The sequence below is a fragment of the Brevundimonas sp. genome (assembly GCF_044239655.1).
GTDB lineage: Bacteria > Pseudomonadota > Alphaproteobacteria > Caulobacterales > Caulobacteraceae > Brevundimonas.
In genome coordinates this window covers 1-54,316 of record NZ_JBIIAY010000006.1, presented here as the reverse complement: position 1 = coordinate 54,316, position 54,316 = coordinate 1, and the positions used below count along the sequence as shown (strand labels likewise).

The following is a 54,316-nucleotide window of genomic DNA, read 5'->3' as shown; positions in this document are numbered from 1 at the left end:
GTGCCGCTGGCCTCGGTGGAGGAGGCGAGGGCCCTGCCGCTGGACCTGAACGGGATCGATCTGCCGGGGACGGGGCCGGCGCGTGTCCGCTGGCGCGACCGGGCGGGGCCGGTGCTGTTCAAGGGTGAGCGGATCGCCGAACCGGTGGAGGTCGATGCCGACACCTATGTGCTGTTCGGTCAGGCGCGGGTGCGTTCGGGCTCGGGCGTGACCACGGTGATCGATCCCGGCCTGCCGACCTGGCTGGGGCAGGAACTGGCCGGGTTTACGCCGCGGGTCATGGGATACTATGCCGAGCGGCTGGGGCCCTCAGCTGGCGGGCCACCGACCCTGATGGTGTCGTGGACGGGGCCGACCGAGCGTCTGTCCAGCATGGGCGGCAGTGTCCTGCCCGGGCTGATCTCGATGAATTTCGAGGGCGAGGGCGTGCTGCACCCGGATGCGGCGGCCCTGTCGCGGGCGCGGTGGTTCATCGGCCATGAGGCGGCGCATTTCTGGCTGGGGTCGAACGGGCTGAGATACGAGTTCGCGCGCGACGCCTGGATCACAGAGGGTGGGGCCGACCTGATGGCGGTGCGGGCGATCTCGGCGATCGATCCGTCATACGATGCGCGCGCCGAGTTGCAGCGCGAGGTGGACGACTGCGTGACCTTCGCGGCGGGCAAGCCCGTGGTGACGGCGGGCGAGCGTGGTGACAACCGGGCCTACTATGCCTGTGGCGCGGTCTGGGCGATGGCGTTCGAGGCGGCGAGGACAGAGCGGGATGGCGGCGACTGGTTCGACGTCATCGCCGACTTCCAGCGCGGTGAAGGCCGCGATGAGGTGCTGTCGCGCGAAGAGTGGCTCTCGGCCCTGACCCGCACGGCGCGCGATCCGTCACTGAGGCTTGATATCGAACGGATGCTGGACCGAGGCGTCGCCGATCCCGGCGCAGTGATCGGGCGGTTGTTCCAGCGGACGGGGGTGGCGCACCGGGTCGAGGGCGGGAAGATCGTGCTGGGCTGAGGCGGCTCAGCGATGCTCGAGCATGTGGAAAATTCGGGCGACGACGACGGCGTCCGGATCGATGCGGTAGCGGACGATGTAGCCAGCCTTGCCGAACTTCACGGATAATTCGCGGTCGCCCGACGCAACGGAACGCCCCAGCATCGGAAAAGCGCCCAGACGTGCAATGGCCGTGGTGATCGCATCGGCGGCGTCTTCGGCGGCCTGTGGGCTGTTCCTGGCGAGAAAGGCGGCAAGGCGTTCGCGATCGGCCTGGGATGCGCGGCTGAAGCGTACGGGCAGTGTCAAGATTTGGCGTCGAGACGTCGGCGGATATCGGCCTTCAATTCCGCCGACCAGTCCTCAAGCGTGATGTACTCGCCGGTTCGGTCATACTCGGCAAGGGCAGCAGCCGCCTGCTCGTCTTGCCATTTTCGGGCAGCGTCGGTTCTGAGGTCGCCGAGATGCCGATGAGCCAGGGTGTCGACGACGATATCGAACAGAAAGCCCTCGGCATCCGATCCCGCCTCGCGGGCGGTCTTCTCGAACTCTGAAGCCAGGGTGGCGTCCAGCGTCAGGGTGAAGGTTCGGTTGGGTGCGCCGTCGGCCATGACCGACGATACCACTGTGTCAGCGACGCGCCAATCACGCCCCCGCGAACGGATAGGGGCTGACCGACTTGGACCAGTCGTCGACGGCGAGGGGGCGGTCGATCGGGGGGGCGGCGCGTTCGGCGCAGGGGTGGCGGTGGCACAGGCGACAGGCGGGGCCGATGGGGGTGACGTCGAGCGTCGCCAGGTCGATGCCCCGGGCGGCCGACAGGCGGTGGGCGTGTTTCAGCTCACAGCCGATGCCGATGGCGAGGTCGGCGCCCTCCGAGAAGGCGTCGCGGCCCTGGCGGTCGACGGTGCGGGCCAGGGTGAACCACTGGCCGGCGGGCTTTCCGTCCTGGGCCGGGGTCTCGATGATCTGGGTGACGAGGCGGCCCGGCGTGCGGAAGGCCGAATAGAGACGCCAGCGAGGGCAGGAGCCGCCGAACCGGGCGAAGGGGAAGGCGGCCGAGGCGTAGCGTTTGGAGACGTTTCCCGCCTGGTCCACCCGCATCAGGAAGAAGGGCACGCCGCGGGCGGTGGGGCGCGACAGGGTGGTCAGGCGCTGGGCCGCCTGTTCGAAGCTGACGCCGAACCGGGCCTGGAGCCGGGGGAGGTCATAGCCGGTGTCCTCGGCCGTCCGGTGGAAGGCGGCGTAGGGCATCAGGATGGCGGCGGCCAGACTGTTGGTCAGGCTGACCTTGACCAGGCGGCGCGAGGCCGGGTCGGGCATGTCGGCGGCGTCGGCCATGGCTTCGAGGTCGGCCTCGTGTTCCGACAGTGCCAGCTGGCAGGCGACGGCGAAGGCGCGCGAGGCGTGGCCGAGGCTTTCGGAGATCAGCAGGCGGCGGCGGTGCGGGTCGAAACGACGGGTCCATTCGACCATGACCTCGGCCGGCATGACGCGGACGGCGAGGTTGTGCCGGTCGGCCAGGCGGCGGCGGGCCAGGGCCTCGACCTCTTCGCCGGTGGCGTTGCGGGTCAGGTCGGCGTGCAGGGCCTCGCCCATCAGGTCGAGGTCGGGGAAGTGGTTGTTACGCGACTGGATATAGTCGCGGACCCGGTCGGCGGGGGTGTGGTCGGTCGCGTCGTCGCGGGCTCCGATCCGCTCGCGGGTGCGGGCCTCGGTGAAGGTGCGGTACAGGCGCAGCACCGCGTCGGCTGCGGCGGGAGCGTCGTCGGCCAGTTGCAGGATTTCGTGCCGGGGGACGGCCAGACCCTTGAACAGGGGGTCGGCGAAGATCTCGGCCAGTTCGGCCTCGCCCGCCTGACCGGCCGGACGGTTTAGCTCACGCAGATCGACGTCATAGGTCTCGGCCAGACGCAGCAGGAGCTGGGCGGAGACCGGGCGCTGGTTGCGCTCGATATGGTTCAGGTAACTGGGCGAGACCGCGAGGTCGGCGGCCATGCCGGTCTGGGTCAGGTTGAGGCTGCGCCGAAGCCGTTTCAGTCGGCCGCCGAGGAAGAGCTTGCGATCCGTGGTCTCCATGACGGCAGGTTGTCATGAAATGACTAAAATCGAAAGGTCATGATTTAACAAAATGACACTGTGATCGCGGCTCTATCGGTATCTATTGTGACTGTGGCGTGTTTCCTGAGCTCACAGCGCATCGGCGCACGAATGGAGACCACCATGGAACCGCTCAGCCGGCCTCAGGCCATCATCGCTTTCTGTCTGGCTCCGCTGGAGCTGGATGACAGTTCGGAGGCCGCGACCGAGGTCCGGCGGCGTCTGGAGCATGTCATCAAGACCTTCCAAGCCAAGGCGGCCCAGCCGATCAGCGTCGATTTCTCGCGCATGCCGTCACAGGTCATCAATGAGGCGGCCCACGGCTACGAATAGCCGGAAGGGCTCAGGTCAGGCCGCCATCGCGCGCGGATCGGCAGCGGCGCATTCGGCGACGAGGGTCAGCAGATCCTCGGCGCTGAAGGGCTTGGACAAATGGGCGTCCGCTCCGGCCGCCTGACCGGCCGCGACGTGCTCGGCCAGGGCGTTGGCGGTCAGCATGACGATCGGCGTCCGCGCTGTGCCCATGGCGGCCTCGTGGGCGCGGATTTCCCGGGTGGCGGTCAGCCCGTCCATGACCGGCATCTGCATGTCCATCAGGACCAGGTCGAACGGCTGGGCACAGAAGGCGGCGAAGGCCTGGGCCCCGTCCTCGACCGAGGTCAGGTCGACGTGGGCCTGGGCCAGGATCAGTTCGACGACGCGGCGGTTGGTCGGGTGGTCGTCGGCCAGCAGGACACGGACGCCACCGCCTTCACGCTCTGGCTCGATCGAGGCGTCCAGGCCGGCTGCCGCCGTGGGCTGGGAAGCCTGGATCAGGGGCAGGGTCAGGATGAAGGCCGAGCCTCCGCCCGGCTCGCTCTCGCAATCCAGGGCGCCGCCCATCATTTCGGCCAGCTGACGACAGATGGCCAGGCCCAGGCCGGTGCCACCGTAACGGCGGGTGATGCTGGCGTCGGCCTGTTCGAAGCGGTTGAACAGACGGTCGCGGGCCTCGGCGTCGAAGCCCACGCCGGTATCTTCGACCGTGAAGCGCAGGAAGGGCTCGCCGTCGGGCGAAAGCGCGGTGGCGGCCGTCAGGCTGACGAAGCCCTGGCCGGTGAATTTGACGGCGTTGGAGACCAGGTTGGTCAGGATCTGCTTGACCCGGACCGCGTCGCCCAGGACCCAGGTGTCGGCGTCCGGCTCGATATCGCAGAAGAACTGCAGCCCCTTGTCGGCGGCCGAGGCGGCATAGAGCTGGGCCGCCTCCCTGACGGCGCGCGACAGCAGGAAGGGTTGGGCGGCGATCTCGACGCGGCCGGATTCGACGCGGGCGAGGTCCAGGATGTCGCTGAGCAGGGTCTGGAGCGTCTGGCCCGAGGACTGGATCAGCTCCAGCATCTCGGACTGTTCGGGGGTCAGGTCGGTGCGGGCAAGCGCCTGAGCCAGGCCGATGACGCCGTTCAGGGGGGTGCGGATCTCGTGGCTCATATTGGCCAGGAAGGCGGACTTGGCCTGGGTCGCGGCTTCGGCGGCATCGCGGGCCTCGGCCAGGGCGATGGCGTCGCGCTTCAGGTCGGTGATGTCGTTGACCACGGTGACGGTCCCGCCGTCGGCGGTGCGGCGATCCTGGACCCTGAGCCAGATATCGCCGGCCATGCGCTGTTCCATGGTGCTGAACCCCACGAGACGCGCCGCCATGCGCTCGGCCAGCCATTCGTCGCGACGGCCAAAGGCTTCGACATAGGTGTCGGTGGTCAGGCCCGCCTCGACCAGCTGGCCGAAGGTGATCCCGGGCCTGAGGTGGGGTTTGAGCTCGGGGTTGACCTCGGCATAGCGCTGGTTCCACGCCACGAGCCGATCCTCGTCGTCGAAGAAGGCGAGGCCGTCCGGCATGCCCTCGATGGCTTCACGCAGCTGGGCCAGGCTGTTGGTCCGCGACCAGTAGGCGATACCCGTCATGAAGGCGGCGAAGATGACGGTCACGATGACGGCAGCCAGAAGGGTGATTTGCAACGTCGACTGGGACAGGTCGCCGACGACGGTCACCGGCGCGGGGGTGACCACCATGGCCGCCATCGTGCCGAAATGCAGGGTCGCCACGGTCAACGATCCCAGCAGCGTTGCCGCGCCCGCTCTGAGCTGTCGCGGGACAACCCGTATGAAGCCGATGAGACTGGCCATCGCCATGCCCGCGATGACCGCCAGAACGGTCGGACCGATCTGCCACTCGATCCGCGCGCCCTGGATGGTGACGGCCGACAGGCCGACGAAGTGCATGGCGGTGGTCGAGGCTGCGGCGGTCAGACCCGCGACAACCCGGCCGGCCTTGCCAGGGCGGCTCATCAGCAGGGCGATCCCGACGGCGAAGCCGACGCAGACGATGACCAGCGAAGACAGGGTGATCAGGCCGTCGTACCGCACCTCGGCGACACCGCGATATCCCACCATGGCCAGGAAATGGGTCGCCCAGACGGTCAGGGCCGAAATCGCGGTGGCTCCGGCACCGAACATGATGCCGCGACCACGGCCGCTCGACCGCGCCAGTGAAAGAAGGCCCACGGTCGTGGCCAAACCGGCCACGCACAGGACGACCGCCCCGACGACGTAGCGCCAGTCGTGTTCGACGGAAAGGCAGTAGAGAAGGTCGTCCAAGGTCGTTCGTGCTCCTGGCCCCACCCTAACCTTCACAGGTAAACAAACCGGTGCCCGGGATGCTGAAGACGGTGCCCGTAACGGTCATCAAGCCGTGCCATCCTCGTGTTATGAGGATCGAATCGGGGCCTGCCGCTCCGGTGCTCCGAGGTTTGCCGGCCGTAATGCCCTACGAACAGTCGCCTTCTCCCGTCGCGCCCCTGGCGTCGTCGCGTCTGTGGACCGAGGTCGCGACGGGCGGGCTGGCAGTCGTGATCATGCTGGCTCTGGCCGTCGTCCACCCCGAGATTGCGATCTGGCTGGTCGGCGGGGCCGCCATCGTGGCCCTGAGCGCCTGGTTGGCCATTCGACGCCCGGCGGCGTCGAGCGCGATCGTCGCGGACGGCCGGGGTGACGGCGCCTGGGATGCGCGGCGTATGGCGCTGCTGGACAGTGTGTTCGAGGCCATGACCGATCCGGTCATGGTGGTCAGCGGCGGCGAGGCGGATGACATCGCCGGTCGGCGGATCATCCTGGCCAACGGCGCGGCGCGCGACCTGTTGAAGATTGCCCGGGAGGGTGCGCTGCTGGTTTCGGCCGTGCGTGACCCCGGGGTGCTGGAAGCGGTGGACGAGGCCCTGTTCGGCGGGGTGGACCGCACGACCAGCTATGCGGCCGGGGGATCGCGGGACCGGCACTGGCGCGCCTGGGTCGAGCCGCTGAGGTCCGAGCCGGGCTCCGAGTCGGCATTGGGGCCGCACGACCGGCTGGCGGTGCTGCGCCTGCATGACGAGACCGACGTGCGGCGCATGGAGCTGATGCGCGTCGACTTCCTGGCCAACGCCAGCCACGAGCTGAGGACGCCGCTCGCCTCGCTGAGCGGGTTCATCGAGACGCTGAAGGGCCATGCCCGGGACGACCCGAAGGCGCGCGACAAATTCCTGGACATCATGGGGGTCCAGGCGGACCGGATGGGGCGGCTGGTGGCCGACCTGCTGTCGCTGAGCCGGATCGAGCTGAACGAGCATATCCCGCCGTCCGGGCGCGTCGATCTGGCGCTCGCGGCGTCGGACGTCGTGGATGCGCTGAGCGTGCTGTCGCAGGAAAAGGGCGTCGCGATCGTGCTGGAGGCAGAGCCTGGTGCGACGTCGATCGAGGCGGATCGCGACGAGATCGTTCAGGTGGTCCAGAACCTGACCGACAATGCGATCAAGTACTCGGCACCCGGACAGGTCGTCGAGATCGCGATCCGACGCGGACTGACGCTGGACGCGGCACCGGGGCCGCGCACCGAAGGGGCGACGCGGATGTCGCTGCTGACGCCTGATCGTGAGGCGGGGGTGCTGTATGCGGCGGTCACGGTTCGCGATCACGGGCCGGGCATGGCGCGCGAACACCTGCCCCGGCTGACCGAGCGGTTCTATCGCGTCGAGGGTCAAAAGAGCGGCGGAGAGCGGGCCGGGACGGGTCTGGGGCTCGCCATCGTCAAACATATCGTCAATCGGCACCGTGGCGGGTTCGTCGTCGAGAGCGCCGTGGGCGAAGGCGCGGGATTCACGGCCTATTTCCCGATGGCGGCCGGGGCGGTGGCGACGCCTGCAGCGCGGGAGACGGGTGCGCAGATGCTTCAACCTGCGCCGTAACAGAACTGTCACCCAGCCGTCGTAATCCGCTCGCCACCCGAGGCTATTGCGGCCCTTGAAAGCCGGCCCTCGCCGCGCTGCGATTCTGGCGACCCCTGCTCCCCGATGATCTGGTTGTTCCTGCCGATCCTGATCGCGCTGTCGGCGCTGGCCTTCGTCGGCGGACGCCGGCTGGCGACGCGCCGGGCGGCTGCTGCGGGCGTCAAGGCCCACTCCCGGCCGACCCAGCATGGCCTGTATGCGATGATCTGGGTCGGGGTACCGGCCCTGGTCATCCTGATCGCGGCCGGAATCTTCGCCGAGCCGATCGCCTATCAGACCATCGCCGCCGGGGCCCCCGCCGAGGTCAATGAGCTGGAGACCTTCAAGCGCGAAGCCTTCTTCGACGATGCGCGCCGTGTCGGTCAGGGTCAGGTTCCACAACAGATCTGGCTGGCCCCGTTGAGCGAGGCCCTGATCGTCGAGGGGCGCAGGTCGGCGCAGGTCCATACGGTCCTGACTACCGGGGCCCTGATCGCGGCGGCCGTCGCGGCGGCACTGGGGGCCCTGTTCGCGGTGTTGCAGATCAAGCCCTCCCTGCGTGCTCGGAACCGGGTCGAGGGCTGGATCGGCGGCATCTTGCTGGCCTGTTCGGCGGTGGCGGTGCTGACGACCGTCGGCATTCTGTTCTCGTTGATCTTCGACTCGCTGCGCTTCTTCCAGTCGGTGCCGGTGACCGAGTTCCTGTTCGGGACCAAATGGTCGCCCCAGATCGCCATCCGGGCCGATCAGGTCGGATCGTCCGGCGCGTTCGGCGCCGTGCCCCTGTTCGCCGGCACCTTCCTGATCATGCTGATCGCCATGTGCGTCGCGGCACCGGTCGGGCTGTTCAGTGCCATCTATCTGTCGGAATACGCCAGCCGGACCTCGCGGGCGGTGATCAAACCGGTGCTCGAGATTCTCGCGGGCGTGCCCACGGTGGTCTACGGGTTCTTCGCGGCGCTGACGGTGGGGCCGGCGTTCCGGGTCTTCTTCAACACGATCGGCGGCTGGCTGGTCGGCGGGCCTCTGGACGGGGTCGGCCAGTATCTGATGCTGGTGCAGAACCAGATGGCGCTGGTGGCGGGCGCGGTGATGGGGATCATGCTGATCCCGTTCGTGTCGTCTCTGTCGGACGATATTCTCAACGCCGTGCCGCAGTCGCTGCGCGACGGCTCATACGCCATGGGTGCGACCAGGTCGGAGACGGTCAAGCGGGTGCTGTTGCCGGCCGCCCTGCCGGGCATTTCGGGGGCGATGATCCTGGCGGTGTCGCGGGCCATCGGCGAGACCATGATCGTGACCATGGCGGCGGGTCTGGCGGCCAGGCTCACGCTCAATCCGCTCGACACGGTGACCACGGTGACGGTGCAGATCGTCACCCTGCTGACCGGCGATCAGGAGTTCAACAGCGCGAAGACTTTGGCGGCCTTCGGACTCGGCCTGACGCTGTTTCTTGTGACCCTGGTGCTCAACATCGTCGCCCAGCGGATCGTCCAGACCTATCGGGAACAGTATGACTGACGCGACTTCAGCCACGGTTCCGGCGGCGGACGTCGCGCGCGCAGGTCGGCTCAAGGCCGGGCTCAAGCGGCGCTATGCCCGCGAGGGTCGGTTCAAGATGTACGGCGTGCTGGCCGTCTGTATCGCCATCGGCTTCCTGCTGCTGCTGCTCGGCCGGATCGTGACCCAAGGCTACACCGCCTTCTACGCGCACGAGATCACCCTGCCGGTCTATATGGACCCCGCACGTATCGACCGGGCCTATCCGCAGGGTACCAACTTCGAACTGCTGGTCGCCGAGCAGCAGCTGGCCCGATACGGCATCGCCGACGATGCGCGGGGCACCAAGGCCACGGCCATGCGCGGCCTGTTCTCGTCGGAACTCAAGTTCCGGGCCGCCGCCCTGATCCGCGAGAACCCGGCCTTGATCGGCCAGACGGTGACCATCTCGGCACCCGCCGCCGACGAGAGCGACTTGTTCTACAAGGGCGAGATTTCGATCGACACCCCGTCCGACCAGCGCCGGCTGTCGGACGAACAGATCGGCTGGCTGAACCGGTTGAAGACCGAGGGATCGGTCCGGACCCATTTCAACGGCGCGCTGTTCACCAACGGCGACTCGACCGAGCCCGAACTGGCCGGGGTGCTGGGTGCCGTGATCGGATCGGCGCTGATGCTGCTGGTCACCGCCTGTATCGCCATCCCGATCGGGGTGGGGGCGGCGGTCTATCTGGAAGAGTTCTCGGCGCGGAACCGGCTGACGGACCTGATCGAGGTCAACATCAACAATCTCGCGGCCGTGCCGTCGATCGTCTACGGCCTGCTGGGCGTGGCGGTGTTCATCAACTGGGCGCACCTGCCGCGCTCGTCGCCGCTGGTGGGCGGTCTGGTTCTGGGGCTGATGGCCCTGCCGACCATCATCATCGCGACGCGGTCGTCGCTGAAGTCGGTGCCGCCGTCGATCCGTGAGGCCGCCCTGGCCATGGGCGCGTCGCGCACCCAGACGGTGTTCCAGCACGTCCTGCCGCTGGCCATGCCGGGCGTGATGACGGGCACCATCATCTCCATGGCCCATGCCCTGGGCGAGACCGCGCCCCTGCTGCTGATCGGCATGGTCAGTTTCGTGCCGGGCATCCCGCACGCCATCAACGAGCCGACCGGCGCGTTGCCGTCCCTGGTCTACATCTGGGAGAACGCCTCCGAGCGCGCCTTCCACGAGCGGACCGCAGCGGCGATCATGGTCCTGCTCGCCTTCATGATCGTCATGAACGCCGCCGCCATCGTGCTGCGTCGGCGCTTCGAACGCCGGTGGTAGAGTTATGAAACTTCCGTTCTTCAACACCCCGAACCGTGCCCCCGAAGGCCGTGATGGCGGCCCCGGTGATCCGCTGGATACGCCCATGATGGGCGGTCAGGTCCTGCCCGGTGCCGTCGATACGTCGCGCGATGTCTCGATGCTGGAGCCCCAGCAGGCGACGGACAGCGCGGTGCCCGGCACGACGCGGGCACCCCAGGTCAAGGCCAATCTCGCGCCCCTGGGCCCGACCAAGATCGCGGCGCGCGACGTGTCGGTCTTCTACGGTGACAAACAGGCGCTGTTCGACGTCTCGCTGGACATTCCGGACAAGACGGTCACCGCCTTCATCGGCCCGTCGGGCTGTGGCAAGTCGACTTTCCTGCGCACCATGAACCGGATGAACGACACCATCCCGGGCTGCAAGGTGACGGGCCGGATCGACATGGACGGCCAGGATGTCAATGCGAAGTCCGTCGATCCGGTGCTGCTGCGGGCCCAGGTCGGGATGGTGTTCCAGAAGCCGAACCCCTTTCCCAAGACCATCTACGAGAACGTCGCCTATGGCCCCAAGATCCACGGTCTGACGACCAACAAGGCCGAACTGGACGGGATCGTCGAAGCCTCGCTGAAGCGCGCCGGCCTGTGGGACGAGGTCGCCGACCGGCTGCATTCGGCGGGCACCGGCCTGTCGGGCGGTCAACAGCAGCGTCTGGTCATCGCCCGCGCCATCGCGGTCGAGCCTGAAGTCATCCTGATGGACGAGCCCTGCTCGGCGCTGGACCCCATCGCTACGGCCAAGATCGAGGAACTGATCGACGAACTGCGCGAGCGGTACTGCATCGTCATCGTCACCCATTCGATGGCCCAGGCGGCGCGGGTGTCTCAACGCACGGCCTTCTTCCACATGGGGCGGATCGTCGAGACCGGCGACACCGAGGAAATCTTCACGAATCCCCGCGAACGGCGCACGCTGGATTACATCACGGGACGGTTCGGCTGATGAACCAGCACACTGTAAAAGCGTACGGCGACGAGCTGAACCAGCTGACGGCGGAGGTCGCCCGCATGGGCGGTCTGGCCGAGGCCCAGGTGGCCGATGCGGTCGAAAGCGTGGCCCGGCGCGACATTGCCCTGGCCCGCGCGGTCGTGGACCGCGACGCCAAGCTGGACGTCATGCACCGCGAGATCGAGAAGAAGGCCATCCGCCTGATCGCCCTGCGCCAGCCCGTGGCGTCTGACCTGCGCAAGACACTGTCGGCGATGAAGCTGGCGACCGATCTGGAGCGGACGGGCGACCTGGCCAAGAACATCGCCAAGCGCGGCCTGGCCGTCGCCGAGACCGAGCCGATGCAGCCCCTGACGCGGTCGATCGAGCGGATGGGTCGCCTGGTGAGCTTGCGGCTGCGTGACGTGCTGGACGCCTATACGTCGGGCGAACTGGACGGGGCCCTGGCGGTCTGGGCCTCGGACGACGAGGTGGACGAGCACTACAACGCCCTGTTCCGCGAACTGTTGACCTACATGATGGGCGATCCGCGCACGATCAACGCCTGCACCCATCTGCTGTTCATGGCCAAGAACCTGGAGCGGATCGGCGACCACGCGACCAATATCGCCGAGACCGTCCACTATGAGATCACCGGCGACGAGATGATCGGCGAGCGGCCGCGCGGCGCGCCGGATGCGTCCGAGACCGGCCTGACGCACACCCACACCCTGCCGCAAGCCTGACAAGGGAGCCCTGGATGCAGCCCTATATCCTGGTGATGGAAGACGAGGACGCCCTGGCGACCCTGCTCCAGTACAATCTGGAAAAGGAAGGCTATGACGTGGTCATCGCCTCGGACGGCGAGGAAGGCCTGGTCCAGGTCGACGAGCGTCAGCCTGACCTGGTGCTGCTGGACTGGATGCTGCCCAAGGTATCGGGGATCGAGGTCTGCCGGCGGCTGCGCGGGCGGGCCGAGACGCGCAACTTGCCGATCATCATGCTGACCGCACGGGGCGAAGAGACGGACCGGGTTCGCGGTCTGGACACCGGTGCCGACGACTATCTGACCAAGCCGTTTTCGATGGTCGAGCTGATCGCGAGGATCCGCGCGGTGCTGCGCCGGATCCGTCCCGGTCTGGCCGACGATCGGGTGGGTCATGGCGACATCGTCATCGACCGCGTCGCGCACCGCGTCCGTCGCAGCGGCACCGAGGTCCACCTGGGCCCGACCGAGTTCCGGCTGCTGGACCATTTCATGCGTCATCCCGGTCGGGTGTTCAGCCGCGAACAGTTGCTGGACGCGGTCTGGGGCTCGGACGTCTATGTCGAGGCGCGGACGGTCGACGTTCACGTCGGACGGCTGAGGAAGGCGCTGGATGTGGGCGAAAGCGCCAATCCGATCCGTACGGTCAGGTCGGCAGGGTATTCGCTGGATCTGGAAGGGTAGGGCTCAGCGGCTGTCGAACTGACGACCGGCGTAAAGGAATCGCACGATCTCGATGTGATCGGCAGTCATTCTGAACGCGATGTCGATTCTTTCCTCGAACGCTACGATGCGAACACCAGGCGAGATATCGTCTCGCTGCGCCCCCCGGTTCGGGAAATTCCTCAGAGGTCTGACGTAAGCGACGATCCTCTCTTCGTATCGATCAGCCACACGGGGACTGGCATGGCGGGACACCCAATCATGGATATCTTCTAGATCTTCAAGCGCTTGAGGGTCATAGACGATGTCCCAGGTCTTCATGCCGCCGACTTGCGGGAGGCTCGTCGCGCCTTGAGCCGAGCCAGGACTTCGCTCTCCGGTATCCCAGGCGTCTTCTCCCGGTCCTTGCGTTCGATCGTCGGCAAAACCTGTTCGCGGAGCCAAGATTCGATCCCAGGATTGCTGCCGTCGTACCGAGAATGGTCGAGGTGAACTTCGAGGCTCTCGACGACCAGCGCGCTTACGTTCTCGTAGCCCGCGTCCTCGACTTCGGCCGCCAGCCGCAGGGCGAGGGCTTCCGGAACCTCGATGACGATCTTGCGGGTGGCGCTCATGGCGTCAGCCTCTCACGAATCCTCGGCGCTCGCCACCTCGGCCGGATCGAGCGCATAGACGGTCGAACAGTATTCACAGGTGACGCGGATCTTGCCGTCATCCTCGACCATGTCGGCGCGTTCGGCCTCCGAGAACGAGCCCAGGACGCCGACGATGCGCTCGGGCGAGCAGCGGCAGACGGCGGCCAAGGGCAGGGGCTGTTCCAGGCGAACGCCGTCCTCGTGGAACAGGCGAAACAGCAGGGTTTCGGGCGTGATCGTGGGATCGATCAGCTCGTCGTCGCCGAGCGTCTGGAACAGGGCGCGGGTGCGGTCCCAGACCTCTTCGGTCGAACCGCGCGTGACGTCGCCGGCGACCATCTGGATCATGGCCCCGCCCGAACGCCAGCGGGCGACACCGTCGTCGCCGATGACCTGGCCCACGGCGAGGCGGACCTTGGTGGGGACCTGTTCGGACTGGGCGAAATAGTGTTCGGCACACAGGCTCAGGCTCTCGCCCTCGATCGGGGTGATGCCCTGGTGGCGTTCGAAGTCGGGGCCCTGATCCAGCGTCATGATGAAGACGCCCTTGCCCAGCAGAGTCTGGGCACCGGGACGGGCGAAGCCGGTCGAGGCGGCGGCGACCTCCGTCTCGTCGAACCGGCAGTAGCCGCGCAAGGTGCCGGAGGTGTCATAGTCGGCGACGACGTAGCGGACGGGGCCGTCGCCTTGCGCCTGAACGATCAACCGGCCTTCGAACTTGAGGCTGGAGCCGACGAGGGCGGCAAGCGCGCAGGCTTCGCCGAGCAGGGCCGCGACCGCTTCGGGATAGGCGTGGGCCGACAGGATTTCGTCGACCGCCGAGCCCAGCCGGACCAGGCGGCCGCGCACAGGCCAGCCCTCGATCTGGAAGGCGGCGGCCAGGTTGTCGGTCGCGGTCGAGATGTCTGTGGGCGCGGAATAGGGCAAGGGTCTTCGGGTCCGGGCAATGTCTGGGGAGCGCGTCAAGATAGGCAGAGGCGCGGCCTATGATAAGGGGTGGGGAACCGGCACGACCGGCGGCCTGTTCCGAACCGGCCGCGGGAGCCGACAGACGAAGGCGTGATCATGTCCGTAAAGCCCACCCTGAAGCCGCTGAACCAGCAGGCGATCGTGATCACCGGTGCGACCTCGGGCATCGGCCTGGCCACGGCGAGGCGAGCGGCGCGGGCCGGGGCCTGTGTGTTCCTGATCGCGCGGGGCGAGACCGACCTGAAGGCGCTGTGCGAGGAAATCCAGAGGGACGGAGGGCGGGCGGCGTGGTCCATCGCCGACGTCGGCGACTTCGACGCCCTGGCCGAGGCGGCAGACAAGTGCCGACGGCTGTTTGGCGGGTTCGACACCTGGGTGAACAATGCCGGGGTCTCGATCATCGGCAGCGTCCTGGAAACCTCCTTGCTGGATCAGCGACGGCTGTTCGAGACCAACTACTGGGGCGTGGTCAACGGATCGACGATCGCCGCCGAGCATCTGAAAGCCCGACCGGGCGGGGGGGCGATCATCAATGTGGGCTCGACCCTATCGGATGCGCCGGCCCCGATCCGGGGGGCCTATTCGGCGTCCAAGCATGCGGTGAAGGGGTTCACCAATGCGTTGAGGATGGAGCTGATCCGCGATGCCGCCCCGATTTCGCTGAGCCTGGTCAAACCGGCGGCCGTGGATTCGCCCTATGACCGGCACGCCCGCAACCTGGCCGGATATGCGGCGCAGAGCCCCCAGCCCGTCTATGCGACCCATGTGGTGGCCGACGCCATCCTGTGGTGCGCGACCCATCCGACGCGAGAGATCACGGTGGGGGGCGGCGGGCGGCTGATCGCCGCATTCTATTCGGCTTTGCCGGGGATCGCGGAACCACTCTTCGCGCGGTTCGCTCCTGTGTTGAAGCGGGACAGGGGTTCCGACGACTGGTCGTATGAGGATGGTCTTTACGAGCCCTCCGAGGACGGCCTCAACGAAGAGGTTCATTATCCCATGGTTCGACAGTTCAGCGTCGTCGCCGAAGCGCGCAAACACCCCGGCATCACCGCAGGCACGGTGGCCCTGGTCGCGACGGCAGCCATCGCAACCGTCCTGCTGATGCAGCGTTCGGGGCCGCGCCGGTACGAGACGATCCGCGATCGGCTTGACCCGCGTGGGTGGATCGATGCGGAAGCTCTGCGTCATCGGTTCGAGGACATCCAGCGCGGCCTGACGGGTGCCGCCGAGGATCTGGGCGATCGGGCCGGCTCATTGCGCGAAGACGCGCGCGACACCGCCGACAGCCTGTTCCAGCGCGGTCGGGATGCCATCTCGGGCGGCAAGCGCAAGCAATACGCCAGGGCCGCGCGCGGATACGCCGACAAGGCGGGCAAGCGGGCGCGGGGCTATGCCGACGCCGGGGTCCAGTACGGCCGTGATCACGCGCGCGAAGGCGGTGCGCTGCTGGCCGTCGCCACGATCGCGGCGGCGGTCGGTGCGGCAGTGCTGGAATCGCGCCGCCCGGACAGTCGGGTGCGTCGTATCGCCAAATTCTAGGCCGCCGGCTTAGCAATCATCGTTGCCGCAGTTGCGAGCGAGGGGGTAGGAGGGCGCCATGAGCGCGCCCACCCCCACCTTCGTTTTCGATTTTGATTCGACCCTGGTCCGGATCGAGACGCTGGAGGCGCTCGCCGACATCGCGCTGGACGGATCAGCCGAGGCTGACGCTGTCCGTGCCAGGGTCGCCGAACTGACCGACCGGGCCATGTCGGGCGAGATCGGGTTCGGCGAGGCGCTGCGTCAACGGCTGGCCCTGCTGCCGTTGACCAAGGCACACGTCGAGACGTTGGCGGACCGCATTCTCGATGAGGGAACGCCGTCGGTCCGGCGGAACCTGCGCTTCTTCCAGGAAAATGCGGACAGGATCGTGGTCCTGTCGGGGGGCTTCCGCGAGATCATCGCGCCGGTCGCCGAACGGCTGGGCGTGGCGGCAGATCGCGTGCTGTGCAACGACCTGACCTACGACGCAGAGGGGCGGGTCACCGGGGTCGACGACGCCAATCCCTTGTCGCACGCCGACGGCAAGCCGAAGGTGATTGCCGCGCTGAACCTGCCGCGGCCGATCGTCATGGTCGGGGACGGGTGGAACGACGCCGAGGTCAAGCTGGCGGGGGTCGCCGACCGGTTCTACGCCTATACCGAGATCGTGCGCCGGCCCAAGGTGGTCGAGGTCGCCGACGCCGAGGCGCCGTCGATGGACGAACTGCTTCACGCCGAGGGGATGATGGGGCGCTGGTCCTTCCCGCGCTCCAAGATCCGGATGCTGTTGCTCGAGAACATCCACCCCGCTGCCGTCGAGGCGCTGGAGGAGGCCGGGTATTCGGTCGAGACCCAGAAGGGCGCGCTGGACGAGGCCGACCTGATCGCCGCGATCAAGGGCGTCCATGTGCTGGGCATCCGCTCCAAGACCAATGTCAGCGCGCGGGTGCTGGAACAGGCCGACCGGCTGATGGCGGTCGCGGCCTTCTGCATCGGCACCAACCAGATCGATCTGGATGCGGCGGCCGACCACGGCGTGGCGGTGTTCAACGCCCCCTATTCCAACACGCGGTCGGTGGTGGAGCTGGCCATCGGCCTGACCATCACCCTGATGCGCGACGTGGTCGACAAGTCGGCGGCCATGCATACCGGCAAGTGGAACAAGTCGGCGGACGGATCGCGCGAACTGCGGGGCAAGACGCTGGGGATCGTCGGCTATGGCGCGATCGGGTCGCAGCTGTCGGTGCTGGCCGAGGCCCTGGGGATGCGGGTCATCTTTCATGACCTGTCGGAGCGGCTGGCGCTGGGCAATGCCAAGCGGATGAGGAACCTCGACGCCTTGCTGGCCGAGGCGGACGTCGTGACCCTGCATGTCGACGGGCGGCGCGAAAACACCAACCTGATCGGCCCGGCCCAATTCCAGCAGATGAAGGAAGGGGCGCTGTTCCTGAATCTGTCGCGCGGGCATGTGGTGAACATCGGGGCCCTGGCCCAGGCGATCCAAGGCGGGCGGATCGGCGGGGCGGCGCTGGACGTCTTTCCCGAGGAGCCGCGCACCAATGCCGATCCTTTCGACAGCCCGCTGATGGGGCTGAGGAACGTCATCCTGACCCCCCATATCGGCGGCTCGACCGAAGAAGCGCAGGAAGCCATCGCCGAGTTCGCGGCCGAGCGGCTGCTGGGCTATCTGAACCGGGGCGACACGACCTTCAGCGTCAACCTGCCCAACGTGCAACTGGCCGAGGTCTCGGGCGGGCACCGCATCCTGCACATCCACAGGAACCAGCCGGGCGTGATGGCCGAGCTGAACCGCGAGCTGGCGACGGCGGGGCTCAACATCCTGGGCCAGCACCTGAAGACCGACGAGCGGACCGGCTATGTGATCACCGACGTCGACCGGGATTACGATCCCGAGGCGTTGAAGGCGCTGAAGACCGTGGCAGGGACGCTGAAGTTCCGGCTGTTGCACTGAGTATCCTTCTCCCCTTGCGGAAGAAGGTGGCAGGCGGAGCCTGACGGATGAGGGTCGCACCGGCTGGGATTGTGAGGGTTGCGGTGCCTGAAGGAATTTCGAGATCGTCGTAACCCCTCATCCGACCTCGCTTCGCTCGCCCACCTTCTCCCGCAAGGGGAGAAGGAATGTGTTCCAACCTTCCCCGACGGCATCTTGAACTCGCGGCAAACGCGCGCAAAGTGGCCTCAACGACCGCGAGTCTGACGGTCGAGGGAGGTTTCATGTCCAGGATTCACAAAGGCGCGGCTCTGGCCGTGCTCGCGGCCGCTGCGTCGCTCACCGCCGTATCCACCGCCAACGCCCAGTCCTACGGCCGGCTCGTCGTCTTTGGCGACAGCCTGACCGACAACGGCAACCTGTTCGCCGTCACCGGCGGGGCCGCGCCGGCTGCGCCCTTCGTCAACGGGCGGTTCTCGACGGGGCCGGTGTTCGTCGAGCTGCTGGGCTTCAACCTGGGTCGCCAGACGGCAGGCTCGCCGGTGACCGGCAGCATTAACTACGCCTACGGCGGCTCGCGGACCGATACGGTGGCGACGCCCGGACCGGGGATGCGGACCCAGCTGGCGGCCTATACGGCGGCGGGCGGGCGGTTCGGATCGACCGATCTGGTCAGCATTCTGGGCGGGGCCAACAACATCTTCCAGGCGATCGGGACGGCGGGCGCGAGTTCCAATCCGACCGGGGCGATCACCCCGGTGGCCACGGGCGCGGCAGCCGATATCAACTTCCTGACCAACAGCGTGGCGGCGGCGGGTGCGGGGACCGTGCTTGTCACCAACCTGCCCAAGCTCAGCCTGACGCCACAGTTCCGCAACACTGCCGGCGCGCCCCTGGCGGATTTCGCGGTGACGACCTTCAACGGCGCCCTGCTGACCGGCTTGCAGGCGACGGCGGCGGCCAATCCGAACGCCAACATCATCTATATGGACCTGTTCAAGATCGGCGATGTGATCGCCGGCAATCCGGGCCAGTTCGGCATCACCAATGTGACCGACCAGTGCGCCCTGGCAACGCCACGCTGCGCCGATCCGGGCTATTTCTACGTCGACGGGGTCCATCCGACGGCGCTGGGGCACCGGCTGATCGCCCAGCTGGCCAACGACTACCTCTATTACGGCGACATCGGAGCCCAGAGCGCGGTCATGGGCGAGACCTCGTTCCGCCACCGCGAGGACAGCCTGGACGAGGGTTCGACGGCGCTGTCGGGTCATGCCGACTGGGCCGACGGCACGATCGTCTCGGTCAGCGGATCGTACGACCAGACCGACAGCGACCGGCGCGGGGTCGTGGCCTCGGCCTCGTCGGAAGGCTACGGCCTGCGGTTCGCGGTCGAGAACGCCTGGTCCAATACCTGGAAGGTCGGGATCGCGGGCAGCTATCGTCGCGCCGACGTCGTGGGCGGGCGGCTGGAGACCGATCTGAACACCTATGCCTTCGACGTCTACGGCGGCTGGCGCTCGGGCGCGATGTTCGTCAATGCGACGGCGGGCGCGGCGGCGGACCAGTTCGGCACCCGGCGCCTGACCTCGGTCGCGCCGATCGTCCACATCGGCAAGGCCGACGGCCTGAGCCGGGGCGCGCGGGCGCAAGGGGGCCTGTGGATGGACCTGGGCGGTATCGCGATCTCGCCCCGCGTGGCGGTGTCGTGGGTGTCGGCGACCGTGGACGGCTTCATCGAACAGGGACCGGCCGCCGCCTATGACTATCAGGGCCGCACGGTGCAGGTGATCAGCGCCGAGGCCACACTGCGGGCCGAGGCGGACATGGGCGGCTTTGCCCTGTTTGCCGAGGGTGGCTATCGCGATGCCCTGGACGACAGTTCCGACGCGGTGCGCACCGGCATCGGCTACAACACCGCCAAGGTGCTGGCCCGTCAGGTGGATGAGCCGTTCGGGGGCCAGATCCTGGCCTCGGCGGGCGTGCGCGGCGATCTGGGTCCGATCTCGGTGGACATCGGCTATCGCGGCCGGTTCGGCGACCATGCCGACAGCCACATGGGCGGCATTACCCTGACCCTGCCGCTGCAATAGGCGGATCGGAGTTCCCCGGGTGCGACCTTGTGTCCGCCCGGGGTGCCCCAAAGTCGCCTTTTCGGGGCGAGACAAGACGGCTCCTTCGTCATCCCGGATCGATGCAACGGCGTTTCTCGCCGCGTCGTGGGGTCACGATCCTCCCTGCTCTTTCTTGCAGCGACCGGAGCCGACGATTTCATGCGCCGACTACTGCCGCCCGCGCGGTCCTATCTCATTCGTTTCGGCCAGACGGCCGGTCTTCTGGCCATCGCCGGCATGGCCATGGCGGCTGCCCCCCTGACCCCCGTCAGCCTGAACACCGACGAGCCCGTCGCCATTCCTGCGCCGGCACCGGTCATCGCCGTCGCTGCGCCGGCCGGGCCGGTCACGCGCGAGATCGCCTTCGCCGAGCCGGTGCCGGGCTTTGCCATCAATTCGAAATTCGGGATGCGGCGACTGGGCGGCGAGCCGGGGGTGCGTCAGCACAAGGGCGTGGACATCGCCGCCCCGACCGGCACCTCGGTCTATGCCTCGGCCGAGGGACGGGTGCTGCGCATCGGTTATGACCCCGAAGGCTATGGCAACTTCATCGAGACGCGGCACCCGAACGGGATGACCACCCTGTACGGCCACCTGAGCCGGGTCGATGTGGCCTCGGGCGACCTGATCGTGTCCGGTGAGCGGATCGGCCTGATCGGCTCCACCGGCTATTCGACCGGGCCACACCTGCATTTCGAGGTCAGGCGTGGCGGCTCCCAGATCAACCCGACCCGGGTGATGGGGCGCAGCTTTCAGGTGAAGGTCACAGCCACCATCGGTTGATATTTCCGTCGCGGCGTCTGGCGGCGGCTCGACGACCGTGGTTCACTGAAGGCGTCGGATCCGCTTTGCGAAAGCCTGCGGGGACGAAACGTCTCGGGAGGGCTGGATGCGGGGATCGACGATCAGGATCGGCGTGGTTTGCCTGACAGGCCTCGGCCTGATCTTGCTTGGTGCCTGCCAGACGCCTACGACACGCATCCCCGACCGGTTTGGAGAGGACTGCTCGACCATAGCCGACGCGCGCGGTGCGGACGTTGACTGTGTCCGCATCTTCTACGGTACCAACCGCCGGCTGATGCTCGACGCGCCTGTCAGGCCCCGCGAGGAGATGAACTTTGTGGGCCCTGCGGCCTATGGGCAGAGCGCCGACACCCTGACGCTGGGTCGTGCCGACATCTGGTTGCCGCGCATCAGCCCCGACGGGACCCCGCGCGAGAAGGGCGAACTCGACCTCGCCGACTCGGACGAGCAGGCCCGCGCGCAGACGGATTTCCGCGCCTTCGTCACCCGGATCACCGTCGCGGGCGAGGAGCGGTTCACGACCGACCTGGCCACGGCGATAGAGGGCGAGAACCAGCCCCGATCGGTGCTGCTGTTCGTCCACGGATTTAACGTGGCGTTCGAGCCGGCCCTGATCCGCTCGGCCCAGATGACCTTCGATCTCAGGGGCGTGGAGGGGTTCGATCCCGGCGTCCCAGTCCTGTTCAGCTGGCCGTCGGCGGGGCGTCTGCTCAGCTACTGGAGCGACGAGGGCCAGGCGCGGGACGCCATTCCCCGGCTGAACGACTTCCTCGACCTGATCGTCGCCGACCGGAAGATCCAGCGGGTCAATATCGTCGCTCATTCGATGGGCAACCGGGTGCTGATGGGGGCCCTCGAGAGCTTCGCGCGGGACTATTCCAAGACCCATGCCGGTCGCCCGATCGAGTTCCGCATCATCCTGGCCGCCGCCGATCTGGACGTGGACGAGTTCACACGGATCTCGGACAGCTTCCGCGACTGGCCGCACGCGGCGACGGTCTATGCCTCGTCGCAGGACCGGGCGCTGACGGCGTCGTGGGTTCTGCACGGGTTCCAGCGCCGACTGGGCCAGAGCTTCTGGCGGCTTCCGTTCGTGCGCCGGGACCAGCGCTATGCCACGATCGATGCGACCTCGGTGGCGACCGAACTGTTCGGCCTCGGCCACGGCTATTTCAGCGCCAACCCCACGATCATCAACGACATCCGATGCAGCCTGGCCGACGTGCCGTTCAACAAGCGGGCGCTGCAACCGCGCGAGACGCGGCGGGCTGAACCCTTCTATGCGGCCCTTCCTGCGGGCAGCGGTGCCGGCGCGGACGTCCGCGCGGAGTGCCGGCTGGAGCGGGAGGTGTTCCCGGTCGCGCCGGTTGAGGACGCCTCAGGCCCGCCACCACCACCACCACCTTCTCCTCCTCCGCCTCCTCCTCCGCCTCCGCCTCCGCCTCCGCCGCCGCCGCCGCCGCCGCCACCACCACCTCCGCCGCCACCGCCCGTAGGAATCGAGGACCGCTTCTTCGTTGTCTATCTGGGAACAGGCGAGGAAGAACTGGACGCCCAGGATCGCGCGGTCATCGAGGCCTTAGCCGCCTATGCATCAAGCGGGACGCCGATCTGGATTCGCGTCGTCGGCCATACCGACACGGTCGGGAGCGTCGAGGCCAATCAGCGATTGTCGGAACGTCGGGCGCGGATGGTCGCCGATGCCCTGATCGCACGGGGCGTATCCGCCGACCTGATCGAGGTCATCGGGTCAGGCGAAACCCAATTGTCGATAGCGACGGCCGACGAGGTCGCGGAACCCCGCAACCGCCGGGTCGAAATCCTGATCGGCTTTCGACCGCCCACAGGCACGACGAACTGATCGGGTGTTCCGCGTTAAGCGGGCCGGTCGTCAAGACGAACGGCGTCGTGGCGAAACCGGTTTGTCGGTGCCGACCCCTTTGCTAAGCGTGGAGGGTCGATCCGGAATCGCCTTGCGGTTGGATCGAGGGCAGGGGAGGCGAGCATGGCGGCATTGACGCTGGACGGCGTGAGCAAACGCTACGGTGAGTTCCAGGCGGTCCGGGATCTGAGCTTTCAGGTCGAGAAGGGCGCGATCTGCGGGTTTCTGGGGCCCAATGGCGCGGGCAAGACTTCGACGCTGCGGATGATCCTGGGGCTGCAGCCGGCGACGTCGGGGCGGATCGAGATCCTTGGGGCCGACGACGGGCGCAAGGTGCGCGACCGGATCGGCTTCCTGCCCGAGGAGCGGGGCCTCTACAAGAAGATGACGCCGGTGGACGCCATCGCCTTCTTCGGCTCGCTGAAGGGGGTGCCGGTCGCCGAGGGTCGCAAGCGGGCGCGCGAGATGCTGGACGCCCAGGGCCTGGGCGCCTCGAAGAACAAGAAGATGAAGGAGCTGTCCAAGGGGATGGCGCAGAAGGTCCAGCTGATCGCCTCGGTCGTGCATCGGCCCGAGTTCGTGATCCTGGACGAGCCGTTCAGCGGCCTGGATCCGGTCAACCAGCAGGGGCTGGAGACGGTGATCCGCGACCTGGCCGCCAATGGCGCGACGGTGCTGTTCTCGACCCATGTGATGCAGCACGCCGAGCGGCTGTGCGACCGGGTGGTGCTGCTGGCGCGAGGCAAGAAGGCGTTCGAGGGGACGGTGGACGAGGCGCGGGCGACCTCGCGGCGGTTTCTGGAACTGGAAGGGGCGATCGATCCGAATGCGGTCGGCGGATTGCCCGGTGTGACCGGCGTCGAGGTGCTGAACGACGCGGACGGGGTGCGCACGCTGAAGGCGGCGCTGGCCGCCGATGCGGCGGGGCAGGAGACGCTGAAGGCGGCCTTCCTGACGGGTCTGGACGTGCGCCGGTTCGAGCTCAAGCAGCCGACCCTGCATGACGCCTTCATCGACCTGACCGGGGATCACCCGGATCAGGACACCTCGGTCAAGACGGCGGAGACCGCACGATGAACCGCACCCTGTTGATCGCCCGCCGTGAGTACATGGCCTATGCCCGGACGGTCGGGTTCTGGCTGTCGCTGCTGGCCTTTCCGCTGTTCGCCGTGCTGGGCGGGGCGATCCCGATCCTGATGCAGACGTCGGAGCCGGTGCGGCGGGTCGTCCTGATCGAACAGGGGCCGGAGGCGCAAGGCCTGTCGGCCGCCGTCCGCGACGCCCTGGCCTCCGATGCCAAACGCCGTCAGGACCGCGCCCGTGAAGCGGCTGCGACGGCCGCAGCGGCGGGCGCCCAGACCTCGGCCGCGGGAGATGCCCTGCGGTCGCTGTCCAGACCCTCGATGCGGCTGGTTGCAGCCCCGGCCGACATGGCGGCGGCCCCCAACGGCCCGGCCCAGGAGGCGGTGGCGCGTCGCTATCTTGAGGATGACGAGACGCCGCGCGACCAGCGGATCAGCGCGGTCGTCTTCCTGACCCGGATCGAGGGCAAGCCCTCCGCGCGCGTCTGGACCGGCCGGGCCACCGACGACACCGTAGAGGACTTCGTCCGCGCGGCGCTGAAGACCTATAACCGCAAGGAGACCTTCGCCCGCGCCGGGATTGATCCCACCGTCGTGCAGCAGACCGAGGAGTTCCGTGCCGACGTCAGCGTGTTCTCGCCCCGCGCGGCCAGTGGCGGCGAGGTGTCGTTCAAGGACAAGCTGCCGGCCATCATCGGCCTGATCGGCGGGTTCCTGCTCTGGTCGCTGATCATCACCGGGGCCTCGATCCTGCTGAACAGCGTGATGGAGGAGAAGTCGAACAAGATCCTGGAGGTGCTGCTGTCCTCGGCCTCGGCGACCGAGATCCTGGCCGGCAAGGTGCTGGGGGTGGCACTGCTGACCTTGACGGTCATGGGGGCCTGGGGCGGGATCGGCCTGTTCGGCCTGCTGACGGCAGCGCCGGCGCAGGGCGCTCAGGTGCTGGAAATCCTGTGGGGCGGCGGTCTGCTGGCCTGGTTCGTGGCCTTCATGGTCGGAGGCTACCTGATGTACGCGGTGCTGTTCGCGGCCATCGGGGCCTTCTGCGAGACGCCGCGTGACGCCCAGACCCTGATGGGGCCGATCATGATGATCCTGGTCGTGCCGATGATCACCATGCAGATGGCCCTGACCTCGCCGGACAGCCCGGTGGTGCGTATCCTGTCGTGGATCCCGCCGTTCACGCCCTTCCTGATGATGGCGCGGATGCCGTCGCATCCGCCGCTGTATGAATCGCTGGGGGCCCTGGCGGCCATGTTCGCCTTCGCCCTGTTCATGGTCTGGGTCGCGGGCCGGGCGTTCCGCGCAGGGGCCCTGTCGGACGTGAAGCTGAGCTGGAAGGCCTTCGGATCGGCGATCCGGGGCGGGGGACGCTGAGACACACCGCCTTCGCTTTGCCCAGCTTCGCGCTATAAGCCCGGCCATGATGCGTTTTCTGCTGGTCGGCTTCGGTGGAGCCCTGGGTTCCATGGCACGGTATGGCGTGGGGCTGGCGGTGGCGCGCCTGGCACCGGGCGCGGCCTGGCCCCAGCCCAACTGGCCCTGGGCGACGATGACGGTCAATGTGGTCGGCGGCCTGTTGATGGGGCTGCTGGTCGGTTGGCTGTCGGCGCGGGCCGGGGCCGAGGGCGAGACCTTGCGGGTGTTCGCAGCGGTCGGAGTTCTGGGCGGGTTCACGACCTTTTCGGCGTTTTCGCTGGAGGTCGTGCTGATGATCGAGCGGCGTCAGTATGCGGCGGCGGCGGCCTATGTCGTCGCGTCGGTGGTGGTCTCGGCGGTGGCGCTGATGATCGGCCTGATGATCGCGCGACGGGCGTTCGGAGCGGCGGCATGAGCTACGATCCCAACGACGATTTGCCCGAGGCTCCGAAGGCGAAAGGCCCGGTCGGGGCGGCGGAGGCTCAGATCCTTTATGTCGCCGAGGCCGAGGACGGCATCCGGCTGGACCGCTGGTTCCGCCGTCGCTGGCCGCATCTGTCGAACATCCAGGTGCAGAAGATGGCGCGCGGGGGCCAGATCCGCGTCGACGGCTCGCGCATCAAGCCCGAGGGCCGGCTGACGGCGGGCGCGGCCGTGCGGGTGCCCCCGATCCCCGAGCCGATCGTGCGCGCGCCCGGCGAGCATATGGCCCTGACGCCGGCCGACATCGCCTTTGCGAAGTCGCTGGTGATCTTCGAGGACGATCTGGTCATCGCCCTGAACAAGCCGCACGGCTTGGCGGTGCAGGGTGGCACCAAGACGACGCGGCACGTCGATCGGCTGTTGTCGGCCTGGGGCGAGGGGATGGAGCGGCCGCGTCTGGTTCACCGGCTGGACCGGGATACGTCGGGCGTGCTGCTGCTGGGCAAGGGGCCCGAGGCGGCCAAGCGGTTGTCGGGGGCGTTCGCGCGGCGTCAGGCCAAGAAGACCTACTGGGCCATCGTCCACGGCATGCCCAAGCCGAATGCCGGCCAGATCGACATGGCGCTGAAGAAATCCGGCATCAACGACTACGAGATCATGCGCCCCGCCGAGCCCAAGGAGAACGGCGCCGAACCGGCCGAGACGGCCTTCGCCCTGATCAGTCACGCGGGCCAGCGGGCGTCGTGGATGGCGCTGCGGCCCTTCACCGGGCGGACGCACCAGCTGCGGGCCCATATGAAGGCGATCGGCCATCCCATCCTCGGCGATCCCAAATACGGCGACGAGCGGTCGGCCGAGCTGTCGGGGCCGCTGAAGCTGCAACTGCATGCGCGCCGGATCGAACTGGACCATCCGTCGGGCGGGCGATTGATCGTCGAGGCTCCGATCAGCGCCGAACTGCGCGCCGGCTTCCAGCATTTCGGGTTCGACGAAGGCGAGGCGGACTACGACCCGTTCGAGGGTGTCAGGCGGATGCGGTGAAAATCCTCACCCAAGGGGGAGGATCATGAAACCCCTCGCGGTCTTCGACATCGACGGCACCCTGGTGGACTCGCGCGCCTCGATCCATGAGGCGTCGTGCGAGGCGGCGCGGGCCCTGGGTCTGCCCGAGCCGGACTATGAGCGGGTCCGTCAGGGGGTGGGTCTCAGCCTGACCGAGGCGATGCGGCGGCTGGAGCCGGGGCTGGACGCGGCGGGGCTGGCGGCCTTCGTGGCGGCGTTTCAGAACGCGTTCCGGCGGCTGTACGACAGCGGGCACGAGGAGCCGCTTTATCCAGGAGCGATGGACCATCTGCACCGGCTGAAGGCCGACGGCTGGCGTCTGGCCCTGGCGACCGGGCAGAACCGGCGGGGCGTGGAGCGCAACATGATGCGCGACGGCTGGGCCGATCTGTTCCTGTCGTCGCACTGCGCCGAGGACGGGCCGGGCAAGCCCGATCCGGCCATGCTGAGTGCGGCGATGCGGGCCTGCGACGCCTGTCCCGCCACGACCGTGATGATCGGCGACACCGCCCATGACGCGATCATGGCGGTGAACGCCGGGGTCGTGCCGGTCGGGGTGGCCTGGGGCTTTCACACGGCCGAGGAGCAGTGGGCGGCCGGGGTCGTCCATGTCGCGTCCGACTTCACCGACCTGGAGGCGGCGCTGGCGCGGTTCGCTGACCAAACCCACCTGCAACGCCTGACTGCCTGAGACCTGAACGATGAGCCACATTCCGCCTCTGGATCCCATGGTCGCGGCCCGGAAGGGATTTCGCGAATCCGAGGAACGGTTGAAGCGGTTCTGGAAGGCCGCCGGGGTCGAGGCGGTGGATGGCGGCTGGCGCGTGGTGCTGGACGGCCGCCCGCCGAAGACACCGGCCCATGCGGCCTTCGTCCTGCCGACTGAGGCGGCGGCGCGTCTGGTCGCCGGCGAATGGGAGGCTCAGGGCGAGTTCATCGAGCCGGGAACCATGCCCGCCACCCGACTGGCGGCGACGGCCATCGACCGGGTCAGCCAGACCCGCGAACCCGTCGCCGACGAGATCGCCGCCTATGCCGGGTCGGACGCGATCTGTTACGTCGCCGAACATCCGACGGGGCTGGTGGCGGAACAGGCCAGGGCCTGGGGGCCCTGGCGGGACTGGGCGGCGTCGGAACTGGGCGTCCGGCTCGAGGTCACCGAGGGGATCATCCACAAGGCGCAGGATCCGGCGGCGATCGCGCGGGTGCGCGAACTGGCGCTGGAGGCCGACGATTTCGCCCTGACGGCGCTGGCGACGGCCGTGCCCCTGCTGGGCTCGGCGGTGCTGGGTCTGGCGGTGATGCGTGGGGCTCTGTCGGGGGATGAGGCGTTCGACCTGAGCCGGATCGACGAAGCCTATCAGGAACGCCAGTGGGGCGTGGACGCCGAGGCCGCCGAACGCACGGCCGCGCGGCGGGCCGAGGCGGTGCTGGTGGATCGCTGGTTCAGGGCGCTGAAGGCCTGACTTTCCGATCCGGAAAGTTCTGACTTGCCAAACTGGAAACTGACGCTACTCTTTCGGTATTGGAAAGTGAGGCTCGTCCCATGACGCACGAAATCCCCCCGCCCGAACCCAACCCGCACGAGGCCCTGGCCTCGATCCAGGCGGCGCGCAGTCGGGTGGTCCAGAACGCCGACTATCCCGTCGGCTATGACATCGCCTACGGCGGCGTATGCGCCCTGCTGGTCGCCGGTCAGGGAATGCCCAGCCCGTGGTCGTTCATCGTCTTGCCGATCGCCCTCGGAGGGCTGGCCCTGATGATCGCATGGTGGCGCAAAAGGGTCGGCTGGTGGGTCAACGGCTATTCGCCCAGACGCGCCCGCTGGGTCGCTTTTGGCCTGCTCGCCCTGTTCCTCGCTCTGATCGGTGTGTCGCTCTACGGCCGATATGTCGGGCCGTGGTGGCTGTTCCTGGTCTCGGGCGGCATCGGCTGGGTCTCCGCCGCCCTGGCCGGTCGTCTGTGGATGCGGGTGTGGCGCAAGGAGATGTCGGAGGAGGCCTCGTGAAGCCATCTCCTGTGCTCGATCCCGTCATCCATGCGCCGGGCCGGCTCCAGATCTGCGCGATCCTGTCGAGCGTCGACGACGCCGAGTTTGCCATGGTCCGCGATGCAGTCGGGGTGTCCGACTCGGTCATGTCCAAACACGTCAAACTGCTGGAAGAGGCCGGCCATGTCGCGGTATCGAAGGTCGCTTCAGGCGGCCGCCAGCGGACCTGGCTGAAGCTGACGTCGGGGGGGCGCAAGGCGTTCAAGGACCATGTGGCGGAGCTGACCCGGCTGGCGGGCCTTGGTGCCTAACCCTGCCGATACGGCGACATCTCCATCGTCATCTCCTCGATCCCCTGAAGCACCGCCGGCCGTTCGCGGTCGAGGTAGTCGGCGACGGCGTGGCGCAGGCCGCGGTTCTCGATCCAGTGGGCGGAATAGACGGGGGAGGGCAGATAGCCGCGCGCGACCTTGTGCTCGCCTTGGGCCCCCGCCTCGACGCGGGACAGGCCGCGCGCGATGGCGAATTCGATCGCCTGATAGTAGCAGAGCTCGAAATGGAGGAAGGGCACCTCCTCCAGCGCGCCCCACTGACGGCCGTACAGGGCGTCGCGGCCGATGAAGTTGAGGGCACCCGCGATGGGCGTCCCGTCGCGGAAGGCCATGACCAGGGCGATCCGCTCGGCCATCGTCTCGCCGATCATCGAGAAGAAGGCGCGCGTCAGGTAGGGGCGGCCCCATTTGCGCGACCCGGTGTCCATGTAGAAGGCGAAGAAGGCGTCCCAGTGCGCCTCGGTGATCTCGGCGCCGGTCAGGACGCGGATGTCGAGCCCGACCTGGGCGTCGCGGCGTTCGCGGCGGATGGTCTTTCGCCGGTTCGACGACAGGGCAGCGAGGAAGTCGTCGAAGGTGCCGTAACCCCGATTGCGCCAGATGAACTGGGTGTCAATGCGGGGCAGCCAGCCGGCCTCCGACATGGCGCGCCAGTCGGGCTCGGTCGGGAAGTTGACGTGGACCGACGACACGCCGCTCTGTTCGGCCAGGCCTTGCGCGCCCTCGATCAGGGCGGCGCGGACGACGCGGGGGTCCGTGTCAGGGTGGGCGAGGAAGCGGGGCCCGGTCGCGGGGGTGAAGGGCACGGCACCCAGCAGCTTGGGATAGTACCGCCCGCCCGCCCGCTCATAGGCGTCGGCCCAGGAGTGATCGAAGACGTATTCGCCCTGGCTGTGGCCCTTCAGATAGAGGGGCATGACTCCGAGCACGGCGCCGTCATCGGCGGTCAGGGCCAGGTGACGTGGACCCCACCCCTGGCGCGGCGCGGCGCTGCCCGACGCCTCGCAGGCGTGCAGGAAGTCGTAGCTGACAAAGGGGTCGCCGGTCGGGGCGGCACAGGCATCCCAGGCCTCGCGGCCGATGGCGGCGATGGTGTCGTGGACGTGGATGGAGAAGGCCGCCTCGGAACTCACTTCACCTCGACGATGGCATCCACTTCCACCGCGAATCCGAGCGGCAGCTGATACACGCCGACGGCTGACCGCGCGTGTTTGCCGGCGTCGCCGAAGACCTCGACCATCAGGTCCGAACAGCCGTTGATGACAGCGGGGATGGCGGTGAAGCCCGGGCCGGCCTGGACGAAGCCGCCCAGTTTCACGACCCGCACGACCCGGTCCAGATCGCCGTCCAGCGCCGACTTCATCTGGGCGATCAGGTTGATGGCGCACAGGCGGGCGGCGGCCTGCGCCTGCTCCGGGGTGACATCGACCCCGACCGTACCCTTGATCCCGCCGGACGCATCGTTCGAGAGCTGGCCGGAGATGTGCAGCAGGTTGCCCGTCTGGACGAACGAGACGTAGCTGGCGACCGGCTTGGCGGGTTCGGGAAGCTCGACGCCGAGTTCGGCGAGGCGGGCGGTGATGGACATGGGAAGCTCCGGAGGTTTGGCCGGGGTTTAGCGCACGGCCGTCAGGGCGTCAGCCTTAAAGGTTCGCCAACCCGTGTGTGTCATGGTCGCGCCATGGAAATGCTCAGCCCCTCTCAGGTCGAAGCCTTCAAAGGCGTCCAGCAACGACTGGCACCCGACCTTCTGAACCGCGTCCTGACCGCTTCGGTCGAGGCCGTCTATCCGGCGCAGGCCTCGGCCAGCCACTGGAATTTCGACCTGCCCTCCCACGCCGCCGACGAGGCGCTGGGACCGGATGCCACCGACGCCATGCGCCGCGCCCTGGTGGCGACCTGGGTGCTGGAGATGGCCGAGCGGGTCGAGACCGCCGCCCTGCCGGTCGAGGTGCATGAGCTGTATCCGTTCTGGCTCGACAAGCTGGCGGCGTTCCTGACGGAAGCGGCCGACGGTGATGCCGAATACGACCGCGACCACTATGCCAAGGATGTGCGGTTCGCCCTGGTGCTGAGCGTGCCGGGGGCCAAGACCCAGACCATCGACCTGTCGTCCCCGATGGGACCGGGCCAGGTGGTTCGGAACGGCCGCGACGGCTATGGCTGGTCGCAGGTCCTGGCCTATGCGAAGGCGCAAGGGTGGAAGAAGCCCTGGCTTGAGGTCCACACCGAAAGCCGCCACACCGACGATTTCACCGAGGCCGGCTGGGACCGCGCCTGGGCCACGGCTGCCGCGATCTGCAAGACCCGGCCCGAACTGGCCGGGATGATCGGGTCGAGCTGGTTCTACGATCCGCCGCTGGAAACCATCTCGCCGCGCCTGGCCTATCTGCGGGTCAATCCGCTCAAGGGCGGGGCCTTCATCATCCACCAGGGCCCGGCACCGATCCATTCCGAACGCTGCGGCGCAACCTCGCCGACCCGACGCGCGATGATCGAGAGCGGGGAATATCTGCCGCGCTCCTGGCTGGTCGCCTGGCCGAAATCGACGCTCATCCCGTGGGCGGAAGCACGCAAGGCGGCGATGGCGGAGCAGGAAAAGCAGGCGGCCTAGATTTTCCTTCTCCCCTTGCGGGAGAAGGTGGCAGCCGAAGGCTGACGGATGAGGGGTTACGCCGGAGATGACGGTGAGCGACCTCGAGCCCGAAGCCGAATTTCAGGGTCGGCATGACCCCTCATCCGACCTCGCTCCGCTCGCCCACCTTCTCCCGCAAGGGGAGAAGGATAGAGTCTACGCCGCCACCCGTTCCCACCCCGCGCCCACCGGCAGGATGTCCAGATCGGCGGCTTTCGCCAGGCGGATCACCCGATCCAGGTCGTCGGGGGTGCAGCCGTAGGGGGTGGGGCCGTCCATGACGTCGTGGCCGTAGGCGATCAGCCAGCCTTTTGACGCAGCAGTGTCGGCCATCATTCTTTGGAGGTCATAGCCCGGCAGGCGGCGGCTTTCGAGGCCGATGGCCTGCAACAGGTTACGGTCGGCGGACCCTGAGTTGATGCCGTCGCGCACGCCCCGTCCGCACAGGAAGCGGCGGTCGATCACGGCCTTTGAGCCCAGGGCCGCGTCGCCGAACGGGTAGGCGAAGGTGGTCATGACGTGATCGTCGAGGCGTTCGGCGACCCAGGCGGCGTTGCGGGCCAGGCTGGCGTCGAGCTCGCCGGGGCTGAGAGTCAGGGTCGAGACGTGCTCATAGGTGTGGCAGCCGACCTCGTGACCGGCCTCATGCAGGGCCAGCAGGTGGTCGGTCTCGAACTGGGGCAGGTCCATGTTGGACCCGCCGGCCAGGCCGCCGCAGACATAGTAGGTGGCCTTGATCCCGTGCTCGGCCAGGATCGGCCCGGCCTCGGTCCAGGCCGTGACGGGGATGTCGTCGAACGACAGACTGAACACGCCGCGCGCGGGGGCGATGTCCACGGGACGGACGTCGAGATAGCGACCGGCGCGGCGACGCATCTTGTCGATGAAGGCTTGCATGGGGGCAGGGTAGCGGGAGCGGGTTAATCCGGCCCTTCCGCAGGGCGTTTCAACGCTCGCCCCGCGACCACTGCGTCCTTGCCGAACTTTTCGCGGAGTTTGTCGATAGTCGTCTCGGTCTTGAGGATGCGGGTCTGGTCGGCGGCGAACAGGCCAGTGGGGGCGTCCACGGCGTCGGTAACCTCGGCCATGCCGATGCCGATCAGGCGGTAGGGACGGCCGAGTTCGGGCTTCAGCAGGTCGCGGCCGATGGCGAACAGGGCGCGCGCCGTCTGGACCGGATCGGGAACGCTGATGCGTCGGGTGACGATCTTGAAGTCGGTCCGGCGCAGTTTCAGCACGATGACGCGACTGGCGACGCCGTCGCGGCGGGCCTTTGACGCCAGCTTCTCGCACAGGGGCCAGAGTTCGGCCTCCAGGTCTTCGGCGGTGGTCAGATCGACGTTGAAGGTAGTCTCGGCGCTCATGCCCTTTCGGTCATGTTCGGGCCGCACCGGCCGGGCGTCGCGGGCATGGGACAGGTCATGCAGTCGCAGACCCGTCTCGCCGTATCGCCGGACCAGATCCTTCAGGTCGGCGGCGGCCAGGTCACCGATGGTATTGAAGCCGTCGCTGTGCAGGGTCTTTCCGAAGACGGGGCCGACGCCGGGCAGGGCCGTGACGGGGCGGGGGGTCAGGATGGCGACGGCATCGCGGCGATTCACGACCGAGAACCCGCGCGGCTTGTCCATCTCTGACGCCATCTTGGCCAGGAAGCGGTTCGGGGCCAGGCCGATGGAGACCGACAGGCCGGTTTCGTCCTCGATCCGCTTCTGGAGACGGATGAGTTGCAGGGCGGCAGGGCCGCCGTTGAGGCGTTCCGTCCCGGCCAGATCGATCCAGGCCTCGTCCAGCGACAGGGTCTGGACCAGCGGCGTCAACTCGCGGACGAAGCCGAAAATGCGGCCGCTCTCGTGGACGTATTTGGTAAAGTCGGGCTTGATGACGACAGCTTCGGGACAGGCCTTCAGCGCCTTGAACATCGGCATGGCCGAGCCGACCCCGTACAGCCGGGCGACGTAGCAGGCCGTCGAAACCACGCCCCGCACCCCGCCCCCGATGATGACGGGCTTGTCGCGCAGTTCGGGCCGGTCGCGCTTTTCGACCGAGGCATAGAAGGCGTCGCAATCCAGGTGGGCGATGGTCAGGGTGTCGAGTTCGGGATCGCAGACGACGCGCCGCGAGCCGCATAACGAACAGCGCTGCGTCAGTTCGCCTCCCGTCCACAAGCAATCGCGGCAGATGGCCTGGATGGCCAAGATGGCAGTTCCTTAAACTCGTCATCCTCGGGCTCGTCCCGAGGATCCAGACGCACGGTATTGCATGTGGTGCGCGATGCCAGCCACCGGGAGTCTGGACCTTCGGCACAAGGCCGAGGGTGACGGAGGCTGTGGATAGAGCCTTTGGTCGAATCCCGGTGCCGGTCGGCACCCGCTTCACGTGACCTTAAGAGTGGAGGGCGCAGGTTGCGAGGACAGAAGGCGAAGACGCCTCTCGAGAATCGCGCCGCCAAAACGGGGGCGGACAGGCCGGGTGATGATGTCCAAGAAAGTCCTCATCGTCGAGGATAACGAGCTGAACATGAAGCTGTTTCATGATCTGCTCGACTCGCAAGGGTACCAGACGCTGCAGACCCGCGAAGGGTTGCAGGCGATGGCCCTGGCGCGTCAGCATTCGCCCGATCTGATCCTGATGGATATCCAGCTGCCCGAGATCTCGGGGCTGGAGGTGACCAAATGGCTGAAGGACGACGAGGAGCTGGCGCATATCCCGGTCATCGCCGTCACGGCCTTTGCCATGAAGGGCGACGAGGAGCGGATCCGGCAGGGGGGTTGCGAGGCCTATATCTCCAAGCCCATCTCGGTGATGCATTTCCTTGAAACCGTCCGGAAGCACCTGGGGTAAAGTGTAATGACCGCGCGTATCCTTGTGGTCGACGACGTGCCCGCCAACGTCCGGCTGCTCGAAGCCAAGCTGACGATCGAATACTATGACGTGGTGTCCTGCCACGACGGCCAGACCGCGCTGAAGCTGGCGGCGGCGGAAAAGCCCGACATCATCCTGCTGGACGTCATGATGCCCGGCATGGACGGGTTCGAGGTCTGTCGGCGGCTCAAGGCGGATGCCGAGACGCGGCATATTCCGGTGGTGCTGGTCACGGCGCTGGACGGGCGCGAGGACCGGATCAAGGGGCTGGACGCCGGGGCCGACGACTTCCTGACCAAGCCGCTGGACGACGTGGTGCTGTTCGCGCGCGTGCGTTCGCTGGTGCGGCTGAAGCTGATCATGGACGAACTGCGCGAGCGCGAGGAGAGCGGTCGGCGGATGGGGGTCTCGACCGACGGTGCCGCGCGGTTGCGGGGGTCTGGCGGCCGGGTTCTGATCGTCGACGACAATGCCCGTCAGGCAGCCAAGGTCATGGAAGAGCTGTCGCGCGAGCATCGTCCGGTGATCGAAACCGATGCCGGGGCGGCCCTGGTGGCGTCACGCGGCCTGATCGACCTGATGATCGTCAATATCGCGGCCCAGGGCTTCGACGGCCTGCGGCTGATCGCCCAGATCCGCTCGGTCGAGGCGACCCGGCACCTGCCGATCCTGGCCATCGTCGAGACGAGCGAACGGCCGAGATTGCTGAAGGCGCTGGAGCTGGGCGTCAACGACATCCTGTCCCGGCCGGTCGATTCCGAGGAACTGGCGGCGCGGGCCCGGACCCAGATCCGGCGCAAACGCTATACGGACTTCCTGAGGGAAAAGCTGGACTACAGCCTGGAGATGGCGGTCACCGACGCCCTGACCGGCCTGCATAACCGGCGCTATATGTCGGGTCAGCTTCAGGCCTTCGTGCAGCGGGCCAACCACGGCGGCGATCCGGTGGCGGTGCTGGTGCTCGACATCGACCACTTCAAGGCAGTCAATGATGGATTCGGCCACGACGCCGGCGACGAAGTGCTGAGCGAATTCGCCGTGCGACTGGCCACCAATGTGCGCGCCGTCGACCTGCCCTGCCGTCTGGGCGGGGAGGAGTTCGTGGTGGTGATGCCCGATACCAGCCTGGAGGACGCGCACCGCATCGCCGACCGTATCCGCCGTGACGTCGGCTCGGCACCGTTCCGCGTGATGGGCGGGCGCGAGCATCTGACCATCACCGTCTCCGTCGGGGTGGCGGCGTCGCTGGGCGAGGGCGACACGCCCGAGGCCCTGCTGAAACGCGCCGACGAGGGCGTCTATGAGGCCAAGGCCTCGGGCCGCAACCGGGTTATCGCCCGGGCCGCCTGACCGGCCTCAATCCGTTCGCCGCGCGCGCATCGGCGGGCCGCCGACCGCGATCAGGTCGAAGCTGACGGCGCGACCGTCCTGAACCGTGAATCGATAGCGCCGCGACGGATCGCCGACCACGCTGAACAGGTCGTTGCCGAGTGGGGCCAGAACCACCGGAGGACGGCGGCCGCTCATGATGGCCAACTGCCCATCGACCAGGCCCACTGTCCGTTCGCCGTAGGTTCCGATGTAAGAATTCAGATCGACGGGCGCGTTCGAGGCCCGCAGCGCCTCCAACGCCCAGGCCGCGTCGGTGTGTTGGCTGTCGTTCGAGACGATGGCCTGGAGCGCGAGTTCCTGCGCCTTTCCCAACGCCTGGTCCCAGGGCGTGGCGACGTCGGGCTGGACCCCCGTGCCCTCCCAGTTTCGCCCGGTGATCGGATTGACCGGCGAGCCGCCCGAGACGAAGACCGCGAACCCGCCTCCGGCCGGCACCATCCCGCCCGGATTGGCCGCGCCGCGCGTGGCGTCGCCGACGATGGTGGCGCGCTTCGCCGCCTGCATCGTGTAGGGAAAGGCTTCCGCCGCCGACCCGGACCGGGCGCTGGTCAGGATATAGACCGGTGTGGTCAGGCGCGGTTCGGGAAAGAAGACGCCGGGGGCCTCGCTCTCGGTCCCTTCGCGGCTGTGAAAGATATTGTAGATCGGCGCATCGGCCGGGGTGAAGGCGCTGACCAGATAGCCGACCATCGATGGGGCGCCGCCGCCGTTGTTGCGCACGTCGAAGATGACCGCATCGGCACCTGCGACGAAGGCCAGGGCACTGTCGGCGGCCTTTCGGGCGGGGTCGGCGGGGTCGGCGAAATCGATACCGTAAAAGCCGGTGATCTCCACATAGCCGATGTTGCCCGGCAGGATTTCGGCCCGACGAAAGCCGTAGTGGTTGCGGGCCTCGGGCGAGGCTCCCGGGGGGCGAGGTCCGGGCGGCGGGGCGAGCGACGGGCCGGGCGCCGGCCGCGGCCCCATGGCGGCGGGATCGTAGACGACGTTGAAATGAGCATCGTCGGGTTCGAGACGCGCGGTCAGGGCGGCGGCGAGGTCAGGCCCGTCGGTCATAGCGTCGAATGTGCCGGTCGCGGCCTCGGCCTCCAGCGCATCGGCGATCCGGGCCCCTTTGGCGGGGTCGAAATAGAGGTCGCGGATGCGGGTCGCGATGGCCGAGACGGTCTGGCGCGGTGACTGCTGTGCCGCTGCCGGCGCTTCCTGGGCCAGGACCGGCAAGGCGATCAGGGGTGGCAAGGCCGTCGCGGCGGACAAGGCGAAAGCCAGGCTCAGGGTGGCGGGGCGAAGGCGGATCATCGCAGGTCTCCGTCAGGCGAGGGGAAGGGTCAGGCGGGCGATCAGGCCGCCTTCGGGGCGGGGGATCAGGACGACGTCGCCGCCGTGGGCGCGCGCGACCTGGCGAGCCACGGTCAGGCCGAGGCCTGCGCCACCCGTCTCGCGATTGCGGGAGCGTTCGGCGCGCGCAAAAGGCTCGAAGACGGTTTCGAGGTCGTCGGCGGGCAGGCCGGGGCCGTCGTCCTCGACCAGCACGACCGCGCGGCCGTCCTCGGCCAGGGTGCTGACGCGGGCCACGCCTGCGTATTTGACCGCATTGCCGATCAGATTGGCCAGGGCGCGGCGCAGGCCGGCGGGGTCACCGGCGACCGCCATGGCCGGGCCGCCGTTGAAACTGACCGGCTCGCCCGTGTCGGCGAAACCTGCGGCACAGTCGGCGGTCAGGGTGGTCAGGTCGAGGGGCTCGCGTCGGTCCGGGGCCGCTTCGCCGCGCACATAGGCCATGGCCTGTCCGATCAGGGCGTCCATCTCCTCGACGTCGGCGGCCATCCGGTCGCGTAGGGCCTCGGGGGCCTGTTCGGCGCGGAAGCGCAGGCGGGTGAGGGGGGTGCGCAGGTCGTGGGCGATGGCGGCGACCGTCTGGGTGCGGCGGCGGATATGGTCGCGCAGCTTGGCCTGCATGTCGTTGAAGGCGGCGATGGCGGTGCGCACCTCGCTGGGCCCGGACGGCGTCAGCGGCTCGGCGTCCGGGTCGGCCCCCAGCCGTTCGGCGGCCTCGGCGAAGACGCGGATCGGGCGGGTCAGCCTTCGGGCCATGAACCAGACCAGGGGGGCCAGCAGCAGCATGGATATGCCCATCGACAGCAGCAGCCGGACCTGGGACGGCGACAGCAGGTCGTGGGGGGGCTCGACGACCGCCCAGCGGCCGTCGGCTTGCCGGAAGGAGGCGGTGAAGGGGGGGAAGCTCAGGCGATCGAACACGGCCAACTGATCGACCTGAATCCGCGCCGGGCCGGTCCGGGTCTCCGTGCGGCTGACGACGACACTGGAGACTGCGCCGGCAACCGAATCCGGGACCCGACCGGCTTCGGGCCGGGCAGGGCCCTGGCCTGTCGGGAGCCCGAGGATGCGTGTCGTGGACTGGGTCTCGACAGAGTCTTGCGGCTTGGGCGGGCGCGTCATGACGATCACTCCGCCCGGGCCATACCGCGCACCTCCGCCTGGACCGTCCGGCGGGCGGTGGTCGAACAGGACCCGTCCAGCGCCGTCCCTGCGGCCCCATCCCGGCCCTTGGGCGATCTCGACCTGGACTCTGTCCGGTGTGGTGCCCAGCCTGCGGGCCAGGGTGGTTTCGAGCGCCAGGGTCAAGGGATCGTTCGGCCTGTCCGCTGATCTCAAGGAGGCGGGTTGATCGGCCAGGCGGCGTTTCAGGGCCTTGCCGTCGGTGGTCTCGGCCGGTTCGCCTTTCAGGGCGCTGGCGGCGGCGTCCATGCTGAAGCCCTGCGGCCGGGGCTCGGGGGCGAGGACGACCACGGCGAAGGCGACCGCCTGGGACAGGGTCACGGCGACGGCGACCAGCAGGGCGACCTGGACCACCACGGACAGGGACGCAGGCCGCCTCACCCGCGTCGCCCGATGATGATGGCCGGTCGTTCGACCTTGATATCGAAGCGATAGCCCTCGCCGCGCAGGGTCTGGATCATCTCGAGGCCCGAGCCGTCGTCGAGCTTCTTCCTCAGGCGGCTGATCTGGACGTCCATGGCGCGGTCGAAGACGTCGGCGTCGGAACCGCGCGCGGCCTCCAGCAGCTGGTCCCGGGTCAGGATGCGCGCCGGTCGTTCGGCAAAGGTGCGCAGCAGGGCGAACTCCCCCGCCGACAGGCCGACGACCTGACCGTCCGGCCGGGTCAGCTCGCGCCGCATCAGGTCCAGGGTCCAGCCGGCGAAGCGCAGGGCGTGATCGGCGGGGCCTGTGCCTGCGTCCTCGCGCGGACGACGCAGGACGGCGCGGACCCGGGCCAGCAACTCGCGCGGATTGCACGGCTTGGCCAGATAGTCGTCGGCCCCGAGTTCCAGCCCCACGATCCGGTCGGTGTCCTCGCCCATGGCGCTGAGCATGACGATCGGCGGACCCGCCCGCGACAGCCGGCGCACGACCGACAGCCCGTCCTCGCCCGGCATCATCAGATCGAGCACGATCAGGTCAACCGGGGCCGTTGCCAGCGACCGGTCCATCTCGGCGGCGGAGGCGGCCGTGGCGACCTCATAACCGTGCTGGGTCAGGTAGTCGCTCAGCACCTCGCGGATGCCGGGGTCATCATCGACGACCAGAATGCGGGCGGGGGTATCCAGGGACATCCGATGCTTATGCCGTGCCCGGCCGACAGCGTCATTTCAGAGCTGAAACAATTGTCGGGCGGGCTGAAATCCCGACGCAAGGGGCGCGTGGTGAAAGAAGGCCACAACACCAGGAGGACCCCTGCCCATGCTGATCGCCCTGACCCTCGCCGCCGTCGTTGCCGGCCAGTCCGCGCCCCCCGCGACCGAGACCCGCCACGAGGTCCGCATTGTCACCACCGGCGGCCCGGGTGGCCATCCGGACATGGACAAGAACGACGACGGCTTCGTCACCCGCGAGGAGTTCACCGCACCCCAGACGGCGGCCTTCGACATGCTGGACGCCAATTCCGACGGCCGCATCTCGACCGAGGAGTTCGCCTCCGGCCGCGCCGCCGCCCATGTGATCCTGGGTGGACCCGGCGGTCCTGGTGCGGCGGGTGGGCCGATGCGTTTTCACATGAGCGGACCCGGCGCGCCCGGCGGCCATGGTCCGATGGGCGAGGGCAATGTGACGGTGATCCGTCGCGGCGGCCCCGATGGCGCAATGGCTCACATGGGCCCGATGGGCGCCGGTCGGAATGTCCAGATCCACACGATCGGCGGCCCCGGTCCTGACGGTCCCGGCGACCTCGACAAGGACGGTGACGGCAAGGTGTCGGAGGCCGAGTTCCTGGCACCCCTGCGCGAAGCCTTCCAACGCATGGACGCCGATCGCTCGGGATCGCTCGACGCCGGCGAGCATGGCCCGGGCGGCGGCGGCAACGTCTTCATCATGCGTCGCGGTGGCCCTGACGCGCCGTCTGCGGATTGATCGTCACGAACGTGACTTGAGCGTTCGTGTCAGGCTGACATAGGGTGGCGGCGATGTTTCCCGCCACCCGCTCTCTTCGGCTCCCGAGCCCCCGGCGCCCGGCGCAGGGGCCTGCGCGTGGCCTCGCGCTGATTCTGGCCGGCGTCCTGGCGCTGGCCGGGGGCGTGCCTGCGGTGGCGGGTGAGCTCGCGTCGACACCGGTCGTCGTCGCAGCCCCGCTCGACCGGGCGCGGGCCGAGATGAACCAGCGGGTCTTCGACCGGGTCTGGAGCGAAGTCCGAACCCAGTATTACGACCCGGCGATCCACGGTCTCGACTGGACCGAGGCCCGCCGCACCTATCGCCCCGACGCCCTGGCCGCCCGCGACGACGGCCAACTGTACCGCGTCATCGACCAGATGCTGGATCTGCTCGACGACGATCATGCGGGCGCGGCACCCCCGGCCGTGGCCCGTCGCCAGGATGCCCAGCGGCGTCGCCGCGCCGTGATGGGCGTGACCCTCTATCCCCAGGACGGCGGCGGTTACCGGATCGACCGGGTCCGCCCCGGCTCCCCGGCCGAGGCGGCGGGCGTACGCGTCGGCTGGCGGTTGGCGGGCGACGGCAGCGGCGGCTGGTCCCCGGATCGTGAGGTCGTGGACGGCCGGCCCCTGACCCTGGCCTTCACCGATACCGAGGGCGTGCGTCGCGACGTGACCCTGACCCCGCGCGAGATGGACCCCCTGCCGGCCTTCGTCGCCGACCGGTCTCGGCCCGACGTGCTGGTGCTGCGCATCGAGGGGTTCGAGCCCGGTCTGGGCCGCTGGATGGGCGCGCAACTGGCGGACCTGTCGCCCGATACGGCCGTGGTTCTGGACATGCGTGACAATCCCGGCGGCCTGCTGATGGAGGCCGACGCCGTGTTGTCCTGTTTCCTGCCCGACCGGATGGCCTGGGCGACGCGGACGAACCGGTCGGGACGGTCGGCGACGTTGCGGGTCCAGGAGGCCTGCGGCGGCCGGACCGAGCCGGCGACCAATGCCCTGGCCGTGCTGGTCGATGGATCGAGCCGCAGCGCCGCCGAACTGACCCCCGCCGCCTTGCAGGAGGCCGGGCGGGCCATCGTGGTGGGTGAACGGACGGCGGGGGCGGTGCTGATCTCTCAGGATACGCCGTTGCCGGACGGCGGGCGGCTGACGCTCAGCCGCGCCGATTTCGTGACGGCAGGCGGGGTGCGGCTCGAGAAACGCGGCGTCGATCCCGACCTGGTCGTCGCCGATGCGGAGGGCGAACCTGGCGCGGCGGACGAGGCCCTGCTGGCTGCGATCGCCGCCCTGCGGACCACTTCGGCCGCCGTCGGCGCGAGGCCGGATGTCAACTGAACGGCTGGGCTTGGTGAGGATGAGCGGATGGCGGCGTGGGCTGGTCGTGCTGGCCTTCGCGGGTCTCGCGGCCTGTCAGTCGATCCCCTATGAACGGGACGGGGTCTTGCCGCCGCCCGTCGTGGTTGCCGACGCCTCGCCCGAGCGGGCGGCTCTGAACGCGCGGGTCTATGACGCGGCGGTCGGCTGGGTGGAGAAGCTGTTCTACGCCAAGGATTTCCACGGCGTGGACTTCGCAGGCGAGGCCGCCGCGCGCCGCGCCGAGGCCATCGCCCAGCGCGACGAGGCCGGCTTCTATGGCGCACTGGAAGCCCTGGTCGACAAACTCGACGACGACCACACCCAGACGCTCAGCCCGACCCGGCGCGAGCGGATCGCCGCCGGCGAGGCCGGCGATCGGCGTCCCGGCTATGGCATCGTGCTGATGCCGCGCGGCGACGATCGCTATGTCGCACGGGTGCGGCCCGACACTCCGGCGGCGACGGCAAACGTCCAGGTCGGATGGAAGGTGGAGACCATCAACGGCGTCCCGCCGCGTTTCGCCTCGCCGACGCAGGAGGGAAAGGCCGACACCGTGGTCTTCCTGGACGAGACGGGTGATCGATACACCGTCGAGCTGACCCCCGTGCCGCTGGATCCCCTGCCACGCACCGAGGCGCGACGGCTCGAGGGCGACATCGCCTACATCCGGTTCGACGGCTTCGATCGCGAGACCTATGACTGGTACAAGGCCGAGTTCGCGAAGCTTGCCGAGGCGCCCCCCGCCGGCCTGATCGTTGACCTGCGCACCAACGGCGGCGGAAGCCTGGCTCTGACGGGCCTGAGCCTGTCTTTCCTTTTCGATCGCGAGATCGATTTCGGCGTGACGACCGGGCGCTTCATCAATAGACGCTACACCAGCGAAGGGCCGGATCGACCCTATCTGGGCCCCGTCGTGATGATCGTGGGACCGGGATCGGCCAGTGGCGGCGAGCTCTATCCTGCGGTGGCCCAGGAGCTGAAGCGGGCCGTGATCGTGGGCGAGCGGACCCGGGGTGCGGTGATCGGATCGCGCGCCGTGGAACTGCCCGACGGCGGCGCGATCCGCATCGGCATCTTCGACATGACCACCCCCGGCGGGGCCCGGCTGGAGAAGGTCGGGGTGATCCCCGACGTCCCCGTTGACATCGACTGGAGTGCGCTGCGTGAGGAACGCGATCCGGCGTTGGCCGTGGCGTTGACAGAGTTGGCCAAAATGGCTGCGCGGACCACCGTGCCTTCAGGGCCGCAAACGGCAGAATAAATTCCTATTCTACCCTTGTCTTTCCGCCCGGCGTACCCATCTGACGGCTTCACGTCCGACACCGAGACTTTCGGAAATGGCGGTTTGGCGCTTTGGCGGTCACTTTTCGGACCGCCACCGCCAGTGAGGACGGGCGATCAGCCCCGAACCGGTCTGACCTTCCCGGCGGCCTCGGTCGCGCGCGCCCGTGCCTCGTCGGTGGTCGCGCCCAACGCCGTAGCCACCCCCATCCGACGCCGCTCGAAACTCTCGGGCTTGCCGAACAGGCGCAGGTCCGCCGTCGGAACGGCCAGGGCCTCGGCAACGCCCTCATAGGCAATGCCCACCGCCTCCATCCCGCCATAGATCACCGCGCTGGCCCCGACGTCGCGCTGGCTGACATCCACGGGCAGGCCCAGGATGGCCCGGGCATGCAGGGCGAACTCGCTCATCGTCTGGGTCGCCAGGGTGACCAGGCCCGTATCGTGCGGCCGGGGAGAGACCTCCGAGAACCAGACCTGGTCTCCCTTCACGAACAGCTCGACCCCGAACACGCCCCAGCCTCCGAGCGCCTCGGTCACCCGGGCCGCGATGTCCTGAGAGGCCGCGAGCGCCGCCTCCGACATGGCCTGGGGCTGCCAGCTTTCGACATAGTCGCCGCTGACCTGACGATGGCCGATCGGGGCGCAGAAGTCGGTTCGGGTCTCGCCGTCGGTCCCCCGCGACCGGACGGTCAGCAGGGTGATCTCATAGTCGAAGTCGATCCGGCCCTCGACGATGACCCGGGTCGTCTCGACCCGGCCGGACGACTGCGCATAGGCCCAGGCGTTGCCCGCGTCCTCCAGGGCGTCGACCACCGACTGGCCCTTGCCCGAGGACGACATCACCGGCTTGACGAAGACCGGCAGGCCGATCGCGTGCGCCGCCTCCATCAGCTCGCGCGAGGACCCCGCAAACGCATAGGGGCTGGTCGGCAAGCCCAGCTCTTCGGCCGCCAGCCTGCGAATACCCTCGCGGTTCATGGTCAGCTGCACCGCCCGCGCCGTGGGCACGACCCGCGACAGTCCGGCCGCCTCGATCTGGGCCAGGACCTCGGTGGCGATGGCCTCGATCTCGGGCACGATGATGTGCGGGGCCTCGGCCAGGATGACGCCGTTCAGCACCTGGGGGTCGGTCATCGGGATGACGTGGCTGCGGTGCGCGACCTGCATGGCCGGGGCGTTGGGATAGCGATCGACGGCGATCACCTCGACGCCGAGCCGTTGCAGCTCGATCGCCACCTCCTTGCCCAGCTCGCCCGCGCCCAGCAGCATGACCCGGACAGCGGTGTCCGACAGCGGTGTTCCCAGTTTCATCGCCTACCTATTCCTTCGGGGCCCAGTTACCCGCCGCATGGGCGGTTGCGAGGGCCTCGATCAGCCGGGCGTCTACGCCATTCGCTCGCATCGCCGGGGCGTCCATGATCGCGGCGTCGCCACAGGCCTGGACCACGTGCGGCAGCTCCGGCGAGACCGTCAGCCCACCGGCCTCGGCGTCGACCGACAGGCGGAAGCCGTTGGTCGAGAACTCCTCCGCATCGAAGACGGGCGCGCACTGGTCCATCCATTCGGAACCGCCGTCCTGACCTGCGATCTGGGCCTTGATCGTACGGACGTACCAGGCGGCGAGGGCGGGCGAGTAGACGATGGGGACGGACCCGGCGGGCATCCCTTCGGTGTCGCCGTTGTTGGCGTTCATGGCCTTCAGGACATCCGACCAGTCCAGTCGCCGGCCCGAGGCAAGGTCATAGGTCACCGTCGTCTGGCCGGTCGACGGATAGGGGCCGCCGCAGTTGTATTCCTCGGATATGGCATAGGTGACGAAGGCCGGACCGGTCATCGGCTGGGTGATCCAGCGGCTATAACCGCCGTCCGGATTGTCGCAACTGGCCGCGCTCTCGCGGGCAGCGGCGTCCAGCGTGTCGAGGTCGGCGTTGATCGCGGCGATGGCCCGCGTGGTGCCGACCAGCCGGGGCAGGGCGGCGATGTCCTTGCCGAGGTCGGGGGTCGGGGTGAAGGCCACCACGGCCTGACCTGCTGCCGGAGTATTCGCTGCTGGTGAAGCCTCCGCCGGCTTCTGATCGCAGGCCGCAAGCGTGAGGATGAGCGCCGTACAGGCCGCCAAGGTGATCGCTGTGTGCATATCGGCCTTCGAAATCTTTGACGTAACAGACTGAAGTGATTTCAGACGACAGGCCAGTGCGATAGGATCCAGATCCGGGAGCATTCCCTTTTCAGGCTGACCCGGAACGACCCACCGGTTCGATCAGGTCCCAGGCGTTGCCGTACAGATCCTCGAACACCACCACCTTACCATAGGGCTCGTGACGAGGCGTCTCGCGAAAGTGAACCCCGGCAGCCAGCCAGGCGGCATGGTCGCGGACAAGGTCGTCGGTCTCCAGGAACAGCCAGACCCGATCGCCGGCCTGGGAGCCGATCCGCGACGTCTGCTCGGCCGTCGTCGCGCGGGCCAGCAGCACAGGCGTCTCGCCACCTTTTGGCGTGATCCTGACCCACCGCTTGCCGCCGCCCATGTCGGTGTCCTCCGACAGGTCAAAACCCAGTTTGCCGACATAGAAGGCGATGGCCTCGTCATAGTCCCGGACCAGCAGGCTGACGGCACCGATCCGGCTCATGGGTTCAGAGCCTTGCGCGGACGGCGGCCAGGACCGCCTCGGTGGTGATGTTGAACTTGTCGTAGAGGATTTCGGCAGGGGCGGAGGCACCGAAGCCGGTCATGCCGATGAAGGCACCGTCCTCGCCGATGAACCGCTCCCAGCCCTGCTTGACGCCGGCCTCGACCGCAACGCGGACGGTGCCGCGGCCGATGACCGAGGCCTGGTAGGCGGCGTCCTGCTGCTCGAACAGGGCCCAGCAGGGGACCGAGACGACGCGGGTGGGGGTGCCTTCGGCCTCCAGCGTCTCGGCGGCCTTGAGGGCGAGGGGAACCTCGGTGCCGGTGGCGAACAGGGTGACCCTGGCCTCGCCCGACGCGGCCTTCAGCTCATAGGCACCCCTGGCCGACAGGTTCTCGTCCGAGGCCGTGATCCGCACGGCCGCCGTCTTCTGACGCGACAGGCACAGGGCCGAGGGGGCCGTCGGGGTCTGCAGCGCGACCTGCCAGCACTCCATGGCCTCGACCGTGTCGGCGGGGCGGAAGGTCAGCAGGTTGGGAATGGCGCGCAGGGCCGCCAGATGCTCCACCGGCTGGTGGGTCGGGCCGTCCTCGCCCAGGCCGATGCTGTCGTGGGTCAGGACGTGGATCACCCGGATGCCCATCAGGGCCGCCATCCGGATCGCCGAACGGCTGTAGTCCGAGAACACCATGAAGGTGCCGCCGTAGGGGATGACCCCGCCGTGCAGCGCCATCCCGGTCATGGCCGTGGCCATGCCGAACTCGCGGATGCCCCAGTTCACATAGCGCCCCTCATAGGTCGGGGCGTCAAAGATCGGCGTGTCCTTGACGAAGGTGTTGTTGGAGCCGGTCAGGTCGGCCGAGCCGCCGATCAGTTCGGGGACGGCCCCGAACAGCTGATCCAGCGCCGCGCCCGAGGACTGGCGCGTGGCCTGGGCCGGTTTCGTCTCGACCAGTTCGGCGATGGTGGCGTTCAGCGCGTCGAACGCCGAGGTCGGCAGTTCGCCCTTCATGGCGCGGGTGAAGTCCGCCGCCTGCGACGAGGCGGCCAGACGGTCTTCCCAAGCCTTGCGCGCCTTGACGCCCTGTTTGCCGACCTTCTTCCAGGCCTTGTCGATATTGTCCGGCAGGTCGAACGGCTCGTGGGTCCAGCTCAGGCCCAGCCGGGTGGCGGCGATCTCGGCAGCACCGAGCGCCGCGCCGTGGGTCTTGTGGCTGCCTTCCATGGTGGCGGCGCCCTTGCCGATCTTCGTCTTGCAGGCGATCAGGGTGGGCTTGTCCTGGCGAGTCGCCCATTTCAGGGCGGCCTTGATCTCGTTGACGTCATGGCCGTCGATGGCCTTGACCGCCCAGCCGCAGGCCTTGAACCGCGCCTTCTGGTCGGTCGCGTCCGACAGGGACACCGCCCCGTCGATGGTGATCGCGTTGTCGTCCCACAGCACGGTCAGCTTGTTCAGCCGATAGCGACCGGCCAGGGCGATCGCTTCCTGAGAGACCCCCTCCATCAGACAGCCGTCGCCGGCGATCACCCAGGTGCGGTGATCCACGAGATTCTCGCCGAACCGTGCCGCCAGATGCCGCTCGGCCATGGCGAAGCCGACCGAGTTGGCCAGGCCCTGACCCAGGGGACCGGTCGTGGTCTCGACGCCGGGCATATGGCCGTACTCGGGATGTCCCGCCGTCTTCGAGCCCCACTGGCGGAAGTTGGACAGTTCCTCGCGCGTCGCCGCCTTGTAGCCCGTCAGGTGCAGCAGGGCGTAGATCAGCATCGAGCCATGGCCCGCCGACAGAATGAACCGGTCCCGGTCCGCCCAGTCCGGACGCGAGGCGTCGAACTTGAGGAATTTGGAGAACAGCACCGTGGCGACGTCCGCCATCCCCATCGGCATCCCGGGATGCCCGCTGTTGGCCTTCTGCACCCCGTCCATGGCCAGCACCCGGATGGCATCGGCCATCTGCTTGATCGTCGGCTTGGCGGTGGAGGATTTGTCGGCGGTCATGAACAGACCTTTCGTCGGCAGGCGGCTAAAATCGGGGTGCGCCGCTTTACCCCGAGCCAGCGACGGGTTCTATACGGAATCTGGAGGATGCGACCGATGGCCGACGCCACGACCGCCGCCCGGGACCGGATCGACCGGGCCCTGGCCGCACTGGAACGAAAGGTTCTGGAGCTGAAGGCGCGCCCGGCGTCGGCACCTCCGATCGCCGACGACGATCTGTTCGCGCGTGCGCCCGGCGACACCGCCATCGATCCCGACGCCAGGGCGCGTATCGCCGCGCTGGAGGCCGCCGGCCGTGACGCCTCCGCCGCCCTGGCGCGCGCGACGGATCGGCTGCGTGGCCTGCTGGTGCCGACGGACGAGGATCCCGCCTGATGGCGACGGTCACGGTCGAGATCAACGGTCGCCCCTATGCCGTCGGATGCGCCGACGGTCAGGAGGAGCGCGTCCGCATCCTGGCGCGCCAGTTCGACGGCCATGTGAAGTCGGTCGCCGGCGATGTCGGCCACGTCGGCGATCTGCGCCTGTTCCTGATGGCGGCTCTGCTGCTGGCCGACGAACTGCATGAGGCGCGGCTGGCGCTTCAGACCGGGACCGACGCCCCTGCGGTTTCCACGGCCACGCCCCCGTCTTCCGACACCGGCGTGGCCGAGGCGCTCAATGCCGTCGCCGCCCGCATCGAGAAGATCGTCCAGTCGATCTGAGTCTGTCCATCCAGGGGGGCGCTCCGCGTTTCGCGTCGTCCTTGTGATCGGAGCCGGCAGGGCCTATCTTCCTCCACGGCGGGTCATGCTGTGGCTCTCGTCGAAGGCAACATATCCTCGCGGCCTTAATTCACTCGAAGGGAGCTTTCCCTGTCTGGGTCCGTGGACCCGGGTATATGGCGCCCACCTGGCTACCCAGGCTCGAGAGGATTCAAACCGTCCTTCACGGCTCTTACGGCGCCGCCAACCCATTCTTGTCGCGCTATCGCTCGCCGCGCGGCGGCTCTCGACTTGAGCGCGGGCTTCCTTTCAGAGCGCTACCGCTCGCGACGCGGTCGCTCGCTGCTTGAGCGCGAGCACGATGGTCAGCGACAAGCGAGAGCTTCGTGTTTCGATGCGTGCGCTGCGAAAGCGCCTTGCCGAAACCTCCCCGGATGCCGCTAATCGCGTCGCCGCCTTTGTCGATGATCTACCGCGCGGCTCTTTGGTCGCCGTCTATCGGGCAGTGGGTGCGGAGCTTGATCCCGAGCCGTTGGCGAACGTCCTGGTCGCCGCCGGACGGTCGCTGTGCCTCCCGGTCGCGATCGAACGCGACGCCGCCCTGATCTTTCGCCGCTGGTCGCCTGGCGAGCCGCTGGAGATGGACGTCGCCGGCTGTCCCGCGCCCCTGCCGCTGGCAGAGGTCGTGACCCCCGACCTGATCGTCACGCCGCTGCTGGCGTTCGATGACGCAGGCGGGCGGTTGGGGCAGGGTGGCGGCTACTACGACCGAACCTTTGCGTTCTTGCCTGATGCGGTGCGGATCGGCCTGGCGTACGCGGGTCAGAGAGTGCCCCGACTGGCGGTGGAGCCGCATGACGTGCGCCTGCACGGCATTCTGACCGAGGCGGGGTACCAATCCTGTGTTGGCATATCCCATTGACATATTCAGGCGTCGGGCGCACGGCTGACCTTGCCATGAACGCCCCCTTCAAACCTGCCTATGCCAAGGCCACGGTTTTCAAGTCGAACCGCTCACAGGCGGTGCGTCTGCCCAAGTCGGTCGCCTTTCCAGACCATGTGAAGGAACTGAGAGTCATCAAGGACGGGCGCGCCCTGCTTCTCGTCCCGGCTGACGCTGTCTGGTCCGATTTTCTCGCAGGTCCCGGGGGCGACATCGTTGAGCCGGAAGACCCGATCGACGACTCGATCGCCGAGTTCTGATGCTGCGCTACTGCCTCGACACAAATATCTGCGTCCGCCTTATTCGAAATCGACCCTTGGTCGGCGGCGTGCTCGAAGAGCGTATGAACGCCCATGCCGATGGTTTGGCGACATCCACGGTCGTGCTGATGGAACTGCTCCATGGCGCAGCCATGTCTGCCAATCCTCAAAGAGAACAAGGCTTCGTTGTGAGCCTGGCCGCCCGTATGTCTGTGCTGGATTTCGATGCGGCGGCGGCCGAACACGCCGCCGATATCAAGGCCGACCTTCAGCGCAAGGGTTCGCTCATCGGCGGCAACGACATCCTGATCGCCGGCCATGCCCGCAGTCGCGGCCTGATCGTCGTGACGGGCAATCTGCGCGAGTTCGAGCGGGTCGAGGGCCTGCGCTGTGAAGACTGGCCTGCGGGCCCATCGGCAAGGGCCGCGACATGAGACTGGCCTTCTTCGGCGACGTGATCGGCAAGTCCGGTCGCGACGGCATTTCCGATCACCTGCCTGGGCTCAAGCGGGACCTGAAGCTCGACTTCGTGGTGGTCAACGCCGAGAACGCGGCGGGCGGGTTCGGCATCACCGAGAACACGGCGCGTGAGCTGTTCATGGCCGGTGCCGACTGTCTGACCCTGGGCAACCATTCGTGGGACCAGCGAGAGGCCCTGACCTATATCGTGCGCGAGCCGCGCCTGATCCGGCCGGCCAATTATCCCCGGCTGATGGATGCGCCGGGTGCCGGGGCCAATCTGTTCGAGACTCACAGCGGCCGGACGGTCCTGGTCATGAATGTGCTGGGTCGCATCCACATGGACCCGAACGACGATCCGTTCAGTGCGGTCGACCGCGAGCTGAATGCCGCGCCTCTGGGGGCGGTTGCCGATGCCGTGATCGTCGACATGCACGCCGAGGCCACCTCGGAGAAGATGGCCATGGGGCATTTCTGCGACGGGCGGGCGAGCCTTGTCGTGGGCACTCACACCCACGTCCCGACCGCAGACTGCCAGATCCTGCCTGGTGGAACCGCCTATCAGACCGATGCCGGCGGCTGCTGCGACTACGACAGCGTCATCGGCAACGAGAAGGAAGAGCCGCTGCGGCGCTTCACCACCCGCATATCCGGCGGCCGCTATGTTCCCGCGCATGGCCCGGCGACCATCTGCGGCGTCTTCGTCGAGACGGACGACCGAACGGGTCTGGCCACGCGGGTCGAAGCGATCCGGGTCGGGGGGCGGCTGAGCCAGGCCATTCCGGTGGTCTAGGCAACGGCTACGCTTGGTTGACAGGCAACGGTCGGTCGCATCACGGTCACCGATCCGGGCTTCAGACCCGGTTGGGGGAAACCATGACGACTGAGGCGATCGATGCCGGCCGGGCGGGCGAACGGCTGGCCGCAGTGGACGGCCTGCGGGGCTATGCGCTGCTAGGGCTGTTCCTTGTCCATATGTGCGAACTGTTCGAGCTTTACTGGGCGATCGAGGTCCCACCCAGCGCGATCCACGATGCGGTCTTCGGCATCTTCGCCGGCAAGTCCTATGCGATCTTCGCCCTGTGCTTTGGCTTCGGCGTCTTTGCCATGATGGACGGCGAGGCACGACGCGGCCGGGATTTCACCGGGCGACTGGCCTGGCGGCTGCGCCTCCTGCTGGTGATCGGCCTGCTGCACGGGCTGATCTATCGAGGCGACATCATCCAGGTTCTCGCGGTGTCCGGATTGCTCATGCTGGTCATCAACCGGATCCGCAGCCTCGCCTGGCTCTGGGCCATCGCCGCCGTGTTCTTTCTCCAGCCGTGGATGCTGTTCCGGATCGCCGCCGCACTGTCGGGCCAGGCCTGGGCCGTCTCGCCGCCCAACTTCACCCATGACCCCGCCATGCCGATCTATCTGACGGGCACACTGGCCCAGACACTGGTTGCCAACCTTTGGGACGGGCTGACGACCAAGTGGTGGTTCATGTTCGAGTCTGGCCGGATTTCGCAGATCATGGGCCTGTTCGTGGTCGGATTGATCCTGGGCCGCACCGGCTTCTTCGGAGAAGGAGACAGACTGAAGCGGATTCGCCGGATCGCCATCCCGGTCTTGCTGGTGGCGACCCTCGCCCTGCGCGTCTTCAGGGGTGACCTCGCGACGCTCCTGTTCCACGACAATCTGGGCGGTGCCGACTGGGTCTGGACCATGATGAGCGGCGCCTGGATCGACCTGGGCTGGACGATGCTGTCGGTCTTGCTGTTCGTAGAGGTTCGGCACCGGCTGGGCGGCAGGATCCTGGGCTGGCTGGCCCCGGCAGGCCGGATGACCCTGACCCTCTACATCGTCCAGTCGCTGGTTTTTGTGCCCGTGTTCTACGGCTTCGGCCTCGGCGGGTATCAGGCCATCGGCCAGACGCAGGCCTTCCTGATCGGGATCGTCGCCTTCGGGGTTCAGATGCTTTTCGCGACCTGGTGGTTCACCCGCTACCGATACGGGCCACTGGAGTGGGGGCTGCGGTCCCTCACCTGGCTGAAGCGCATCCCGATACGCCGTTCGTGATCGGGACGCCGAGCTCGTCCAGACGTCAGGCGTCGTCAGGCGCGAGCCGTGCTTGCGTCCAATAAGAGGTCTCGGAGGGCTGGGAACGAGGGCGGGCGATGCAGTGGGGCAGGGTCTTGGGGGTTACCGCAGTCTTCGGTCTGATCGGTCCATTGGTGGGAGGGTTCGTCGCCCTGGGCTGGACGCTGGTGACGCTGGACCGGCACCATCCCGCCATGGCCCTGGCGATCGTGGTGACCTGGACGATCCCCCTGCTGGTGGGCATGGTCATCGGTGCCCCCGCCGCCGTGGCGTCCGGGCTTGGCCTGGGGCTCGTGTCCGACCGCATCCGGCACGGCGCACTCTGGGTCCTTGCGGCGACCCTGACCACGAGCGCGGTGGCTTCGGCCTTTCGCCTGGCCTTCAGGCATCAGGTGGATCCCGGCGCGACGGCGGTGGCGGGAGCCCTGGCCGGGCTGATCTGCGGCCTGATCTGCCTGGCCTTCAGGCCGACCAGGCCTGATCAGGCTGGTCGGCCGTAAGTCAGCCCTCGATCCAGCCGGGCATCCAGCCTTCGTGGATTTCGCGAAGGTGGGTCAGGGGAATGGAGAACAGGCCCTTGGAGGCGAACGCCGCACCGCCTGCGTGACCGACGACCGAGGCGTGAAGGCCCGCCTCGCGCGCGGTAGCCAGGATGTCGTCCGGGTTCGGGGCGGCGATCAGGTAACGGGCCTGGTCTTCTCCGAACAGGAAGATGTGGGCGTGGGTCGCGCTGGTGGCGTCCAGGGTCACGCCGACATCGGAGGCCAGGGCGAGGTCGGCCGCGGCCCCGATCAGACCGCCGTCGGACAGGTCGTGGACGCAGGTCAGCTGACCGGTCTCGATGAGTTCGCGGACGACGTCGCCGGTCTTCTTTTCCAGCTTCAGGTCGACGGGCGGCGGGGCACCGTCCTCGCGGCCGAGCACCTCGCGCAGATAGATCGAGGCACCGAGCTCGCCGCGCGTCTCGCCGATCAGGATCAGGGTGTCGCCCTCGGCCATGGTCGAGAAGCCGGTGACCACGTCATAGTTTTCCAGCAGGCCGACGCCGCCGACCGTCGGGGTGGGCGGAATGGCGACGCCGTTTGTCTCGTTGTAGAGGCTCACATTGCCGCTCACGACGGGGAAGTCGAGCTCGCGACAGGCCTCCGCCATCCCGTCGATGGCCCGCACGATCTGGCCCATGATCTCGGGCCGCTGGGGGTTGCCGAAATTCAGGTTGTCGGTGATGGCGATGGGTCGGGCACCGACGGCCGTCAGGTTGCGCCAGGCCTCGGCGACGCACTGTTTGCCGCCTTCGTACGGGTCGTTCTGGACGTAACGGGGGGTGCAGTCCGAGGTGACGGCCAACCCCTTGTCGGTGCCGTGGACGCGCACCACGCCGGCGTCGGCGCCGGTCGCCGAGTCCTGAAGCGTGTCGGCCATGACGTGGCGGTCGTACTGTTCCCAGATCCAGCGCTTGGACGCCATGTCGGGGCAGGCGATGACCTTGAGCACAGCGTCTTCCCAGCTCTCGGGGGCGGGGACGTCGGCGGCGGTCAGGCGCGGATGGAGCGCCGGCTGGACCCAGGGTCGGTCATACAGGGGCGCGTCGTCGAACAGCGGGGCCAGCGGCACGTCACAGACGACTTCGCCGTGGTGGTTCAGGATCAGCCGACCGGACTCGGTCGTCATGCCGATGACGGCGGCGTCCAGACCCCATTTCCTGAAGATGCGGTAGCCGTCTTCCTCGCGGCCGGGCTTCAGGACGGCCAGCATCCGCTCCTGGCTTTCGGACAGCATCATCTCATAGGCGCTCATGCCCGTTTCGCGCTGAGGGACCGCGTCCATGTTCAGTTCGATGCCGACGCCGCCCTTGCCGGCCATCTCGACCGACGATGAGGTCAGACCCGCCGCGCCCATGTCCTGGATGGCGGCCACGGCGCCGGAGGCCATCAGCTCCAGCGTCGCCTCGATCAGAAGCTTTTCGGCGAAAGGATCACCGACCTGGACGGTCGGGCGTTTCTCGTCGGAATCCTCGTCGAACTCGGCCGACGCCATGGTCGCGCCATGGATGCCGTCGCGTCCGGTCTTGGAGCCGAAATAGACCACCGACATCCCCGGCCCCGGCGCGGCCGAATAGAAGATGCTGTCCGCCTTGGCCAGGCCGACGCACATGGCGTTGACCAGGATGTTGCCATTGTAGCCGCTGTGGAAGTTTGTTTCGCCCGCCACGGTCGGCACGCCGACGCAGTTGCCGTAACCGCCGATGCCCGAGACGACACCCTTGACCAGGCGCTTTGTTTTCTCGTGCCCGATGTCGCCGAACCGCAGGGCGTTCAGCAGGGCCACCGGACGCGCGCCCATGGTGAAGACGTCGCGCATGATCCCGCCCACGCCGGTCGCCGCACCCTGATAGGGCTCGATGTAGGAGGGATGGTTGTGGCTTTCCATCTTGAAGATGCAGGCGTCGCCGTCGCCAATATCGATCACCCCCGCGTTCTCGCCGGGACCGCAGATG

General features: G+C 68.0%; 54 protein-coding genes and 1 pseudogene. 36 read left to right on the top strand and 19 right to left on the bottom strand.

Annotated features, from left to right (window positions below):
* Positions 1-1,005: hypothetical protein (locus ACILQR_RS01920; RefSeq protein WP_395649831.1), on the top strand; the 1,005-nt coding region annotated here is incomplete at its 5' end.
* A gap of 6 nt (positions 1,006-1,011) precedes the next feature.
* Here ACILQR_RS01920 and ACILQR_RS01915 read toward each other — a convergent pair.
* From ACILQR_RS01915 to ACILQR_RS01905, 3 genes are read right to left on the bottom strand one after another with little or no spacing between them, the layout of a single operon-like run.
* Positions 1,012-1,293 (bottom strand): type II toxin-antitoxin system RelE/ParE family toxin, encoded by a 282-nt coding sequence (locus ACILQR_RS01915; RefSeq protein ID WP_395649830.1) that lies wholly within the window; start codon positions 1,291-1,293, stop codon positions 1,012-1,014.
* Positions 1,290-1,595 (bottom strand): hypothetical protein, encoded by a 306-nt coding sequence (locus ACILQR_RS01910; RefSeq protein ID WP_395649829.1) that lies wholly within the window; start codon positions 1,593-1,595, stop codon positions 1,290-1,292. Before ACILQR_RS01910 ends, ACILQR_RS01915 begins: the two co-directional genes overlap by 4 nt.
* A gap of 34 nt (positions 1,596-1,629) precedes the next feature.
* A complete protein-coding gene (locus ACILQR_RS01905; protein WP_395649828.1) occupies positions 1,630-3,063 on the bottom strand; it encodes a short-chain fatty acyl-CoA regulator family protein in 1,434 nt (477 codons plus the stop codon).
* A 144-nt stretch (positions 3,064-3,207) separates the two neighbouring features.
* Between ACILQR_RS01905 and ACILQR_RS01900 the strand changes: the two genes are divergently transcribed.
* Positions 3,208-3,417, top strand: a complete 210-nt coding sequence (locus ACILQR_RS01900; RefSeq protein ID WP_292152418.1) for a hypothetical protein — start codon at positions 3,208-3,210, stop codon at positions 3,415-3,417.
* A gap of 15 nt (positions 3,418-3,432) precedes the next feature.
* Here ACILQR_RS01900 and ACILQR_RS01895 read toward each other — a convergent pair whose 3' ends face one another.
* Positions 3,433-5,718 carry an ATP-binding protein gene (locus tag ACILQR_RS01895; protein WP_395649827.1) on the bottom strand — a complete coding sequence of 762 codons (2,286 nt, stop codon included), beginning with the start codon at positions 5,716-5,718 and terminating at the stop codon, positions 3,433-3,435.
* A 164-nt stretch (positions 5,719-5,882) separates the two neighbouring features.
* On the opposite strand from ACILQR_RS01895, the gene ACILQR_RS01890 reads away from it, so the two are divergent.
* From ACILQR_RS01890 to phoB, 6 genes are all read left to right on the top strand, one after another.
* On the top strand, positions 5,883-7,340 hold the full coding sequence (locus ACILQR_RS01890) for a sensor histidine kinase (protein WP_395649826.1): 1,458 nt from the start codon (positions 5,883-5,885) through the stop codon (positions 7,338-7,340).
* Positions 7,341-7,445: 105 nt separating this feature from the next.
* Positions 7,446-8,882, top strand: coding sequence for a phosphate ABC transporter permease subunit PstC (pstC, locus tag ACILQR_RS01885; protein ID WP_395649825.1), 1,437 nt, complete (start codon positions 7,446-7,448; stop codon positions 8,880-8,882).
* Positions 8,875-10,176, top strand: a complete 1,302-nt coding sequence (gene pstA, locus ACILQR_RS01880) for a phosphate ABC transporter permease PstA (protein WP_395649824.1) — start codon at positions 8,875-8,877, stop codon at positions 10,174-10,176. The genes pstC and pstA overlap by 8 nt, the downstream gene beginning before the upstream one ends.
* Before the next feature lie 139 nt (positions 10,177-10,315).
* Complete coding sequence (gene pstB, locus ACILQR_RS01875; RefSeq protein ID WP_395649834.1) at positions 10,316-11,158, top strand: phosphate ABC transporter ATP-binding protein PstB; 843 nt, start codon at positions 10,316-10,318, stop codon at positions 11,156-11,158.
* A complete protein-coding gene (phoU, locus tag ACILQR_RS01870) occupies positions 11,158-11,889 on the top strand; it encodes a phosphate signaling complex protein PhoU (protein ID WP_271146950.1) in 732 nt (243 codons plus the stop codon). The genes pstB and phoU overlap by 1 nt, the downstream gene beginning before the upstream one ends.
* 14 nt (positions 11,890-11,903) lie before the next feature.
* A complete protein-coding gene (phoB, locus tag ACILQR_RS01865) occupies positions 11,904-12,593 on the top strand; it encodes a phosphate regulon transcriptional regulator PhoB (protein WP_271146951.1) in 690 nt (229 codons plus the stop codon).
* A 3-nt stretch (positions 12,594-12,596) separates the two neighbouring features.
* Here the strand turns inward: phoB and ACILQR_RS01860 are convergent, their stop codons facing one another.
* Genes ACILQR_RS01860 through ACILQR_RS01850 form a run of 3 tightly spaced genes read right to left on the bottom strand, consistent with a single transcriptional unit; the run spans position 12,597 to position 14,134 of the window.
* Positions 12,597-12,893, bottom strand: a complete 297-nt coding sequence (locus ACILQR_RS01860) for a type II toxin-antitoxin system RelE/ParE family toxin (protein WP_395649823.1) — start codon at positions 12,891-12,893, stop codon at positions 12,597-12,599.
* A complete protein-coding gene (locus tag ACILQR_RS01855) occupies positions 12,890-13,186 on the bottom strand; it encodes a hypothetical protein (protein ID WP_395649822.1) in 297 nt (98 codons plus the stop codon). Before ACILQR_RS01855 ends, ACILQR_RS01860 begins: the two co-directional genes overlap by 4 nt.
* 12 nt (positions 13,187-13,198) lie before the next feature.
* Complete coding sequence (locus tag ACILQR_RS01850) at positions 13,199-14,134, bottom strand: Hsp33 family molecular chaperone (protein ID WP_395649821.1); 936 nt, start codon at positions 14,132-14,134, stop codon at positions 13,199-13,201.
* Between the two features lie 138 nt (positions 14,135-14,272).
* Between ACILQR_RS01850 and ACILQR_RS01845 the strand changes: the two genes are divergently transcribed.
* The 14 genes and pseudogenes from ACILQR_RS01845 to ACILQR_RS01780 all read left to right on the top strand — a co-directional run bounded on the left by ACILQR_RS01845 (position 14,273) and on the right by ACILQR_RS01780 (position 28,738).
* Positions 14,273-15,718, top strand: a complete 1,446-nt coding sequence (locus ACILQR_RS01845; protein WP_395649820.1) for an SDR family oxidoreductase — start codon at positions 14,273-14,275, stop codon at positions 15,716-15,718.
* Positions 15,719-15,776: 58 nt separating this feature from the next.
* Positions 15,777-16,307, top strand: a pseudogene (locus ACILQR_RS01840) (HAD family hydrolase); the annotation flags it as partial.
* Between the two features lie 138 nt (positions 16,308-16,445).
* On the top strand, positions 16,446-17,672 hold the full coding sequence (serA, locus tag ACILQR_RS01835; RefSeq protein ID WP_395649833.1) for a phosphoglycerate dehydrogenase: 1,227 nt from the start codon (positions 16,446-16,448) through the stop codon (positions 17,670-17,672).
* Positions 17,673-17,935: 263 nt separating this feature from the next.
* Positions 17,936-19,744: an autotransporter domain-containing protein gene (locus ACILQR_RS01830; protein WP_395649819.1), complete on the top strand. Its 1,809-nt coding sequence runs from the start codon at positions 17,936-17,938 to the stop codon at positions 19,742-19,744.
* Between the two features lie 180 nt (positions 19,745-19,924).
* Complete coding sequence (locus ACILQR_RS01825; protein ID WP_395649818.1) at positions 19,925-20,548, top strand: M23 family metallopeptidase; 624 nt, start codon at positions 19,925-19,927, stop codon at positions 20,546-20,548.
* Between the two features lie 106 nt (positions 20,549-20,654).
* A complete protein-coding gene (locus tag ACILQR_RS01820; RefSeq protein ID WP_395649817.1) occupies positions 20,655-22,430 on the top strand; it encodes an alpha/beta hydrolase in 1,776 nt (591 codons plus the stop codon).
* Between the two features lie 144 nt (positions 22,431-22,574).
* Positions 22,575-23,528, top strand: a complete 954-nt coding sequence (locus ACILQR_RS01815; RefSeq protein ID WP_395649816.1) for an ABC transporter ATP-binding protein — start codon at positions 22,575-22,577, stop codon at positions 23,526-23,528.
* Positions 23,525-24,910 (top strand): ABC transporter permease, encoded by a 1,386-nt coding sequence (locus tag ACILQR_RS01810; protein ID WP_395649815.1) that lies wholly within the window; start codon positions 23,525-23,527, stop codon positions 24,908-24,910. Before ACILQR_RS01815 ends, ACILQR_RS01810 begins: the two co-directional genes overlap by 4 nt.
* 46 nt (positions 24,911-24,956) lie before the next feature.
* A complete protein-coding gene (gene crcB, locus ACILQR_RS01805; RefSeq protein WP_395649814.1) occupies positions 24,957-25,367 on the top strand; it encodes a fluoride efflux transporter CrcB in 411 nt (136 codons plus the stop codon).
* Positions 25,364-26,416, top strand: a complete 1,053-nt coding sequence (locus ACILQR_RS01800) for an RluA family pseudouridine synthase (protein ID WP_395649813.1) — start codon at positions 25,364-25,366, stop codon at positions 26,414-26,416. The genes crcB and ACILQR_RS01800 overlap by 4 nt, the downstream gene beginning before the upstream one ends.
* Before the next feature lie 25 nt (positions 26,417-26,441).
* A complete protein-coding gene (locus ACILQR_RS01795) occupies positions 26,442-27,128 on the top strand; it encodes an HAD-IA family hydrolase (protein ID WP_395649812.1) in 687 nt (228 codons plus the stop codon).
* Positions 27,129-27,138: 10 nt separating this feature from the next.
* The gene (locus ACILQR_RS01790) at positions 27,139-27,903 is read left to right on the top strand and encodes an ATP12 family chaperone protein (protein ID WP_395649811.1); all 765 of its coding nucleotides are present in this window, start codon (positions 27,139-27,141) and stop codon (positions 27,901-27,903) included.
* 80 nt (positions 27,904-27,983) lie between these two features.
* Positions 27,984-28,445: a hypothetical protein gene (locus ACILQR_RS01785; RefSeq protein WP_395649810.1), complete on the top strand. Its 462-nt coding sequence runs from the start codon at positions 27,984-27,986 to the stop codon at positions 28,443-28,445.
* A complete protein-coding gene (locus ACILQR_RS01780; RefSeq protein ID WP_395649809.1) occupies positions 28,442-28,738 on the top strand; it encodes a winged helix-turn-helix domain-containing protein in 297 nt (98 codons plus the stop codon). The genes ACILQR_RS01785 and ACILQR_RS01780 overlap by 4 nt, the downstream gene beginning before the upstream one ends.
* Here ACILQR_RS01780 and ACILQR_RS01775 read toward each other — a convergent pair.
* Both ACILQR_RS01775 and ACILQR_RS01770 read right to left on the bottom strand, forming a co-directional pair.
* Positions 28,735-29,892 (bottom strand): GNAT family N-acetyltransferase, encoded by a 1,158-nt coding sequence (locus ACILQR_RS01775; RefSeq protein ID WP_395649808.1) that lies wholly within the window; start codon positions 29,890-29,892, stop codon positions 28,735-28,737. The two genes, ACILQR_RS01780 and ACILQR_RS01775, sit on opposite strands and share 4 nt — an antisense overlap.
* Entirely contained in the window at positions 29,889-30,347 is a 459-nt protein-coding gene (locus ACILQR_RS01770; protein ID WP_395649807.1) for a RidA family protein, read from the bottom strand. The genes ACILQR_RS01775 and ACILQR_RS01770 overlap by 4 nt, the downstream gene beginning before the upstream one ends.
* A gap of 93 nt (positions 30,348-30,440) precedes the next feature.
* Here ACILQR_RS01770 and ACILQR_RS01765 point away from each other — a divergent pair, with 93 nt between their 5' ends.
* Positions 30,441-31,373, top strand: a complete 933-nt coding sequence (locus ACILQR_RS01765; RefSeq protein ID WP_395649806.1) for a hypothetical protein — start codon at positions 30,441-30,443, stop codon at positions 31,371-31,373.
* A gap of 177 nt (positions 31,374-31,550) precedes the next feature.
* On the opposite strand, the gene ACILQR_RS01760 is transcribed toward ACILQR_RS01765, so the two are convergent.
* Both ACILQR_RS01760 and ACILQR_RS01755 read right to left on the bottom strand, forming a co-directional pair.
* Positions 31,551-32,291 carry a polysaccharide deacetylase family protein gene (locus ACILQR_RS01760; protein ID WP_395649805.1) on the bottom strand — a complete coding sequence of 247 codons (741 nt, stop codon included), beginning with the start codon at positions 32,289-32,291 and terminating at the stop codon, positions 31,551-31,553.
* A gap of 23 nt (positions 32,292-32,314) precedes the next feature.
* Entirely contained in the window at positions 32,315-33,589 is a 1,275-nt protein-coding gene (locus ACILQR_RS01755) for a DNA polymerase IV (RefSeq protein ID WP_395649804.1), read from the bottom strand.
* Positions 33,590-33,869: 280 nt separating this feature from the next.
* Here ACILQR_RS01755 and ACILQR_RS01750 point away from each other — a divergent pair, with 280 nt between their 5' ends.
* Positions 33,870-34,235 (top strand): response regulator, encoded by a 366-nt coding sequence (locus ACILQR_RS01750; protein ID WP_271147129.1) that lies wholly within the window; start codon positions 33,870-33,872, stop codon positions 34,233-34,235.
* Between the two features lie 6 nt (positions 34,236-34,241).
* On the top strand, positions 34,242-35,606 hold the full coding sequence (locus ACILQR_RS01745; RefSeq protein WP_395649803.1) for a PleD family two-component system response regulator: 1,365 nt from the start codon (positions 34,242-34,244) through the stop codon (positions 35,604-35,606).
* Between the two features lie 6 nt (positions 35,607-35,612).
* Here ACILQR_RS01745 and ACILQR_RS01740 read toward each other — a convergent pair whose 3' ends face one another.
* From ACILQR_RS01740 to ACILQR_RS01730, 3 genes are read right to left on the bottom strand one after another with little or no spacing between them, the layout of a single operon-like run.
* Positions 35,613-36,947, bottom strand: coding sequence for a S41 family peptidase (locus tag ACILQR_RS01740; RefSeq protein WP_395649802.1), 1,335 nt, complete (start codon positions 36,945-36,947; stop codon positions 35,613-35,615).
* A 12-nt stretch (positions 36,948-36,959) separates the two neighbouring features.
* Positions 36,960-38,549 carry an ATP-binding protein gene (locus ACILQR_RS01735; RefSeq protein ID WP_395649801.1) on the bottom strand — a complete coding sequence of 530 codons (1,590 nt, stop codon included), beginning with the start codon at positions 38,547-38,549 and terminating at the stop codon, positions 36,960-36,962.
* Positions 38,546-39,283: a response regulator gene (locus ACILQR_RS01730; protein ID WP_395649800.1), complete on the bottom strand. Its 738-nt coding sequence runs from the start codon at positions 39,281-39,283 to the stop codon at positions 38,546-38,548. The genes ACILQR_RS01735 and ACILQR_RS01730 overlap by 4 nt, the downstream gene beginning before the upstream one ends.
* A 127-nt stretch (positions 39,284-39,410) precedes the next feature.
* Between ACILQR_RS01730 and ACILQR_RS01725 the strand changes: the two genes are divergently transcribed.
* From ACILQR_RS01725 to ACILQR_RS01715, 3 genes are read left to right on the top strand one after another with little or no spacing between them, the layout of a single operon-like run.
* Entirely contained in the window at positions 39,411-40,076 is a 666-nt protein-coding gene (locus tag ACILQR_RS01725; protein ID WP_395649799.1) for a hypothetical protein, read from the top strand.
* Positions 40,077-40,129: 53 nt separating this feature from the next.
* A complete protein-coding gene (locus tag ACILQR_RS01720) occupies positions 40,130-41,437 on the top strand; it encodes a S41 family peptidase (RefSeq protein ID WP_395649798.1) in 1,308 nt (435 codons plus the stop codon).
* 19 nt (positions 41,438-41,456) lie between these two features.
* The gene (locus tag ACILQR_RS01715; protein ID WP_395649797.1) at positions 41,457-42,719 is read left to right on the top strand and encodes a S41 family peptidase; all 1,263 of its coding nucleotides are present in this window, start codon (positions 41,457-41,459) and stop codon (positions 42,717-42,719) included.
* A 137-nt stretch (positions 42,720-42,856) separates the two neighbouring features.
* Here ACILQR_RS01715 and purT read toward each other — a convergent pair whose 3' ends face one another.
* The 4 genes from purT to tkt form a co-directional block, all read right to left on the bottom strand.
* Entirely contained in the window at positions 42,857-44,053 is a 1,197-nt protein-coding gene (gene purT, locus ACILQR_RS01710) for a formate-dependent phosphoribosylglycinamide formyltransferase (RefSeq protein ID WP_395649796.1), read from the bottom strand.
* 7 nt (positions 44,054-44,060) lie between these two features.
* Entirely contained in the window at positions 44,061-44,879 is an 819-nt protein-coding gene (locus ACILQR_RS01705) for a hypothetical protein (protein ID WP_395649795.1), read from the bottom strand.
* 91 nt (positions 44,880-44,970) lie between these two features.
* Positions 44,971-45,372: a VOC family protein gene (locus ACILQR_RS01700; protein ID WP_395649794.1), complete on the bottom strand. Its 402-nt coding sequence runs from the start codon at positions 45,370-45,372 to the stop codon at positions 44,971-44,973.
* Between the two features lie 4 nt (positions 45,373-45,376).
* Positions 45,377-47,326, bottom strand: a complete 1,950-nt coding sequence (gene tkt / locus ACILQR_RS01695; protein WP_395649832.1) for a transketolase — start codon at positions 47,324-47,326, stop codon at positions 45,377-45,379.
* Positions 47,327-47,467: 141 nt separating this feature from the next.
* On the opposite strand from tkt, the gene ACILQR_RS01690 reads away from it, so the two are divergent.
* The 8 genes from ACILQR_RS01690 to ACILQR_RS01655 all read left to right on the top strand — a co-directional run bounded on the left by ACILQR_RS01690 (position 47,468) and on the right by ACILQR_RS01655 (position 52,319).
* Positions 47,468-47,746 carry a hypothetical protein gene (locus tag ACILQR_RS01690; RefSeq protein WP_395649793.1) on the top strand — a complete coding sequence of 93 codons (279 nt, stop codon included), beginning with the start codon at positions 47,468-47,470 and terminating at the stop codon, positions 47,744-47,746.
* Positions 47,746-48,075 carry a cell division protein ZapA gene (gene zapA, locus ACILQR_RS01685; RefSeq protein WP_271146984.1) on the top strand — a complete coding sequence of 110 codons (330 nt, stop codon included), beginning with the start codon at positions 47,746-47,748 and terminating at the stop codon, positions 48,073-48,075. Before ACILQR_RS01690 ends, zapA begins: the two co-directional genes overlap by 1 nt.
* A 361-nt stretch (positions 48,076-48,436) precedes the next feature.
* Positions 48,437-48,997 carry a 5-formyltetrahydrofolate cyclo-ligase gene (locus ACILQR_RS01680; protein WP_395649792.1) on the top strand — a complete coding sequence of 187 codons (561 nt, stop codon included), beginning with the start codon at positions 48,437-48,439 and terminating at the stop codon, positions 48,995-48,997.
* A 35-nt stretch (positions 48,998-49,032) separates the two neighbouring features.
* Positions 49,033-49,278, top strand: a complete 246-nt coding sequence (vapB, locus tag ACILQR_RS01675; RefSeq protein ID WP_395649791.1) for a type II toxin-antitoxin system VapB family antitoxin — start codon at positions 49,033-49,035, stop codon at positions 49,276-49,278.
* Entirely contained in the window at positions 49,278-49,712 is a 435-nt protein-coding gene (locus tag ACILQR_RS01670) for a PIN domain-containing protein (RefSeq protein ID WP_395649790.1), read from the top strand. Before vapB ends, ACILQR_RS01670 begins: the two co-directional genes overlap by 1 nt.
* A complete protein-coding gene (locus tag ACILQR_RS01665) occupies positions 49,709-50,530 on the top strand; it encodes a YmdB family metallophosphoesterase (RefSeq protein ID WP_395649789.1) in 822 nt (273 codons plus the stop codon). Before ACILQR_RS01670 ends, ACILQR_RS01665 begins: the two co-directional genes overlap by 4 nt.
* A gap of 83 nt (positions 50,531-50,613) precedes the next feature.
* The gene (locus ACILQR_RS01660; RefSeq protein WP_395649788.1) at positions 50,614-51,798 is read left to right on the top strand and encodes a DUF418 domain-containing protein; all 1,185 of its coding nucleotides are present in this window, start codon (positions 50,614-50,616) and stop codon (positions 51,796-51,798) included.
* Positions 51,799-51,914: 116 nt separating this feature from the next.
* Entirely contained in the window at positions 51,915-52,319 is a 405-nt protein-coding gene (locus ACILQR_RS01655) for a hypothetical protein (RefSeq protein ID WP_395649787.1), read from the top strand.
* 1 nt (position 52,320) lies between these two features.
* On the opposite strand, the gene purL is transcribed toward ACILQR_RS01655, so the two are convergent.
* Positions 52,321-54,316: phosphoribosylformylglycinamidine synthase subunit PurL (gene purL / locus ACILQR_RS01650; protein WP_395649786.1), on the bottom strand; the 1,996-nt coding region annotated here is incomplete at its 5' end.

What these genes read in the sequence shown, in the direction of transcription:
- ACILQR_RS01910 (WP_395649829.1), bottom strand. Translation starts at nt 1,595, where the DNA reads ATGGCCGACGGCGCACCCAACCGAACCTTCACCCTGACGCTGGACGCC.
- ACILQR_RS01905 (WP_395649828.1), bottom strand. Translation starts at nt 3,063, where the DNA reads ATGGAGACCACGGATCGCAAGCTCTTCCTCGGCGGCCGACTGAAACGG.
- ACILQR_RS01900 (WP_292152418.1), top strand. Translation starts at nt 3,208, where the DNA reads ATGGAACCGCTCAGCCGGCCTCAGGCCATCATCGCTTTCTGTCTGGCT.
- ACILQR_RS01890 (WP_395649826.1), top strand. Translation starts at nt 5,883, where the DNA reads ATGCCCTACGAACAGTCGCCTTCTCCCGTCGCGCCCCTGGCGTCGTCG.
- pstC (WP_395649825.1), top strand. Translation starts at nt 7,446, where the DNA reads ATGATCTGGTTGTTCCTGCCGATCCTGATCGCGCTGTCGGCGCTGGCC.
- pstA (WP_395649824.1), top strand. Translation starts at nt 8,875, where the DNA reads ATGACTGACGCGACTTCAGCCACGGTTCCGGCGGCGGACGTCGCGCGC.
- pstB (WP_395649834.1), top strand. Translation starts at nt 10,316, where the DNA reads ATGCTGGAGCCCCAGCAGGCGACGGACAGCGCGGTGCCCGGCACGACG.
- phoU (WP_271146950.1), top strand. Translation starts at nt 11,158, where the DNA reads ATGAACCAGCACACTGTAAAAGCGTACGGCGACGAGCTGAACCAGCTG.
- phoB (WP_271146951.1), top strand. Translation starts at nt 11,904, where the DNA reads ATGCAGCCCTATATCCTGGTGATGGAAGACGAGGACGCCCTGGCGACC.
- ACILQR_RS01860 (WP_395649823.1), bottom strand. Translation starts at nt 12,893, where the DNA reads ATGAAGACCTGGGACATCGTCTATGACCCTCAAGCGCTTGAAGATCTA.
- ACILQR_RS01855 (WP_395649822.1), bottom strand. Translation starts at nt 13,186, where the DNA reads ATGAGCGCCACCCGCAAGATCGTCATCGAGGTTCCGGAAGCCCTCGCC.
- ACILQR_RS01845 (WP_395649820.1), top strand. Translation starts at nt 14,273, where the DNA reads ATGTCCGTAAAGCCCACCCTGAAGCCGCTGAACCAGCAGGCGATCGTG.
- serA (WP_395649833.1), top strand. Translation starts at nt 16,446, where the DNA reads ATGGGGCGCTGGTCCTTCCCGCGCTCCAAGATCCGGATGCTGTTGCTC.
- ACILQR_RS01830 (WP_395649819.1), top strand. Translation starts at nt 17,936, where the DNA reads ATGTCCAGGATTCACAAAGGCGCGGCTCTGGCCGTGCTCGCGGCCGCT.
- ACILQR_RS01825 (WP_395649818.1), top strand. Translation starts at nt 19,925, where the DNA reads ATGCGCCGACTACTGCCGCCCGCGCGGTCCTATCTCATTCGTTTCGGC.
- ACILQR_RS01820 (WP_395649817.1), top strand. Translation starts at nt 20,655, where the DNA reads ATGCGGGGATCGACGATCAGGATCGGCGTGGTTTGCCTGACAGGCCTC.
- ACILQR_RS01815 (WP_395649816.1), top strand. Translation starts at nt 22,575, where the DNA reads ATGGCGGCATTGACGCTGGACGGCGTGAGCAAACGCTACGGTGAGTTC.
- ACILQR_RS01810 (WP_395649815.1), top strand. Translation starts at nt 23,525, where the DNA reads ATGAACCGCACCCTGTTGATCGCCCGCCGTGAGTACATGGCCTATGCC.
- crcB (WP_395649814.1), top strand. Translation starts at nt 24,957, where the DNA reads ATGATGCGTTTTCTGCTGGTCGGCTTCGGTGGAGCCCTGGGTTCCATG.
- ACILQR_RS01800 (WP_395649813.1), top strand. Translation starts at nt 25,364, where the DNA reads ATGAGCTACGATCCCAACGACGATTTGCCCGAGGCTCCGAAGGCGAAA.
- ACILQR_RS01795 (WP_395649812.1), top strand. Translation starts at nt 26,442, where the DNA reads ATGAAACCCCTCGCGGTCTTCGACATCGACGGCACCCTGGTGGACTCG.
- ACILQR_RS01790 (WP_395649811.1), top strand. Translation starts at nt 27,139, where the DNA reads ATGAGCCACATTCCGCCTCTGGATCCCATGGTCGCGGCCCGGAAGGGA.
- ACILQR_RS01785 (WP_395649810.1), top strand. Translation starts at nt 27,984, where the DNA reads ATGACGCACGAAATCCCCCCGCCCGAACCCAACCCGCACGAGGCCCTG.
- ACILQR_RS01770 (WP_395649807.1), bottom strand. Translation starts at nt 30,347, where the DNA reads ATGTCCATCACCGCCCGCCTCGCCGAACTCGGCGTCGAGCTTCCCGAA.
- ACILQR_RS01765 (WP_395649806.1), top strand. Translation starts at nt 30,441, where the DNA reads ATGGAAATGCTCAGCCCCTCTCAGGTCGAAGCCTTCAAAGGCGTCCAG.
- ACILQR_RS01760 (WP_395649805.1), bottom strand. Translation starts at nt 32,291, where the DNA reads ATGCAAGCCTTCATCGACAAGATGCGTCGCCGCGCCGGTCGCTATCTC.
- ACILQR_RS01750 (WP_271147129.1), top strand. Translation starts at nt 33,870, where the DNA reads ATGTCCAAGAAAGTCCTCATCGTCGAGGATAACGAGCTGAACATGAAG.
- ACILQR_RS01745 (WP_395649803.1), top strand. Translation starts at nt 34,242, where the DNA reads ATGACCGCGCGTATCCTTGTGGTCGACGACGTGCCCGCCAACGTCCGG.
- ACILQR_RS01740 (WP_395649802.1), bottom strand. Translation starts at nt 36,947, where the DNA reads ATGATCCGCCTTCGCCCCGCCACCCTGAGCCTGGCTTTCGCCTTGTCC.
- ACILQR_RS01730 (WP_395649800.1), bottom strand. Translation starts at nt 39,283, where the DNA reads ATGTCCCTGGATACCCCCGCCCGCATTCTGGTCGTCGATGATGACCCC.
- ACILQR_RS01725 (WP_395649799.1), top strand. Translation starts at nt 39,411, where the DNA reads ATGCTGATCGCCCTGACCCTCGCCGCCGTCGTTGCCGGCCAGTCCGCG.
- ACILQR_RS01720 (WP_395649798.1), top strand. Translation starts at nt 40,130, where the DNA reads ATGTTTCCCGCCACCCGCTCTCTTCGGCTCCCGAGCCCCCGGCGCCCG.
- ACILQR_RS01715 (WP_395649797.1), top strand. Translation starts at nt 41,457, where the DNA reads ATGAGCGGATGGCGGCGTGGGCTGGTCGTGCTGGCCTTCGCGGGTCTC.
- purT (WP_395649796.1), bottom strand. Translation starts at nt 44,053, where the DNA reads ATGAAACTGGGAACACCGCTGTCGGACACCGCTGTCCGGGTCATGCTG.
- ACILQR_RS01705 (WP_395649795.1), bottom strand. Translation starts at nt 44,879, where the DNA reads ATGCACACAGCGATCACCTTGGCGGCCTGTACGGCGCTCATCCTCACG.
- ACILQR_RS01700 (WP_395649794.1), bottom strand. Translation starts at nt 45,372, where the DNA reads ATGAGCCGGATCGGTGCCGTCAGCCTGCTGGTCCGGGACTATGACGAG.
- tkt (WP_395649832.1), bottom strand. Translation starts at nt 47,326, where the DNA reads ATGGCCGATGCCATCCGGGTGCTGGCCATGGACGGGGTGCAGAAGGCC.
- ACILQR_RS01690 (WP_395649793.1), top strand. Translation starts at nt 47,468, where the DNA reads ATGGCCGACGCCACGACCGCCGCCCGGGACCGGATCGACCGGGCCCTG.
- zapA (WP_271146984.1), top strand. Translation starts at nt 47,746, where the DNA reads ATGGCGACGGTCACGGTCGAGATCAACGGTCGCCCCTATGCCGTCGGA.
- ACILQR_RS01680 (WP_395649792.1), top strand. Translation starts at nt 48,437, where the DNA reads ATGGTCAGCGACAAGCGAGAGCTTCGTGTTTCGATGCGTGCGCTGCGA.
- vapB (WP_395649791.1), top strand. Translation starts at nt 49,033, where the DNA reads ATGAACGCCCCCTTCAAACCTGCCTATGCCAAGGCCACGGTTTTCAAG.
- ACILQR_RS01670 (WP_395649790.1), top strand. Translation starts at nt 49,278, where the DNA reads ATGCTGCGCTACTGCCTCGACACAAATATCTGCGTCCGCCTTATTCGA.
- ACILQR_RS01665 (WP_395649789.1), top strand. Translation starts at nt 49,709, where the DNA reads ATGAGACTGGCCTTCTTCGGCGACGTGATCGGCAAGTCCGGTCGCGAC.
- ACILQR_RS01660 (WP_395649788.1), top strand. Translation starts at nt 50,614, where the DNA reads ATGACGACTGAGGCGATCGATGCCGGCCGGGCGGGCGAACGGCTGGCC.